The sequence below is a fragment of the Aminipila butyrica genome, from assembly GCF_010669305.1.
Lineage (GTDB): Bacteria > Bacillota > Clostridia > Peptostreptococcales > Anaerovoracaceae > Aminipila > Aminipila butyrica.
On record NZ_CP048649.1, the window covers coordinates 230686 to 288356 of the forward strand.

Sequence of the window (57671 nt, forward strand, 5' to 3'; positions counted from 1 at the left end):
TGTGCTTTCCTTTATACGCCTGTGCCCGCAAGGTGGTCAACCGATATACCCCTTATTTAAAGCCTCTGGGCATTACCTATACACAGTACCTCGTGTTTCTGGTCCTGTGGGAGCAGGACGGTCTCACTGTGGGAGAGTTAGGGCAGAAGCTGTATTTAGACAACGGTACCTTGACGCCCTTACTAAAGAAAATGGAAGCTGCTGGCCATATTACCCGTACTAGAAGCAAGGAAGATGAGCGGGTGGTGCAAGTCTTTCTGACGCCAGAAGGAAGGAATCTCCGAGAGGAGGCTAAAGACATCCCGGCAAAGATGCAGGAATGTTTGTCCGTGTCTCCAGAGCAGGCCAAACAGCTCTATCAACTTTTATATGAGGTGTTAAATATGGCTTAAGGGCTAAAGGCCGCACCATATGATAGAAAGAAAAAAAGGTCTTGCTAGAACTTTTCAGTTTTAGCAAGACCTTTTTTTCGGATTTTGTTCTATACCAATACCGCTCCAGGATTTCGGTCAAAGAAAATGCTCTTACCAGAAGTGGAAAGGGGGATTCCGTAGGCCACCCGTACATCTTTAGAGAAAACCCCAGAGAGAACGGCGGTTTTTCCAGCGGAATAAAATACCCGGTTGTCCATGCGGTTGTCTGCTGCCACGGAGACAGCAGAGCCAACAGCTATCCCCAGGTCTGTAATGTTAAAGGTGCAATTTGCCCCGGCCTGCTTCATGAGCCCGCAGTTTTCAAATCCGCAGTAGCCACAGTTTTCAAGACCCAGGGGATTATCTTTAATGCCAATAAGTACAATGCAGTGACAGACTTCTAGGTTGCCGGCGTCCCGGTCAAAGAACTCGGCATCAATTTCTTTAGCGACCCGCCGCATCTCCGCCGCTAGCTGAGCCTTTTCTTCTCCGTCCAAAATAAGCACCTCTATGTTATCCACACCACAGCCCTTTGGAGCTGTTCTGGCCGCCGCCGCCATGAGATCGGCTACCGCTAAAGCCGCCCTCTTTTCGGCATCTTCACCTGTATATTTCATGATGAAACCCTCCTTTTTATAGTCTCCTATGCCCATTCCCGCAGGATGGTGCAGCTTTTGAAAATCCTTCTGCAACAAGCTGCTGTAGAAGCACTCCCTATTCTTACTGTAGCACATTGTATAGGCTTTTGAAAAGGTTGTATTTCTTTTAAATTTGGTATAAAATGAAAAGACTTATGAAAGCTATAAATATGGTGCATCTTGTTTGTCAGCAGGAGGCAGCCGGAAGAAATATTGCAATAAAAAGCAACAAAGCAAAGAAAGGTTGTGAACATATGAATGAACCCGTTTTAGTAATCATGGCAGCCGGTATGGGCAGCCGCTACGGAGGCTTGAAGCAGATGGATCCGGTGGGATCTGCCGGGGAGCTGATTATCGATTTTTCGCTGTACGATGCTTATCTGGCGGGATTTAAGGAAGTAATCTGCGTCATAAAAAGGGAGATTGAAGAGGATTTTAAGGCACTGATGGCTGGAAGGGCGGATCGCTATTTAAACATCCGCTATGCGTTTCAGGATTTGAAGGATTTACCAGAGGGCCATGAGGTGCCTGAAGGCCGGGAAAAACCTTGGGGCACCTGCCATGCAGTCCTCAGCTGCCGGGAAATGATACAAGGGCCTTTTGCTGTCATCAATGCAGATGATTATTATGGACCAGGAGCTTTTCAGAGCATGTACGAGTTTCTGTCCCAAGCCAAGGATGACCACAAGTACCGGTATTGCATGATCGGTTATCAGATTGAAAATACACTGACCGAAAACGGCACGGTGGCCAGAGGGGTTTGTCAGATTTCTGGAGATGGATTTTTGCAGGAAATCGTGGAACGAACAAAGATTAAGTGGATGGAAGACGGCAGCATTGGTTTCACCGAAGATGAAGGCCAGACCTGGGAGGGGCTAGGCAGGGGTACAGCGGTATCCATGAACTTTTGGGGATTTAGCAGGAGTATGATTGATGAAATGGCAGCCAGGTTTCCCGCTTTTTTAGATCGGGTAAAGGAGGAAAATCCATTAAAGGGCGAATACTTCCTGCCGCTGGCGGTGGATGCTTTAGTAAAGGAAGAGTTGGCTACGGTAAAGGTCCTAAAGTCAGCAGATAAGTGGTATGGTGTTACCTATAAGGAAGATAAGGATATGGTGGTCAGTGCGCTCCAAGCCTGCAAAGATAAAGGGCTGTATCCGGAGAAGATATGGTCTTAGAACGCCAGATTTCAGGAAGGGATAAGGAGACAGGGAGGAGATGGAGGAAAGATGAATCTGGAAAAGCTTAGGCCAGCAGAGCAGCTTTGCCGTGTTATGTCTCGGATTTATGACGCCAAGCTCACTACTGTTTCAGGTGGAAACCTGTCCCTAAGGGATGACGCTGGAAATGTGTGGGTGACTCCTTCTGGGGGAGACAAGGGGCGGTATCAGCCTTCCGAGATGTTGAGAATCGGTTCTGACGGGCAAGTGGAAAACGGCGGAAAACCATCGGTGGAGACGGGTATTCATCGGTCTCTTTTAGCAGACCGGCCAGAATTTAAGGCCGTAGTTCACGCCCATCCCGCCGGGCTGGTGGCAATCAGCCTGCTGAGGCAGCTGCCGGAGCTCAGGCTCCTGCCACAGGTGGCTGCTGCCGTTAAGGAGATTTGTTTGGCGGCATATGGGTGTCCTGGCAGTGAGGAGCTGCGAGAAAATGTGGCCAGAGAATTTTGCAATAAGAGCGATGTAAGGGCGGCGATCTTGGAGAATCATGGGGCTTTTGTCGCCAGTGAAGAAGGCTTGCAGCATGCCTTTGGCATTTTTCAGGATTTGGATTTCAGTATTCGGCTTCAGGCAAAGGCCCATTACTTTTCTGGGCAGGCTCCTCGACGGATTTCTCAGGAGCAGTTAGAGCGGTATCAGCAAGCGGAGCAGCCGGTTTGGCAGGTGTTGGCATCAGAAGAAACAGAGTCTGTTTCTTTGGGAGAAAGAGACGTGCAAGAGCAGATGATCGATTTTTGCAACCGAGCTTATGCTCGTGGATTGTTCACCCAGAATATTGGCGTGATTTCCGTCCGTTTGGAGGAGAACAGCTTTTTGATTACTGCCAGTGGAGCGGACAATGGGGAATTGACGCCGGAGGAGATTGTTAAAGTCCAAGGACAAAAGGTCCAAGGAAGCAGGCGGCCTTCCAAGAGTGCCAGTCTTCATCAGAAGATTTATCAAGAAAATCCTCATATCAATGCAATTATCATGGCTGCTCCCGAGCATGCAATGGTCTTTGCCGTTACTCAGGCAGAGTACGATTTGAAGACCATTCCTGAGTGTTATATTGTCTTGCGTGAAAAGATTCGTAAGTTTCCCTTTGGGGCCACGATTGAGCAACAGGAAGAACTGGCGGCTTATTTTAAAAATCAGTCACCGGTAGCCATGGTGGAAAACGACTGCTGCATTTGTACGGGCGCTAGCCTGTTTAACGCTTTTGATAAGCTGGAGGTGCTGGAGTTCAGTTCCCAAGCTGTGATTACGGCCCGGATGTTGCCAGGAACGTTACAGCCCATTACGGAGGAGCAGGTGGAAGAAATCAAGAATCGTTTTAACATTGTATAGATGGGATTAGCTGGAATGTTGGACGGAAGAGGTCTGGAAGCTGCTAGGCTGAAAACAACCGTGAAGGGAGAAGGCGGATGAAGGTATTAAATTTTGGTTCCTTAAATATAGACTGGGTCTACAACGTCGATCACTTTGTCAGACCGGGAGAAACCATGTCAGCCTTGGAGGTGGCCCGGTACTGTGGGGGGAAAGGCTCTAATCAATCTGTGGCGCTAGCTAAAGCAGGAGCATCGGTTTTCCATGCCGGAGGAATTGGCAGCGACGGCCTCTTCCTAAAGGAAAACTTGGCGGAAAACGGCGTGAATGTGGAGTTTGTCCAAGAGATGGATGTACCTACAGGTAACGCTTTTATTCAAGTGGACAGAAGCGGTCAAAATTGCATCATTCTTTTTGGGGGAGCCAATCAGCAGATTACTCCGTCTTTTGCGCAGGAGGTATTGGGTACCTTTGCGGCCGGGGATATGTTAATTCTGCAAAATGAAATTAGTTCCTTAAAAGAAATTGTAGATATGGCCTATGACCAGGGCATGCAGATTGTTCTCAACCCTAGTCCAATGGATGAGAAAATCCATCAACTGGATTTAAGCAAGATTACTTATTTTCTCATGAATGAAATCGAAGGAGAAGAAATTACCGGCAGTAATCAGCCTGAGGAGATTCTTGATATCATGATTCAAAGATATCCCCAAAGCCGGGTCGTTTTGACTTTAGGGGATAAGGGTGTTCGCTATGCAGAAGGCAACAAGCGAATCTCCTGGGGCAGCTATGAGGTTCCGGTGGTAGATACTACCAGCGCCGGGGACACTTTTACGGGATATTTCATTTCGGCATTGACAGCAAATTTGCAGGTGGAGCAGGCTTTGGAGCGAGCTTCCAAAGCAGCGGCCTTGGCGGTGTCCTCTAAGGGTGCCTCTATTTCTATTCCTTTGCCGGCACAAGTGGACAACTGCCAACTTAGCCTAAAAAAGTAAGAAACTTTGAAGAACAGTTGAAATTTAAGCAGGGATTAGAAGATTTCCCTTGCATTATGAAAAAAATATAGTATAATTAAAAGGCATGAAATTTGTAGGACTACCATACTGGAGTCCCAGGAACAAAAGATTGCTCTCTGTGCAGACTCGAAGTCTGCACCATTTAGTCCATAGGGAGGTGAAAAAGAAATGACAAATTATGAGGTTATGTTCATTATCGACCCAACATTAGAAGATGCAAAGAAGGAAGCGGCAGTAGCTACTGTACAGGAAATCATTGCAGCTGACGGCGAAGTTGGTAAGGTTGATATTTGGGGCATGAAGAAGTTGGCTTACCCAATCCAGAAGAAGAATGAAGGCTACTATGTAGTGGCTGAATTCAAGGCCAGCACGGAACTGCCGAAGGAATTAGACAGAAGACTGAGAATTTCAGATGCGTTTATGAGACATCTGATCGTGAACAAGGATGAGAAATAGGGGGTAGCAGATGAATAGTGTAGTTCTCATTGGTAGACTTACTAGAGACCCTGAGGTTCGATATACACCTAGCACCCAGATGGCTGTAGCTAGTTTTACGCTAGCCATCGATCGGCCCACCGGTCAGGGTAAGGAAAAACAGACGGACTTCCCGCGGATAACCGTATTTGGCAGACAGGCTGAAAATTGTGAGCGATTTCTTACAAAAGGCAGACTTGTAGGAGTTCAGGGAAGAATCCAGACTGGAAGCTACAAAAATAAAGAAGGTGTGACCGTATACACCACAGATGTTGTAGCAAGCAATGTGGAATTTCTGGAATGGGGAGACAGAGGCGGAGAACCGGCCCGAGGCGGCAGTTCAGTACCTACTGGATTCCAGCAGATGGATGAGCCATCTATTCCGGAAGGATTTTCATCGTTGGACGATGACGATATTCCATTCTAAAAAAACCTTAACGAAAGGAGCGTAACCGCTATGATGGATAAAAGACGCGGCGGCATGCGGAGAAAGAAAGTATGCCAGTTCTGTGCAGATAAGACAGAAGCTATCGATTACAAAGATGTAGATAAATTGAAGAAGTATGTTACCGAAAGAGGTAAGATTCTTCCGAAGAGAATTACTGGAACTTGTGCTATACATCAGAGAGAAGTTACCAAGGCAATTAAGAGAGCGAGAATTGTTGCTCTTCTGCCTTACGTAGCAGACTAGTCAATAACCGAAAATGGAAACCGAGTCATGATGGCTCGGTTTTTTTTATTGACTTAATTGGAAGAAAGTAGTAAAATTTACCTGTAGACTGGTTAGCCATAGCTAACTAAACTGCAGAAACGTAGACTGGCGTTTGTAAATTAATTATGTAGCCATCCAAACACCCGGAGGTTAGCTATAGCTAACTAAACTAAACAATAAACTTGATAGGACTAGCTAAAACAAACGCTACGGCTATCTTTATTTAACGGGCAGACAGCAGTAATATCCATCAGCAGCTTGCCGAAAAAAAACAGGAGAAGGAGGTGACATCAAAGAATTGCTATTTCGTAATGCAAGAGAATAGTTTGAAAGAAAGGATCTATCAAATGAAAAATAAAAGAATTTTATCTTGGATTGTTGCGATTGTTCTGGTATTGTCGCTAGCGCCGACGGTGTCCATGGCAGAGGAATCCCTTGGCGATTCCATTGAAGGCACAAGCGTTACGTTGGAGTCCCTTGATACACCAGCTGAAGTCGAAGGGCCTGCAGAGGTGGTTTTCGCCGGAGGGGAAGGCACGCAGGATGAACCTTATCAAATTGAGACGGAAGAACAGTTGGACAGTGTACGTGAGCACTTAGATAATTACTTTGTCTTACAAAATAATCTGGACTTATCCGATTATGAGGGTTGGAAACCCATCGGCATCTTGACTTATTCGCAAGACGTAGATATGAAGACGGGAGATATGGACTTGACGAAGGCTTTTTCTGGCAGCTTTGATGGACAAGACCATACCATTTCAGGTATAAACGTGACTACAGATCAGGATATGCTGGGCGTAGGCGGTCTGTTTGCTTGCTCCACGGGGAAGATCTCAAACCTTAAGGTTGAAAAGGTGACCGTCACTGGTGATAAAACTAGTATGGCTGTGGGTGGTGTTGTAGGTTATGCCATAAAAGGGGAGATTTCAAAAGTAGAAGTCAAAGATGCCACGGTCACTGGGATTAACTGCGTAGGTGGAATCGTCGGAGGCAGTAGTGCTAATCTGAGTTACTGTGTGGCAGAGGATGCAAACATCGTTGTAATCGGCAATAATGATTTCGCTAATGGACGCATCGTTCAGTGCGACGTTGCGGAGTGTGGCGGCTTAGTAGTTGGCGGGGCCTTTAACGGCAGCGTCAACAATTGCACGGCTACAGGTACTGTTACAGCGGAGGGAACTGAGCCCGTTGGACTGGGTGGCATCGGCGGCTGCCTTCAGAGCATGGAGTCCATTACGGGTAACACGGCAAATGTTATCATTAAAACCACCAAAGGCGGCCATGCCATTGGCGGGCTGTGTGGCTATGCTGGCATAGGCAATGAAGGTACCGGAGCGGATCAGGGAACCGTCAACGAGCCCACCAAGATTTTCGATTGTCATGTAACGGTTAATATTGACGCCCCAGGAGCAACCCATGTCGGCGGGCTAGTGGGTACTGGCCTTTATTTCTATGGCATGGAGGATCGTTTTAATGTTGAGAATTGCACGGTAGAAGGCACAATTCTTGCGGGGACGGAGGAGCCCTCTATCTATGGAATGACGGTTCCCGGTGGCGTAGCAGGCCGAGCAACCGGGTGTGATGTAAGCGGTTGCAATTTTGATAGTCTGACAATCAATGGGCAGCAGGCAAATACCGAGGTAGGAACAACCAATACCATGTACGAAAGCGGAGATCAGTACGATGAAGAGCAGGATAGCGGAGCACTTCTCTATGGATTGACCGGGACTTATCAGCCACTGTTTGAAGAAGCCACTTTCAAGGACGAGTACAGCCATTACTGGTATGATTATTGCGCAGCTATTCTCGGTAAAGAAAATGCGGATATAGCAGTAGCCACTCTTAAAAAAAGTATAGGCGGCAGTATTTTTGGACAGGAAGCAGTAGCCGCTTATAATGAACATCCTGAAAATACGCAGTTTGCCTGCGGGTTTATCAATGGTGTAAGTAAAATAACTTTCAATGGAACCCAGATTAGCGGTATAGACAAAGATGGGCAAAATCTTTTCTCGCATCCTTACCGTTATGTTGGTTATAAAGCATCTACCGATCAGGAGGGATTTAACTTTTATATTTTTGAAAGTACCAGTGGCAATGAGGATGAATATAAATACTTTGCATTATGCCCGGATACACCAGCAACCACCCACCATATTGAGTTCCGCTACGGGAGAGATATGAACGAGTTGTTACAGCTCTATGCAGGAGATTATGCATATTGGATGGGATCAGGCATTGCCACAAGTGCATTGACAGATCCAAAGGAAGTCACGCTTGAGCAGGTTATTGGGTTATTCTGCTTGGAAAATATGAACTACACTGAAGCACGGACACCTAGTTCCCTTGCGGGCGTGACTGATTTGGTAGGAACTTGGGACGCAGATTTGAGCGGGTATCCTGAGTTGGCGGGGAAAAGCCTGTATTGTGTATTGAAAGCTGACGGAACAGGGACCACCTATCTAGACGGTGCCGTGACAGATACGTATCGCTTCTACGCTTATGATAATGACGGCAAAGCTGACACCAAGACCGGCATTTATGTGGCCTACAATGAAGAACCTGAGTCCAGCAAATATACGATAACAACAGAAAATGGAAAGACTGTTCTAGCATTTTACTCCGCAGAGGGCAACCACCTAATCTCTTATACTTTGCGTACCTCTAGCAGCTCTGGTGGCAAGGGGCATTCCGGAAGCAAAAATAATTCAAGAAACACAGCTTCTGCACCCACTACTTCCACCCCGGCTGAGACTACCCCTAAAACCAGTGAAGGCGTCACCGATAATTCTCAGAAAAATTTCAGTGACGTCGCTAAAAATGCTTACTATGCCAATGCGGTTCAGTGGGCGTTAGAAAAAGGTATTACAGCAGGAACCAGCGGTACGACCTTTGCGCCAGGAGGAAGCTGCTCTCGTGCACAGACGGTAACCTTCCTGTGGCGTGCTGCGGGCAGCCCTCAGCCGGTAAGCAAGACCAATCCTTTTACGGATGTGAATCCAGAGGATTACTACTACGATGCCGTACTATGGGCTTTAGAGAAAGGAATCACCGAAGGAACGTCTGCTACTACCTTTGGCTCCGATGCTACCGTGACCCGCAGCCAGACCGCTGTTTTCCTGTGGCGCGCTACGGGCAGCCCGGCAGCGGATAAGGCGAATTCTTTTAAGGATGTGGCCGAGGCAGACTATTACTATAATGCGGTTCAGTGGGCTGCGCAGAATGGGATTACCACTGGCGTAAGCGATACGACATTTAGCGCTGGGGATCCTTGCACCCGCGGTCAAATCGTAACCTTCCTCTATCGCAATGCGCAGTAAGGCTTAAAATATTGTTGCTGATTTTATAAAAAATACAAACGAACTTAGTGAACCTCCTATTTGCTAAGATAATTTGAAAAAAGGCTGCCAAATCTGGCAGCCTTTTGTATCTAGAAAACTACGCTTAAAAGCGTGGTTGGGTTTTTATACGGGCATGAGCAGCAGCGCAGCCTGTGATGATATCAACAACTGCCCTATCTGCTATGTGCTCTTAGAAGCACTTTATTTAGCCAATTTTTCATCATAAAACGAATCTTTTGGGGCGGAGGACTAGCCTGAAAAGCAACATGGGAATATTTCTGCATAAAATACAGCTGACTATCAAGAGGTACCCGGTTGTTTTGATGCGGAATATACATGCCATCACTTTTCATAATTCTCGCTTTCACGTTATCCAATAAGATGGCATCCATCGCATGATTAATCTGCCACTTGACTTCCCGGTCCAGCACGGGACAGGCTACCTCGATTCGTCGTTCTGTGTTGCGTGTCATTAAGTCTGCTGAGGGATATGTAAAGCTTTTGATCGTCTCCATGTCCAAAACTATAAACTCTGGAATGCTCTAAAAACCTTCCGACAACACTGATGACCGTAATATTTTCCGTCAAGCCGGGAATACCGGGGAGTATACAACAAATACCTCTGACAAGCAGCTTGATTTGAACACCCGCGCGAGAGGCCTCTACTAATTTATTGATAAAATCTAGATCTGTCAGAGAGTTGATTTTTATGACGATGCGACCTTCGCCGCCTTTTTGTATCTCCTTCTCTATCAATGCCAGCAGCGGTGCTTTCAGTTGAGAGGGGGATACAAACAAACGGTTATAGCTTCCATCAATATTGCCAATGAACAGGTGCTTAAAAAACTCAACCGCATCTTGACCAATGGCTGTATCGGCGGTGAGAAGTGAAAAATCTGTATATAACTCAGCGGTTGTCTCATTGTAATTGCCTGTTCCGATTTGGGTAATATAATTTACTGTATTTTTTTCTTTATAGGTGATAAGACAGACCTTGGAATGGATTTTATACTCAGGGAGTCCGTATAACACGCGGCATCCGGCGTTTTCCAACTTTTCTGACCAGTCAATGTTATTGTGTTCATCAAAGCGTGCCCGGAGCTCCATGACAATCGTTACTTCTTTGCCATTTTCTGCGGCAGTGCATAAATAATCCACCAGCCGGGAATTTCTGGCCAAGCGGTAAATGGTGATTTTAATTGATATAACTTTGGGATCAGCCGCGGCCTCTTTCAACATTTGGAGGAAACTTCCCATGCTTTCAAAGGGATAAAACAATAGTAAGTCCTTTTCTTTTACCTGAGATAAAATGCTCTTAGAATTGTCAATATTTTGGGAGGGGGCCGGAGTAAAAGGCGCATAACTAAGCTGCCGTAGCTGATTGGAAGACAACTTTGCAAAGAGGGAAAACACATGATCTACCTTTATATCTGCAAGGGTGATATATACCTGCTCAGGAGTTATGCTCAGTTTATCACAAAAATAATCGGAAAGCTTAGTGCTTAAGTCGTAATGAGCTTCTAACCGTATAGTGCTTAATTTCTTTCTTTTATGGAGTAAGGTCACCATGCGGGCTTTAAAGTCTTCTTCCAGTTCAAAAATTTCATCTTCGAAGCGAATATCCGCATTTCTTGTAACGCAAATACAGTTTTTTTCTAAAATTTGATCTTTCTTAAACACCTTATCTGAAAAGTGGTAAAGAATTTTTTCTGTTTTGATAAACCGCACGTCGTTCCCTGGCAGGAAAATAAGTTCAGGCAGCATCTGCGGCATGGGTAGAATTCCCGCCAGTTCTTGTCCTTTGCGCTTTAGTAGCACCGCGATAAATAAGGATTTGTTTGGCATAAAGGGAAACGGGTGATGAACGTCCACGATCTGCGGGGAAAGAATTGGATTAATGTTGGTCTTAAAATAATTTTCAAGGTAAACTTGTTCATTTTTAGTCAGTTCGTGATATTCCAGGGAATAAATATCATAATTCTTTAACTCGGAAAGAACCTCTCGGTAGGCGTCAGCCCGCTTTTCATAGAGAGGTTTTACCATTTGATAAACCTTTTCTAGCTGTTCGTTTGCTGTCATACCAGATTTGTTATCTTGGTATGAGTCATCCATTAAAGACAAATCAAAAAGGCTGCCAACACGAATCATAAAAAATTCATCTAAATTACTAGTAAATATAGAGATAAACTTTAGTCGTTCCAACAAAGGAACTGTTTTATCACAAGCTTCATCTAAAACCCGTTCATTAAATCGAAGCCAGGAAAGTTCGCGGTTTTGGGTATAGGATTGCAACGGTTTATATTCTGACATGGTTATCCTCCTCTGAGAACAATTTAGTGAAAAGATAGCCTTCTCGGATGCCATAGGAAGAAACATAGATAATCTTTGTGTCAAATTTTTTGCATATTTCATGGAGAATTAAAATGCCAGGGAAAATGGTATGAATTCTTTCTGGTGTGCTTTCCAACATCTTCTGAATCACAATTCGGGCATTGCCAGAAAACCCTAAGATAATTTCTTGTAATGATTTGAGCTTAATTTTATTGCAGTCGGAAGGTAAATCAAACAGTTGATTGTTCAGCTTGCAAGCAGCTCTCAAGGTGCCTCCTACCCCATACAACAAAGGAGCTGCTTGAATGCCGGATATGGTTTCTAGTTCTTTGTTTATCCGCTTGCATATCTTTTGGACCTCTTTTTGTGAGGGAAGAACACCTTTTACATATTTTTTATGTAAGTTAAGAGAGCCAATTGGGATAGATACCGATTTTTCAATTACACCATCTTGATACACCACAAATTCGGTGCTTCCACCGCCGATATCAATTAAAAGCCCTGTATTTAACTGAGTCTGTAAAGAAACGCCAAAAAAATCATAAATGCCCTCCTGTTCCCCAGAGACAAGATCAATAGCAAGTCCCGTTTTTTGAGAAATTTGAGCAACGGCACTTTCAGAATTTGTGATGTTGCGAAGGGATGCGGTAGCAAACACAAATAATTGGGCGAGGGGAAGATTGTCCGCAAAGATTTTAAAATCCTTTAAAACAGATATCGCTTTATGGATTCCTTTGGTAGATAAGGCACCTTCCTTATCCACATAGGAGGCCAAACTGGCGGCACTCTTTTTATTAAAAAGCAATTTGATTTCTTTGTTCTCCACCTCATAGACCGCCAGCCTGATGGTATTGGAGCCAATATCGATTACACCATACATTTTTAATACACCTACCTATATCTTTATTTAGCCTGTCCTTGTATTGTAATCTATTTGTCGATTTTTGCTATCACAATAGGGTAAAGGATATGTAAAATTTAAACAAATAAACAGCGCACAGATTTTGTAAGTCTGTGCGCTGCTTATTCTGTTTGTTCAGAACATAAGGAGATGCTTTATCGGGCGGGTACATATTTGCACGCCTTCTATTTTTTAGCCAGAAAGGCCTGAACGAGATGAGGGTTAAATTGAGTTCCTGCATGTTTCAGCAGTTCCTTGTGTGCATGATCACGGGAGTGACGATTTCGATATACCCTGTTGCTGGTCATCGCATCATAAGCATCACAAATAGAAGTGATGCTTGCAATAAGCGGGATTTCATCTTGTTTCATGCCATAAGGATAACCGTTTCCATCCCACCATTCATGATGGTACATGGCGGCATCCCTCGCTAATTGTATTAAGTGCTCAGGTATGCCAACAATGATTCCGCGATTTAACTGCACAAAAAGTTTTTGTGCAAATACGGGATGATTCCGCATAATCAATGTTTCTGTTTCGGTCAGCTTGTCCGGCTTCGTCAATATTTCGTGTGGAATCCAGGCCTTGCCAATGTCATGATAAAACGCGGCCGCCCCAAAATATTTACAATTCTTACAAGGGTCCTTTATAACACCATGGGCGAGAAGTTCCTGCGTGAAATGTTCTACTAATATTCCCACTCGCAGCATATGATGCGTTTCCTCTGTCGGAAGTAATTTAAGGATCTCTGCAATAGGCCTGGTGACACCTAAAGTTTTCTCCATATTTCACCTTCATTTTTTTACTGCATTATATCTGATCTTCTTGTACATATTTTGCTATTGATTTAAGTTAGAATCAAATTCACTTTGCAATTTAAAGTGAGATACTAAAGCATTGAGCATTTCTGCCTGTGCAGATAATTCTTCACTAGCAGCTGCACTTTCTTCTGCGGTGGCGGAGTTGGTCTGTATTACACTGGATATCTGATTAACGTTTGTATTTATTTGTTCGATATAATTGGCCTGATATTCGGAAGACTCTGCTATTTCATCGACCAGTGAGGCTACCCCTTCAGCTTTTAGCGCAATTTGATTTAGATACGTTTCCACTTCAGCTACCATGACATCTCCATTTTTTATGGTTTCTATAGCAGATTGAATTAGCCCCGAGGTGTCTTTTGCTGCCGATGCACTTTTATTGGCCAGATTGCGTACTTCATCGGCAACTACCGCAAAGCCCTTGCCGGCAGAACCAGCACGTGCAGCTTCCACGGCGGCGTTAAGTGCTAGAATATTTGTTTGAAAGGCAATATCTTCAATAGTTTTAATTATTTTCTCGATTTTACCTGATGAATTAGCGATTTCATCCATTGCGGAGACTAACTTTTTCATTTGTTCATCGCCTTGACGGATTTCTGAGATGGTTTCTTTCATATCATTTCTGGCCTGCTGGGAATGATTCGCGTTGCCTTGCACCTTTTCTGAGACTTCAGCAACGGATACCGCCAATTCCTCCGCAGAGCCGGCCTGTTCGGTAGCTCCCTGTGCAAGCTCTTGAGCGCCGGAAGACATTTGCTCGGAGCCTACTGCGACCTGCTGTGAAGAGGTACTAATCTGTGAAAGGGTGGTATTTAGCGATGTAATAATTTTTTCCATGGATTGCTTGATTGGAGCAAAATCGTTTTGATAATTTATGTCGATAGAGACAGTCAGGTCCCCATCCGATATGCGCTGCAAAACCCGCTCAATATCGTAGATGTAGCTGCTCAATTTTTTAATCAATATATGAATACTATTTGCTAGAGAGCCAAGTTCATCTTTAGAGCTATAATTGACATCTGCGTTTAACTTTCCATCAGCCAGCAATTTGGCAGCAGCCTCAATTTCTCGTATAGGGCGTGTGATGCTGCGAATGATATATACACATAAAATTGCAGCAATGGCCATGGAAACCAGAAAATATAGAATGACGGCCAGGGTTACTCTTAATTCGGTGGATTTCGCGTGGCTGTAGTAATCATCGCCGACAGTCTTGGTGGTGTTACTAATTGCAATGGCAAGATCACGAACTTCATCAGCCAAAGGTGCATACTGGGAGTTGTAAATTGCCAGCGCTTTATTCGAGTCTCCTTGCTGGATATACTGTAAAAATTCTTGCCGTGCCGCTTTCAACGATCCCTGCTTGGCAAGAATTTCATCGGCTTTTTTAATATTTTCGTCGAGGGTGAGGTTTTGCTTCAAAAAGGTGATGTCGGTATTGAAATCATTGGCCGCTTGCTCTATTTCATTTTGGTACTCTGTGAGGTCGGCGGAATTTTCGGCAGTAGCTAACTTAAGCAGACCCTTTTCAATGACCTGCGTCGATCTGCGTAGGTCCATGGCGGTATAAATTACTTCGTGGGGACCACTGTAAAAGCCCGAAAAGGAATTGCCAACGATTCTCATGCCAAAAAATAGAGCAATAAACAATGCTCCGACATACAGCACCAGCACAAGTCCAAACGTCAATGACAGCTTCTTTCCTATAGATAAGTTCTTCATGTCTTTCCTCCTAAACAGGTTATAGATTGGCAAAGGTAGCTTTAATAAGTAAGTATCGGGGAATAAGATGAATAGAAAAAGATGAGAGGGGAAGGATAGAATAAAAAGTACAGATTTTCACAACGCAGTTTATTCTAAACCCTGTTAATTTATCAGAAAAGGTCCTTATATCAATCAGCTTCTATGCATTTACGACGGAGTTATTGACGGCGAATATCGTTGGTTCGGTATGTGTAATATACATGGTATTCAGCTTTTCAATTGCTTTCTTTTTTTGCTCAAACATGGAATGCGCATAAATATTAAGGGTAATAGACACATTGGAATGTCCTAAAATTTCACTAAGGGTTTTAATATCTACTCCAAGCTCTAGGGCTCTGGTGGCAAAGGTATGGCGAATGGCGTGAAACTTGCGGCTTTTTACACCGGATTGTTTTAAAAGGGTCTGGAATAGGTTTTGATATTTTCTAGGGTCAAGAGGCCGTTCTGTATCTGATAAGATAAAGAAATTATCGTTAAAAGAGTTCCTTTTAAGCTTTTTTACTAATTCAATCCAAAAACCAGGTAATGGAATCTTTCGGTTTGAATGGGCACTTTTCGGGGTGCCAATATAAAGGGTTGTTTTCCCTCCTGTTTGATTAAAGTTTTTTACACGGGATACGGTTCGCGCAACTACCATGGTTCCAGCTTCGAAATCAATATCTGCCCATTTTAGTCCGCAAACCTCACCAAGACGGATTCCGGTATAGAAACACAGAAGAACACCCAACAACTTCATGTCATTTGAGCCAACAATGGCCATTTCGATTAATTTTTGCTCCCTGACAGAAAGCACTAATACATCTGTGCCAGAGAGCCTAGGCATAAAGATTGCATTTAATACGGTGTTATATTCACTAGTATCCTTCAGCAGCTCTCGTAGGGCGGTTTTATAAATAGTTAATATTTTTCTCTTATAAGAGCGGGAAAGTCCTTGATAATTATTGATTCGGCTTGAAAAATCCATAGCAGTCTGAACGGAAAGCTGCTCATTTCCTTCTTCTTGGTAAAAGGGGATGACATATTTGGTGACACATCGGTAATAGCTTTCATAGGTCGATGGCTTCACTCGAATCGTGAGGTTGCCATTGAGCCACGCAGCAAATGCCGTTGCGGCATTCAAACTGGTGTGTGAGGCTGCCAGCGTAGGTCTGTTGATTGATTCTTGAAGTAGTTTTTTCTTTTCTTTCACCTCCTTGTAAGTCCTGGAATAAACATACTGGTATTTCCCTCCAGAACCCAATACACGGCCTTCCCAGCGGCCATCTTTACGTTTATAGATATTTTCTCCGCGTCTTGGCATAAACAGATGCTCCTTTCAAAGAATAAAATGACCGTCTTTTTGACGGCTAATAAATAAACTATAGCAAAACAACTTGCTTATCTCAACCAATCTGATCGCACTAGGGAGCTATTTCACCTTAAAAAGCCATTTTTACCGCTAGAAGAACGATTTATGGCGGATAAAAGGACTATTGACTGTACATAAAAAGTCGAATATAATTAAAATTGATTGAATTATGTGGAAAAAGAGAAGCCGCGGTTTAGAATAAACCGCGGTCTTTTCTATCTTTATGAAATGAACTTTTATAAACGGGATCTATGTCTTGTACAGAGAAGATAACGTCCCCAATCTTTTGAGGCAAGGCTGTTTTTGTAATGTTTGAAATCTGAAACGCTTTATGATATAATTAACAGGTTATAATAGTAGGGAGAATGGGATGTATACATTAATTATATTTTCAGTACTGATTTTTTTACCTCTGCCGCTAATGGCGTCGGCAGCTAGAAAGACCAATGATGGCTATCGTGCCATATTTCAAGGGGTCTTGGGTGTGGCCGGGGCTATGTTGTTGTTGTTTTTGGTAGCATCTCTGGGAGGCCATCCGGTGGGACAGGCCATATCTTCGGATTTACAGTCTTTTTCGGAGGCAGCAGCTAAAAACAGTCAGGTTGTAGAAATGATGGGGATGGAGGGCCTTTCTTTTGGAGAACGGGTCAGTGGCATTACCAGACTATACACCTATGCTATCAATGCCTTGCCAGCTGTAGTCCTGATTTGGGCTACTATTATTGCCTATTTTGAATATATTGTAATCAGCAGAATAAGCGCCAAAGCGTCTTATCCCCTTCCTGTCTTGGGAAAGCTGAAGGATTTCAGCATGCCCAAAAAGGCCATGTGGGGATGGATTCTCATATACCTGCTGACTTTTATAGTCTCTCTGCTGGGGTTTGCAAGCAGCAACGTGCTGCAAATCAATATACAGATCTTATTTCAGTTTGCCTTTCAGATACAGGGCTTAGCTGTAGTCTTTTATTTTTGCGATTCCAGAGGCTGGCCGAGAGGTCTGGCCGTGGTCTTGAGTTTATTTTTCCTGCCTACGTCCATCGGTCAAATGTTGTTGTGTTTGGTGGGTTTTTTCGACTTAGGGTTCAATGTAAGAAAGTTCATAGTAAAAAGACATTAACATAGCGTGTTTTGATTAGTGAAAAGAGGAAATAAAATGGATGAAAAAAGACCTGAAAACCGTAATACAGAAAAGCGGATTGAAAAGATTCTTTCTGCCTATGTGCCTCTGCCCATGTGTATCATCAACACCCAAGGAAAGGTGACTCGGGCCAGTGACCGGATTGATGAAGTGTTTAAGTACAACGGAATCCAAGGCGCAGATATTTTTGCCCTTACTGGCATCAAGCACGGAGATTTTTTTGCTGAAGATGTCAACGAAAAATTCCTGACTCTTTCCAGAAATGAGAAGATTTTTCGTATTCAAGTGTGCTATATCGGAAGAGATGACCAAAAAAAGGCCATTATCTACTTCTACGATATCACCAACTACGAGAATCTGAAAGTACTGTACCACGGAGAGCATGTCTGTATGGCAACTATCAATGTAGACAATTATGACGAGTTGACCTCCAGCACTTCGGAAGAAAAACGCCTTGCCTTGAGTACCGACATCGACAAAGCGGTGCGCCAGTGGGCAGCCAGAGGAAATGCCTCTATTATTCGCTATAAGGAAAACATGTATTTCATGGTCTTTGAAAACTCCTATCTGGACAAGATTGTTGAAAATAAGTTTGCCATTCTGGATGATATTCGGGAAATTGAGACGGAAGCAGATTTCCCTGTAACCCTGAGCATCGGCATTGGGGCCGGCGGAAAGCATCCGGGCCAGACCGACCAGTTCGCAGCGGCGGCGCTAGACTTGGCCTTGGGCCGTGGTGGAGATCAGGCTGTGGTCAAGCGGGGCTCGAAGATTGAATATTTCGGGGGCAAGATGCAGACTGTAGAAAAAGGCAACAAGGGAAAATCTCGGATTATTGCCCACGCCATAAAACAGCTGGTAGATCAGTCCTCCCGAGTGCTCATCATGGGACACCGAAACCCGGATATGGATTCTTTCGGTTCGGCATTAGGTATATATCGGATCGTGGCTAATCGAAACAAAGACGCCTACATTGTTATCAACAACTACTTTGAAACCTTGGCGGAAATTTATAATCAGGCCCAGGAAAGTGAGATTTATAACTTTATCAACAGCGAAAAGGCTATCGCTATGACCGACAAGGACACGCTGCTGATTGTTTTAGATACCCATAGGCCCAGCCTGACAGAATGTCGGGAACTGCTGGATCTGACGGAAAAAATTGTGGTCATTGACCACCACCGCAAAGCGGAGGAATACATCGAAAATGCTACCCTGTACTACATGGAGCCTTACGCCTCTTCTACTTCAGAACTGGTGACGGAAATCCTCCAGTATTCCGGGGACAAAAAGAACATCGCCAAGCTGGAGGTAGAGGGGTTGTTGGCAGGTATCTCCATGGATACCAACCGCTTCGCTGTAAAAACCGGTGTGCGGACCTTTGAGGCCGCCTCCTGGTTACGCCGTTCCGGCGCGGATACCACCGCGGTCAAACGGTTTTTCCAGACGGACGCAGAAGCCTTTAAGATTAAAGCCAATTGCATTGCTCAGGCTGAAATTCAGCCAAACGGTCTGGCCTATTCCGTAAGCCATGGGCACCATCCAGATATTCAGGTCATTAATTCACAGGCGGCAGATGAACTGCTGACCGTGAAAAATGTGCGAGCCAGTTTTGTTGCAGGCAAAGATGAGCAGGGGGTCACCGTCATCAGCGCCAGATCCCTGGGCGAGATGAATATGCAGACCATCATGGAGAAGCTGGGAGGCGGCGGACATTTGACCACCGCAGGGGCCCAGGTAAGTTGTACACCGGAAGAGGCTTTGGAGAAGATAAAAGAAATCATAGAAGCCATGGACAGCAAGCCGATGAAAAACAAGGAGGATAAATAAGATGATTGTTATATTATTAAAAGATGTAAAAGGTTCCGGAAAAGCCGGAGATGTAATAAAGGTAAGTGATGGTTATGCCCGAAATATGTTGATTCCGAAGGGTCTGGCCAAAGAAGGTACCGAAGGAAATGTGCGGAGTTTGGAAAAGCAGAAAGCCATAGCGGCAGAAAAGAAGGCCGAGGAAAAGGCAGCTGCGCAGAAGCTGGCAGATAAGCTGAAAGAATTGACGGTTTCTATCGTGACTAAAGGCGGAGAAGGCGGCAGATTGTTTGGCTCTATCACCTCGAAAGACATTGCGGAGGCCCTGAATAAGCAGCACAAGATTAATATTGATAAAAAGAAATTAGTGTTAGAGAATCCCATCAAAACCACTGGACAGTTTGCTGTAGAGGTAAAGCTGTATCCAGAGGTGACAGGCACGGTGAATGTGCACGTTTCGGTTTAAGATTAGGAGATTTTCATGGTAGAGAGAATACCTCCTCATAACGATGATGCCGAAAAGTCCGTGCTGGGTGCAGCTATGCTGGACAAGGATGCTCTTTTTGACATCATCGAGGCGGTAAAGCCTGAGGATTTTTATAGCGAGATACATAGAGAGATTTTCCATGCGGTCATGGAACTGTGCCGGAAGAGTGCGCCAGTAGATGCGCTCACCGTGGCAGAGGAACTGAAACGACGAAAAGCATTAGAGCTGGTAGGGGGACGAGCTTATGTGCTATCTTTAGCCAGCAGTGTTCCTTCGACAGCCAATGCGGTGCAGTACGCTAAGATTGTGGCAGAAAAGGCGGTGCTTCGCAGCCTGATTAAGACCGCCAGTGATATTGTGGAAGAAAGCTATCAGGAAAAGATGGGCCCAGAGACGGTTCTGGATCATGCGGAAAGAGGGATCTTTGAGATTGCCCAGAAACGGCAGAACAAAGATTATACAGCGTTGCAGGACGTACTGTTGTCTAACATGGAGATGATCGATGAGATTTCTCGGATGGAAGGCAATATCACAGGCGTGCCTACGGGATTTACTGACCTGGATGCCAAGACAGCAGGGTTCCAGCGATCTAACTTGATTATTTTAGCTGCCCGGCCTGCTATGGGAAAGACAGCGTTTGCCTTAAACGTAGCGCTACAAGCTGCTATTAAGGGAAAGGCGACTGTACTGGTATTTAGCTTGGAGATGGGCAAAGAAGAGCTGGGTCAGCGGCTTTTGTCTATGGAGTCTCGGATTGAGATGCAGAAACTAAAGACGGGTCAGCTGGAACGAAAAGACTGGGAGGACATCAACCTGGGGCTGGATGCACTATCCAAGGCCAATATTTTTATCGACGACACGCCAGGTATTTCCATTATGGAAATGAAAAACAAATGTCGGCGGTTAAAGGCGGAGAAGGGTCTGGATATGATTGTTGTGGACTACCTCCAGCTGATGAATTATGAAGGAAGAAACGAAAGCAGGCAACAGGAAATTTCTGCGCTGTCAAGGTACTTGAAGCTTCTTGCGCGGGAAATGGACTGTCCTGTTATTTTGCTTTCTCAGCTTTCTCGAGCGCCGGAGCAGCGGACCGACCATCGTCCGATTCTTTCGGACTTGAGAGAATCCGGCTCTATTGAACAAGATGCCGACATCGTTCTGTTTTTATATCGAGATGATTATTACAATCCAGAAACCGATAAGCCCGGCGTCTGTGAAGTGATTATCGCCAAGCAGCGAAGCGGACCGACGGGAACGGTAGAGCTGACCTGGCTGGGCAAATATACAAGATTTGTGGACAAGAGCAATATTCGCTAAAGGAATCCGCTAAAGAAAAAGGAAATGGGAAAGACGACATGCAGAATATTTTTATAAAAAAGAAGGCGGGGGAGCTCTACCTGCTGGACACCAGCGTGGACAACGTCTTCATCAGTGAATATATGGCCGGAGCACCGGCAGATTTCGTAAAGGTCTATCTGTTTGCACTGATGTATGCAGAGGCCGGCCATTACATGGACAACGAGACTATTGCTAAGCAGCTGGCCATGGCTGACGAGGATATCCTCAAAGCTTGGTCCTATTGGGAAGCGATGGGCGTTATTGAAAAACATTTTGAAAATCCGAAAGATCGGTTTAATTATCAGGTAGAATTCCTTAATTTAAAGGAACTGTTATATGGAAAACAACCCTCAAAAGAAAAAGAGAAAAAAGAACGGCCAGATATGGCAGACCAGTTGGTTAACGTGGATATAAAGGCAATGTATAGCGCTATCGAAAAGATTACAGGACGTCTGCTAGGAGGCCAAGAGCCGGTGGCTATCCTATCTTGGATGGAGGAATACGGTGCTTCGCCAGAGATGATTACCTATGCGTACTCTTACTGTAAAGAGACTAGGAAAAAAGACGCTCATAATTATGTAGGCACGGTAGTCAAAGAATGGGCAGGGAAGAACCTGCGGACCAAAGAGGAAATTGAAGCGCACCTGCAAGAGGTGGACAATCGGCACTACCTATACAAGCGGGTAATGAAAGCCTTAGGGTTTAACCGAAATGCCACAGAGCAGGAGAAGCATTTGATGGATAGTTGGTTTGGAGACATGGATTACAAACTGGATAAGGTACTGGAGGCCTGTGGCAAGACCAGCGGTATCTCCAATCCAAACATCAACTATGTAAATAAAATACTTAAAAACTGGAAAGAGGAGAGCGGCGGCGGAGCATCCGGCGGCAAAACCCTGCAAAAATCAGACGGCAGCAAGGCGGCTATCAACGCCAGCACGGTATTCCGCTACTACGACATGATCCGGGAAAAAGCGGAAGCAGAAGTGACCACCAGACGGCAGCAGGTATATGAGCAGCTGCCAGAAATTCGACAAATTGATGAAGAGGTAAGAGAATTGGGATTGCGCCTTTCCAGAGTTATGGTCTCCGGGGCGGATAACGCCAAGGAGCAGCTGGAACGGTTCCGAGTGAAGATAGACGCTTTAGGTGAAGAAAAGGCCTTTAAGCTGACAGAAAACAATTTCCCTGTAGACTATATGGAAATCCGCTATAAATGCGGACAGTGTAAGGATACGGGAACAAATGATATGGGGGAACGTTGCAGCTGTTTTAATGAGCGGTTGAACGAAGCAGAAATATGGCAAAATTCTTCAAAGAAGATGTAAATAAATCAAAGAAAAAGAAACGCAGCGGAAAAAATAAACCCGGAGCATTGATTGCAGATTTGAACGATTTGGGCGGCGAGCACCAGGAGGGTTTTTTGAAGGGATTTCCTAAAACTCCAGCGGAGATTGCGGAAGAGGAAGAAGCCGCCAGGATTCAAGCGGAAGCAGAGGTTCGGGCTGCCCAAGAAAGCGCGAAGCGTCAGGAAGAGGAAAATCGCCGGGCCTTGTGGGAAGCAGAGCATCAAAAAGAGCAGAAGCAACGGAAGCCGGAATTTGCTCCCCAGCAGTCCTCGGAGATGCATCAGCCCTCGGAGCTTCCCAGTGGGGAGGTAAAGACGACTCAAGAGAAGCTGGAAACGAAAGGCTGGACTTTTCTGAACGGATTGCTGGAAGGGGCAGCCGGGGTTGAACGGAGCATTGGCCGATTTTTCTTGGCTTTTGTAGGGGCTTTTCAGCAGCTGGGGCGCTGCCTTCGTCAAGAAGTGGCGGATTCTTTTCATGCAGCAACAGACAGTGCAAAAGCGATAAAAGGTATGATTGGCAGAAGGATTCAAGCCTACTATAGAAACAATCCAGATAAACGGCAGCAGAGGCAGCGGAAAAACCGGCGGCATATGCGTCGATTCATTCAGTTGAGAAATACGTTGATGGCCAAGGAAAAGGCCGCATCTATGCGAATGGCAGGCTTCATCAATCGCATGGACAGAAAGAATGAGAAGCTGGCAGACAAGACTAACGTAGTCATGGCCAAGGGAAATCGAAAGTTTAACTTCCTGCGGGAATGGGCGGAGATTAACAAGCGGAAGCTACTATTGCATTTTGCTGTGCTCATCGTCATCGCACTGTGCGGAGTAGAAGTCTTTAGTTATTTTACCGCCTATGAATACGCCTATAACGGTCGGACACTGGGTACTGTCAAGAAACAGGAAGATGTGCTGAAAATCGTGGATATTGTCAGCGAGCAGCTGTCAAAGGAACACAATGCGGAAATTTATATCGACAAGGATTTGGACATTACTTTTAATCGGGTGACCTCCTTCCATCAAGATATTGATGACACAGAAGAAGTTCTGAAACGGCTGACCTACATGAAGAATATGAATGCTAAAGCTTATGCTATCTATGTAAATGATCTGCGGGTAGCCATTGTAGACAGCCGTAAAACGGCTAAGACTCTGTTAAATACCATTAAATCTACATACATGGTGAACAGCGGAGGCGTAGAGTATGAAACCGTAGGCTTTAAAGAGAAGATACAGCTCAAGCAGATTGATACGAAGCTGGGTCGGATTCAAAATGCTGATGTGGTTATGCAGAAGCTGATGACGGGAGCTGTCTCTAAACAGGTCCATACCGTAGTGCCAGGCGATACCCTGACGGGGATTGCCGCCGCCTACGGGATGGCCACCTCTGAATTGAAGGAGGCTAACCCAAACATCAATCCGGAAAAGCTGAACATTGGGCAAGAGATTATTCTGACCAAGCCAGCACCAATGGTCACTATCAAGACCGTAGAGGTAGCCACTTATCCGGAGGCTATCGCCTTTGAGACAGAATACAAGGATACCGATACTATGTATAAGGGGGAAAACAGTACCGAAGTTTCTGGTGTGGTTGGCACCCGCTCGGTGACCGCTCGAATCACCAGAGAAAATGGGGTTCAGACAGCAGCTACCATCCTTTCCTCGGAAGTTCTCTCTAATCCGACTACGGAAGTTGTTCTGCGGGGTACCAAGGTACGGCCATCTACGGTGGGAACGGGTAACTTGCGCTATCCGGTTTCCAGCTATCGGCTGAGTTCCAAATTTGGGCCACGGTGGGGGCGGATGCACTATGGCATCGACCTAGCTTGTCCAGTGGGGACGAAGGTCAGTGCGGCTGACGGAGGTACGGTCACGTACTCTGGTTACAGCGGGTCTTATGGCTATGTAGTGAAGATTAACCACGGCAACGGAATGCTCACCTTGTATGCACATTGCAGCAAGCTGCTGGTTAAAAAGGGTGATAAAGTGTATCAGGGCCAGCAGATTGCCTTATCAGGCAACACCGGCAGAAGCACTGGGCCGCACTGCCACTTCCAGGTGGAGATTAATGGCACACCGAAAAATCCACTGAACTATCTGTAGGAGGAAAGCTGAAATGAAGCAGACAAGCGTTATCGTCATCGGTATCGCAGGAGGCACAGGCAGCGGAAAGAGTACCCTGATTCAAAAGATTCAGGAGGAATTCTGCGACAATGTCACGGTGATTTCCCACGATTCCTATTACAAGGCCAGAAGTGACCGCTCTTTTGAGCAACGTGCCCAGCTAAACTACGATCATCCTGACGCTTTTGACACAGACCTGATGATTCAGCACATCAAGCAGCTGAAAAGCTGGGAAGACGCTTGGTGTCCGGTATACGATTTTACCATTTATGACCGGACGGCGGAACAGGTGCGGCTGAAGCCGACAAAGGTTATCGTGTCAGAGGGGATCCTTATCTTTGAAAACCGGGAGCTGCTGGATTTGTTGGATATCAAGGTTTTTGTGGATACAGACGCAGATGTGCGGATTATTCGCCGTATTCTCCGAGATGTAAAAGAGCGCGGACGGACGTTGGATTCCGTGGTAAATCAATATTTAACTACCGTAAAGCCCATGCACGAGCAGTTTGTAGAGCCCAGCAAGAAATACGCGGATATTATTATTCCTGAGGGCGGGTTTAACATGGTAGCCTTGCAGATGCTGAATCAGCGTATACATGCTTTGCTAGACGAAGAATAGAACAGACGAAAACTGCCCAAAGGGCCTAAACGGGTTGACAAAAAGGGCATAATAGAATAAATTAACAGTAAGAGCATTTACAGAAAACCTCAAACAGAGGGAAAAGCAAATGCAGACAAGCCCTGGTTTCTTTTTAAGAAAGACGGGGAGAAACGCAAGGAGGATAAGAACTTGGACAACAATGCACTATTTAAAATTGGATATGGTCTTTATGTTTTAACTGCTCGAGAGGGTGAGAAGGATAACGGTTGTATTGTCAATACAGTTATGCAGGTGACCAGCTCTCCGCTGGTTCTGGCCGTAGGTGTCAACAAGCAGAACTACACCCACGATATGATTATGCGGACAAAAGAGTTCAACGTATCGGTACTGGATGTAAATTCTAAGTTTTCTGTTTTTCAGAATTTTGGGTTTCAGTCCGGCAGAAATGCGGACAAGTTTGCAGACTTTAAATCAGTAGAGAGAACAGAAAATGGTATTTTATATATTAAAGAAAACACAAATGCCTATCTTTCAGGGAAGGTTTTAGAAGCTATCGATTTTGGTACTCACACGCTGTTTAAGGCAGAAGTAGCAGATGCGGAATGTTTCTCCAATGCGGAGACTCTGACGTACAGCTATTACCAGCAGCACGTTAAACCGGCAGCTAAACCGGTGGAAAAGTCGGGCTGGAGATGTAAGATTTGCGGATATGTATATGAAGGTGATCCGCTTCCAGAAGACTTCATCTGTCCGATTTGCAAGCACGGTGCGGTTGATTTTGAAAAGATATAACGGTAAAATTTCAAAAGAAAAGGAGAGAAAGACGATGGAATTAAAAGGATCAAAAACAGAGAAAAACTTGATGGCAGCTTTTTCAGGAGAATCAGAGGCCCGAAATAAGTATTCTTACTTCGCATCAAAGGCAAAGAAGGAAGGGTATGAGCAGATCGCCGCGATTTTCACTCAGACAGCCGACAATGAGAAAGAGCACGCAAAGCTTTGGTTTAAGGCTTTAGGCGCATTAAATGATACAAAGCAGAACCTGCTGTCCGCAGCAGAAGGGGAAAATTACGAGTGGACAGAAATGTACCAAGCTTTTGCCAAGGATGCAGATGAGGAAGGCTTTACCGCCCTGGCTGCACAGTTCAGAGCCGTAGCAGAAGTGGAGAAGCATCATGAAGAGCGGTATAGAGCACTATTGAGCAACGTAGAAAACAACGCAGTCTTTGAAAAGGCTGAAGAAAAGGTTTGGGAATGCCGGAACTGCGGGCATCTGCATGTAGGCAAGGAAGCTCCTGGTGTCTGTCCGGTTTGTAACCATCCACAGAGCTACTTTGAAGTGCGGAAGATTAACTACTAATTTTTAATACAAATGGCACTGGAGGATTACTCGTCTGGTGCCATTTTTCTGTTTCCGATAGCTAAGTGCTCGGTTCCAGACCAATTGTGCTATTTTAATTTTGAGGGGGATAATGGGGTGCTGAAAAAATATATAAATTTGAAAACAATTAGATTTATAATTTTTGTAACTTTTTTAATTATGCTGATAGGCGTACTAGGGTACAATGCTTGGATTTCCAATCAATTAATTGGTAATCATCATATTACGGCAGAAGAAATGCATGACCTTGAGTTCTGGAGGCACACCGCTAAACTTTTCCAGAACGCAGCACTTATATTTTTGGCCTTATATTATTTAGGTCTCAGGAAAGGGAAAGAAGGGTGGCTGACATCGATGCTGGATGGTACGAAGCAAGAAGGAATGATTAAATAAGAATTTTGCTGCCAGGGCCAAAGCCACTGGTGGAAGGAGCCAACCATGGAACTAAAACAATTGGAATACCTAGTTACTGCCGCAGAAGCGGGCAGCTTCAGCAGTGCTTCGGAGATTTTATACACGACCCCTTCCAATGTGAGTAAGGTCGTAAAAAAGCTGGAAAAAAGATTACAAATGACCCTCTTTACTAGGCGGGGGACAGGTGTGTGTCTAACTGCGGAGGGCGAGAAAGTCTATCGACACGCCTTAGAGATTATCAAGCGCATGGATCATATTGAAAGTGTCAACCGAGAGAAACGGTCACAATTTTTGTCGGTGTCCATGAATCCCAGCAACTATCTGTCTACCAGCTTTGCAGAGTTTTGTCAGCGGCAGGACCATAATATTATTTCCTTTCGGCTGCTGGAGGGCAGTGTGAACCAGGTTATCGGGGACGTGGAAAAAGACTTGTCAGAAATCGGGTTTATTTATGTGGCCGAAAAGCAAAAAATTGTCTTTGAGCATATCCTGAGGAGAAAGAAGCTGGAGTTTGTTCAGTTGCGGGAGGCAGAACTGTCCCTCGAGGTAGGAAAACAAAATCCCTTAGCGAAGGAAGAAATCATTACAGCCCAGCAGATTCAGGGGCTGCAATTTGTCAAACAGTATGAGGACTCTTATTCTAAGTTTCATCATCTGCAAAACACCATTCAGAATTTAGGTATTGTGAAGAATTTAGAACACGCGGTGACTACCAATAGTGATTATGCGTTGATTCGGCTGTTGGAAAACACGGACCGGGCTTATTTGACTTATCGGCTGAACGAGTCCTTGGAAGAAGCCTTTTCCATCAAGAGCATTCCAGTGACCTGTGCAGACGGCAAGATTTATCTGGGCTATGTAAAAAGAGAAAAAGAAGGCTTATCCTCTTTGGCAAAAGATTTTTTAGAACAGGTTTTTGTTGAAATGTGACGAAATGGAACGGAAAGGTGTGCCAAAGTGGATATGACACCTTATAGCAACTATGATAGAATAAACCATATAATTGAACAATAGAATAAAAAGCAAAGATGCAAGTTCCGCGAAGGAATAATAGAGAAATTGGTGAGAATCCAATACGAACCCGTCACTGTAATAGGGAGCTTTTTACAAGGGCCACTGGGAAACTGGGAAGGCGTAAAAGGTGATGAACTTAAGTCAGGAGAACTGCTTGTATGTAGTTGTGCAATTTTTTACGGCTGTTGAAAAGTGCTCAGAAGAGAGAAACATCCATTATATTATATTGGAATTTTTTGGCGACCGTATGATGCGGTCGCCTTTTTTCGTGGGCTGGCAGCAAGAAAAAGTTCGGTTAAAGCCCCATAGGGACTACGGCATGAGGTCTTTAAGACGGGAGAAAGATGAGGATGGATCATGAAACGAATAAGACTGAAAGATGAACTAAAAAATAAAAACACTAAAATCCAAGGTCTGTTGACTGTAGGCAGAGAAGACGTGTTGCTGCCAGTTACAGTAATCTGCGGAAAGGAAGAAGGTAAAACCGTTTTGGTGACCGGAGGTATTCACAATGCGGAATATGTAGGTATCCAAGCGGCCATTACCCTAGCAGAGGCCCTGGTGCCCGCGGAGATAACGGGCAGGATCGTCATTCTGCCGCTGGTGAATACCACAGGCTTTGAGCACCGAACCATGAGTTTGGTCTACGAGGATGGAAAAAACCTCAACCGAGAATTTCCAGGGAACCCTGATGGGACCTTGGCGCAGCAAATCTGTTACTTTATAGAAAAAGAAGTCTTTTCTGAGATTGATTATTACATAGACCTGCATTGTGGTGATGGGTTCGAAGCCCTAGCACCTTATGTGTATTGCCAGGGGAAGGCCAGTGAAGAAGTGTGCCGCATGTCGGAACAGATGGCCCGCCAGGTGCAAGTGCCTTATATCGTTCAGTCCCAGAGTGGCACGGGAGGCGCTTATAATTACGCTGGTGCCTTGGGCATCCCAGGTATCTTGCTGGAGCGGGGAAACATGGCTTGCTGGTCTCCGGAAGAGGTCGAAGCAGATGTGCAGGATGTGAAGCGGATTCTTCGGCTGCTGGAGGTTTTGCCAGAGGCGCAGGAAGCTTCGGAAACAGTGAAAAAGAATACTTCTCCAAAAGTGCTTATTACAGAGGCTATCTATCAGGGAGCAGAAAAGGCTGGTTGCTGGTATCCTCGGTTTAAGCCAGGACAAACAGCAGAAAAAGGTGAAATCCTGGGAGAAATTCGAGACTATTTTGGACAGGTACTGGAAGTCCATCGGGCAAGTGAGACCTGCGTTATTTTGTATCAGATTGGCAGCTTAACCGTTCAGAAGCAAGAGACGGTCATTGCCTACGGGAAAATCTGCGAGGAGCAGCTGGAACTGTTGACTAAGGCCCAGGAGGAAGATAGGTGAGCGGGAAACAGCTGAGGAACCGACTGGTAGAAATGCTCATCGTTCTAGCAGGCATCAGCTTTATCTCCTTCGGTCTTACTTATCTGGCTCCCGGAGATCCGGTGCGAAGCATGTTTGCAGCTACTGGCAGTATGCCTAGCTTGGAGGTCCTGGAAAAAACAAGAGAAGCGATGGGGTTGAATCAGCCGTTTTTAGTCCAATATTGGAATTGGCTAAGAGGCTGTCTCAGCGGAGATTTCGGCACATCTTATTCCATGAACAGGCCGGTGGCTGAGCTTCTGCTGAACCGGTTAGGGCCGACATTGCAGCTGGCTTTTGTTTCTCTGGCTATGATGGTGGCTGTAGCGGTACCTTTCGGCATGCTGGCGGCAGTGAAGCAGAATAAAATTACAGACTATCTAATCCGAAGCTGTACTTTTTTTGGCATCTCCATACCAAACTTCTGGGTTGGGCTGGTGCTGCTATATGTAGTAGCGGTAAAACTGAGATTGCTGTCGGTGGTATCTGCCGGGGGCGGTGCTGAGCGATTAATTCTGCCAGCAGTGACGTTGGCTTTCGCTATGGCGGCTAAGTATACCAGACAGGTGAGAGCCGCGGTGCTGGAAGAATTGAATCAGGATTACGTCATCGGCGCTCGAGCCAGAGGGCTGAAGGAGCATACGGTCTTATGGAAGCATGTGTTTCCCAATGCCCTGCTGCCGCTGGTTACTTTGTTGGGGCTGTCTCTGGGTTCCTTACTGGGCGGAACGGCAGTGGTGGAAGTGATTTTTTCTTATCAGGGACTGGGAAACTTAGCGGTTTCTGCTATCAAGGCTTATGACTACCCCTTGATTCAGGCCTACGTTTTATGGACGGCCTTGATATACATGGTGATTAACATATTAGTAGATATTTCTTATTCGTATTTGGACCCCAGGATTCGCAAGAGGAGCAGCATATGAGGAGAGCAGCGGTATTTATAAAAGAGCATAAGCAATTTTCCTTTCTGGCCTTCTTGGCATTGCTGCTCATCCTCATGGCGATACTTGCCCAGTACATAGCGCCTTTTAGTCCTTATGAATCCAATCTGACCAATGCTTTTAAGCCGCCCAACGAGGTAAATTGGCTGGGAACGGACAAGCTGGGTCGAGATATGTTGTCCCGTATCATCTACGGGCTAAGGGTCTCTTTGACGGCCTCTCTGGTGCTGGTGGTGGTCGTATTTGTTATCGGAACCATATTAGGTACGGTGGCGGGTTTTTACGGAGGAATTTTGGATGGAATCATTATGCGGATTTCCGATATGATGATTTCTTTTCCGGGTATGGTTTTGGCTATTGCGGTGGCAGGAATAGCCGGGGCCAGCGTCACCAACGCTATGGTCGCCTTAGCAGCAGTCAGCTGGACCAAGTATGCCAGGCTGGCTCGAAGTTTAGCTTTAAAGATTCGCCACAAGGACTATATTTATGCAGCTCAGCTGATGGGCACCAGAAATCTGGATATTTTGCGGCAGCACCTGATTCCAAATGCATTGCCAACGCTGATTGTCACCGGGGCGGCAGATATGGGAACGATGATTTTAGAACTGGCGGGACTATCCTTTCTGGGGTTTGGAGCACAGCCTCCTTTGGCAGAATGGGGTCTTATGCTCAACGAAGGACGGGCGTACATGTTTGATTGTCCGTGGCTGATGATTTTTCCCGGCATAGCGATTTGTGCTGTAGTGGTCGTGTTTAATTTATTGGGAGACTGTCTGCGGGATATCTTAGACCCAAGGCAGCTATAACGTTTTAATAAAATAGGAGGATTTAGATGAATTTTAGAAAGAAAATTGCGGCTTGTCTATTGGTAGTACTGGTAGCAGGGGCGCTGTTGAGCGGATGTGGAGCGGGAAGCTCTACAGGAGATGAAAAGGTCCTGAATTTTGGCTGTACCAACTTTTCCGATTCCTTAGACCCATCCACCATGACCAACGCGGCGTGGTGTGTATCCAGATACAGCATTGGTGAAGGTCTATACCGCTTTGACGAAGAAATGAATGCGCAACCGTACTTAGCAGAGAAGTATACCGTAGATGATAGTAATCGAGTTTGGACTTTTAAAATAAAAGATGGAATTAAGTTCTCGAATGGTAAGGATGTAACCGCTACTGCTGTGGCAGACTCTATTCAATACATGTATGATCAGGAAAAGAGCGGAAAGGGAAACTCTACGCCATCTGTATACATGCAGATTGAGTCTATGACGGCAGATGATGATTCCAATGAAGTAAAAATTGTTACCGCTAAACCTTATGCCGATTTGTGTGCCGTGTTGGCTCACCCATACTTTTCTATCTTGGATGTAAAAGCCGGCACGGATTTGTCCAATGAACCAATTGGTACGGGTCCTTACGCCATTGAGAAGTATGATGCTGGCGTATCCATTGCCATGACAGCTAACCCTTACTATTGGAATGGAACCGTTCCTTACGATAAGGTAAATGTAATCTTTATCGATGACAGCTCCACCAAGGCCATGGCTCTCCAGAGCGGTGACGTGGATGTAGTAGAGAATATTGTTACTTCCAGTGACTTGGATAAGCTAAGAAAATCTAAGGATTTTAATGTTTCGGAAACCATTGGTATGCGAATTGGTTTTTCCTATATGAATCAGAAGGGTGTTTTAGCAGATGACAGCCTGCGGAAAGCTGTGCTTCTAGCCTTGGATGATGAGACCATGTGCGATGTAACCGTAGGCGGCATGTACACCGCTGGTGCTTCCGTGCTGCCTTCTACATTAGATTACGGATACGATCAGTTGACCGACGCAACCCCTTATGATGTAGATGCAGCCAAGAAACTGTTGGATGATGCGGGAATTGTGGACACAGATGGGGACGGCTATAGAGAGCTCAATGGAAAGAACATTAATTTGAACTACCTCACCTATGACAGCAGAAATCTGACAGACTTTGCAGAGGCGGTAGCTACTCAGTTAGATGTTGTAGGCATAAAGGCTACTGTAAAGACGACCGATGCAGATACGGAGTGGAATCTGTTGGTAGCAGGAGAATACGACTTGCTGGCCACCAACTGGATGACCGTTCCCGTAGGAGATCCATATTCTTACCTAGACAACTGGTACAGCAAATCTACGGCAAACTACTGTGGATATGAAAATGCAGAGTATGACCGTCTGTACGAGCAGTTGGAAAAGGAGATGGATTTAAGTGGTCGGATTGAGCTGATTAAGCAGTTGCAGCAGATTCTTATCGATGATTCCGCGGCTTTAGTCCACGGATATTATCACAGCAATATGTGCAGCTCCACGGCTGTTACGGGAGCAAATATTAATACGGCTGATTATTACTGGATTACCACCGCTATGAAACCGGCCAAGTAAAGCATTGGAGGCAGTATGCTTAGCATAGAAAATCTTTCCATACAATATCAAAAAAGTGCGCCTGTGGTGGAGAAGTTTAACTTGGACATCGAACCTGGAGAAATCGTCAGCCTAGTGGGAGAAAGCGGCAGCGGAAAGACCTCCGTCATACGAGCAGTTATGGGACTGCTGCCTACTGGCGGAAGGGTGATTCAAGGCGATATCCGATTTGGCGGGGAATCTGTTCTTGGGTATTCCAAAGAACAGTGGCGGCAGTTTCGAGGCAGTCAAATCTCCATGATTTTTCAGGATTCTGGCACGATGATTAATCCGGTGCGGAAAATAGGCAGCCAGTTTATGGAATATATCTGTCAGCATGAGAAACTGTCTAAAAAGGAAGCTTGGGAACGTGGGCAGCTTATGCTGGAAAAGATGGGTCTGTCGGGATGTGAAAACATTATGGACAGCTACGCTTTTGAGTTGAGCGGCGGCATGAGGCAGCGGGTGGGCATTGCTATGGCTATGACCTTCCAGCCGCAGTTGTTGCTGGCTGACGAGCCCACCAGTGCGTTAGATGCCACCACGCAAGCCCAGATTGTGAGTCACATGATGGGCTTGCGGGAGGAATTTCATACGGGAATTCTCTTAGTTACGCACAATTTAGGCGTGGCTGCCTATATGTCTGACCGAATTATCGTGATGAAAGGCGGAAGGATTGTGGACATGGGCGACAGGGACTACATCTTAAAGCATCCCAGCAATGAATACACAAAAAAGCTGTTGGGTTCTGTGCCGATTTTGGAGGGGCAGTGATATGTTTAAAGAAGAAAACCTTATTTTAAGCGCGAAACAGGTCACTAAAAAGTTTGCCGCTTCCAAGGATCGAAGTCTGGTGGCTTGTGATAAAGTATCTCTAAATTTTTATAAGGGAAAAACCTTGGGACTGGTAGGGGAAAGCGGTTGCGGCAAGAGCACTTTTATGCGGATGATGGTGCAGCTTGAAAAGCCCACTGCTGGAAACATTTTTTTTCATGGCAAAGAGGTGACGGAGCTGCGGGGAGAAGCCTTGAGGCAGCACCGACGCCGGATTCAGATGGTCTTTCAGGACCCAGCTTCCGCTTTCAACCCGAAGATGAAAATCAAGGATATCATCTGTGAGCCTTTGATTAATTATGGACTGATTAAAAGGCGGGAAAGGGACCAGGTAGCCAGAAAATATTTGCAAATGGTGGAACTGGATCCAGAACTGGCAGACCGTTATCCCCATAACCTGAGCGGCGGCCAGCAGCAGCGCATCGGTATTGCCCGGGCCCTGACGCTAGAACCAGAGGTTATTATCTGCGACGAATCTACTTCTGCACTGGATGTATCGGTGCAGAAGAGCATTGTCGATTTACTCCATAAGCTCCAGCAGGAGAAACATATATCCATCGGCTTTATTTGTCATGATATTGCTTTAGTTTCCCAGGTATCCGACCACATTGCTGTCATGTATTTAGGCAATGTGGTGGAAGTGCTGGAAGGCAAACAGATGGCAGAGCAGATTTGCCATCCCTACAGCAAGACCTTGATGGATTCTATTTTTCACCTGGGTATGGATTATGGAAAGAAGATGGCTGGATTAGAGGGGGAAATGCCCAGTGCGTTAGAATTACCTCCAGGCTGTCCTTTTCAAAGCCGATGCAGCGTGTGTGTGGAAAAATGTCAGACAGAAAAGCCGGACTTAAAGAAATTAGGTGAAGGGCATTATGTGGCTTGCCATGCCGTAAGAGGGGCTTAAATGAAAACAAATTCATTAACAGAAGGGAACATTTCTAAAAGTATTTTATTTTTCTTAATACCCATTCTGGTATCCAGCCTGATACAACAATTGTACAGTGTGGTCGATTTAGTCTTGATTGGCAAGTTCATCGGGGCAGAGGCTACGGCAGCAGTAGGGGCCAGTTCGCTGATTATCACTTGTCTTATTGGCTTTTTTAATGGTATAGCAGTGGGGACTAATGTAGTTACTGCGCATATTTTCGGCAGCTCAGACAGGAGCTCTCTGAAAGAGATTATGCAGACCGTCTGGACGGCAGGAGCCATCGGCGGTCTTTTGCTCATGGTGGTGGGACTGACTCTGTCTCCTCACTTTTTAAAGTGGATGAACACACCACATAGCATATTGGATACGGGCGTAATCTACCTGCGTATTTATCTGCTCAGCCTCCCTGCCATCGTTCTTTATAATTTGTGCTCAGGAATATTGCGGGCCATGGGAGATTCTAAAAGTCCCATGTTTTTTCAGGTAATAGGCGGTCTGCTGAATGTGGTTGGATGTATTCTGATGGTGGCGGTGTGGCGAAAAGGGGTAGCAGGAGCGGCTACGGCTACTTTTATTTCTCAGACGGTGGCAGCGCTGCTAATCTTGGGGCATCTTCACAGTAAGAAACAATCGGTTCGATTGGAATTTAAGGTAAAAGGATTTAACCCGATTTTACTGAAAAGGATTTTAGCCATTGGGATTCCGTCTGGGGTTCAAGCCATGATTATCACCTTTTCAATTATTATTCTTCAATCTCAGATTAATAAATTCGGCGTTCATGTTATGGCCGCCTTTGCCGCTTATTATAAGATCGAAATGCTGATTTATTTGCCTATTTTAGCGCTGGGTCAGGCTCTCGTGTCTTTTGTGGGACAGAACCATGGAGCCGAACAGTATGAGCGGATTAAGAAGGGGACCAGCCTGTCCATCCGCTGGGGTATCCTTATGACGGCATGTATCAGCGCCTTGTTGCTGCTCCAGGGGCCGTTAGTCATGCGGTTGTTTACGGATCATCAGCAGGTAATCTTCTACGGCTGTCAGATCATGAAGGTTACTTTTCCTTTTTACTTCTTGTATGTAATCATTGAGTGCAGCAGCAGTGAAATACGGGGCAGAGGGGAAGCAACTATTCCCATGGTTATTACATTATTCAGCTTTTGCGTAGTCAGACTGACAGCTTTAGTCGTCTTAATTAGCCAATGGCACGATATCAGAGGGATTGCAGCGGTATATCCTTTTTCTTGGGCGGTAGCAGCGGGATTAATGACTTTTGCCAGGCTTCAGATGGAAAAGAAAGAGCATAAGCTATAAAAACAATAAGAAGAAAAGAAGGCTACCTTTAGACGGCTGTATGACAGCCTAAAAGGTAGCCTTCTTTTGTATTAGCCGCCAGTAAAAGTGCAGACTTGATAATTGTTTTTCATACTGCTATCTCTTTTCTTTTATTATTTTTCACTTGTAATTAATTCTTCAAGAAGGTCATCGATTTCTCTTTGGACAACTTCGCCGTACTGGGCACCGAGGTCCAGACTGTCATACATATATTCTTTGACTTGGCTCCAGGTGGTCTCCATGTCGTCAATGCCTCCGTTTCGCTCCCAACGGTCGTAGTGCTCGATGGTGGCCTTGTCGAAGCGCAGGGGTTGAAACTCATCAATATAGGCCTGCTTCTTAATTGCGGAAATGGTACAGGTAAAAGCTGTAAAAGCCTCATCACTAATTGCGCCAACAGCGTTTAAACGGGCCATGACTTCTGCTTTGGAGACTAAACTGCCGTCGTCCGGCACATCTGCTTGTATTTTTTTTACCATTTCTTCTTTGGACAGTCCGTCATAACCTAGTACGATTCTATTTCGCTCTTTTGCCGCTTCTCCATACAAGTTAATGGATTTTGGACTTTTTACGGTTTGACGCAAATTTTCCCAATGCTGTTTTCCGATGTCCTGATACTTTATCATGTTTACTAATATTTTTCCGCGATGGTTTGGAAAAGCTGACTCATACCGTTCTTCAAGCAACTTTTCAATCTCTACATCGGTCATGTCGCTGTAGTCCGTCTTTTCGTGGAGTTCTTGCAGCTCTTTTAGTTTCTGTCGCATAGGGTCGCTGCCGGTTAGGGTCAGGGTGTCTGTTCGCACGCTGCCGGTACTGGCTGTAGGAGTGATTGTTCCCTCCTTGTCAGCCAGCAGATTGCGAAAGCTGTAGGCTAGGCCAGTGTTGGCGGCAGTCGTTTTTTTCGAACCGCCCCCCTGATAGGCGGCGCTGTTGCGGATATCTCCCAACGGATGTCGGTAATTCCCTGATAGTTTTACATTCATATACATCTCCCTTTCTCTCTCACTATTTTACACTCTTTTACAAAAATCACCAATACTTCTATATTATATCACACAAGCTACGTCGCCGTGTGATTCAATGAATGTTTCTCTGCGGCAACGCCGTATATATAATAAAGGCATTCATTATATCACTCCTCTTGGAGAACGCAGCCTATAAAAACGCTATTTTTAAAGCCAAAATTCGATAGAAATAGCGTAATCAAATGTAAATAGAGAAAACATTTTTTAGATTTCATGGAATCTAAAAAAAATCATAGGTATTCAAAACTTTTCATATTGACGATAATAATAAATTGTGTTAATTTCTATAAAACATATAGAATTACTAGGAATAAAGAGGGCGAAGATGCAAAACGTAACAAATGACAATTTTGAAGAGGAGATCTTGAATTCTGATATACCAGTGTTGTTGGAATTTTATTCAGATGGCTGTATGCCCTGCAAGAGGTTGTCACCTACATTGGCAGAGTTAGAGGAAGAATACCACGAATTAAAAATTAAAAAAATGAATGTAGCTTTTGGAGCAGAAACCGCGGGTAAATACAGTGTGATGAGTGTTCCGACCATTATTTTTTTTAAAGAAGGCCAGGAAGTGCACCGAATAAGCGGGCTTGTAAAAAAGGCAGAGCTTGAAGAAGTCATAAAGGAGGTCACAAGATGATACGCTTGCCAAAACATCTGTACGGTGAAATGCTGGAGGCGGCTAAAGTAGGCAATCCGGAAGAAATATGCGGACTGATAGGCGGAATCAAAGAGGGGGACATAAGGGAAGTAAAAGAAATCTATCTTCTTGAAAATATAGATCATTCGAAGGAGCATTTTTCCATGAGCCCAAAAGATCAGCTGGAAGCGGTCAAAGACATGCGGCGAAAAGGACTGGTCCCTCTTGGAAATTTCCATTCCCATCCAGAGAGCCCTTCCAGGCCTTCTGAAGAAGATAAACGTCTTGCCTATGACAAAGAGGCAAGTTATCTAATTCTATCCATTATGAACATAGAAGAGCCTGTATTAAAAGCCTTCAGGATTTCAGAACAGGTAAGTAGGGAAGAAAAAATTGAATATATATAGGAGGAAATAAGATGGCTGTAGATTATGGGACGTTAAAAAGAGGCGGATTTATGCGCCAGAAGCAAAAAAATTGCTTTTCTCTGAGATTAAAGGTTGTGGGCGGACATCTGGAGGCAAAGCAACTTTTAAAGATTGCAGAGATTTCGGAGAAATATGGTGACGGGCATGTACATTTGACATCCAGACAGGGGGTTGAAATCCCCTTTATAAAGCTTGCGGATATTGACGAGGTAAAGACTGCTCTGGCGGAGGGGGACTGTGAACCGGGAACCTGCGGCCCTAGAGTACGGACGGTCACCGCCTGTCAGGGAATGGAGATTTGTCCCAGCGGATGTGTGGACACCTATGCGCTGGCTCAAGAATTAAGTGAGCGGTTCTTTGGCATGGAGCTGCCCCATAAATTTAAGTTTGGCGTCACAGGATGCCAGAACAACTGCCTCAAAGCCGAAGAAAATGATATTGGCATCAAAGGCGGTATACGGGTCACGTGGATAGAGGACAAATGTATCCACTGTGGGGTCTGTGAAAGCATATGCAGAACGAAAGCAATAAGTTTTAAGGATAATAAGCTTCTTCTTGATGAAAGCAAATGCAATTACTGTGGTCGATGTACAAAAGCCTGTCCTGTTGATTCATGGGTAAACGACGAAGGCTATATCTTGTCCTTTGGCGGCCTTTTCGGCAACCGAATCCATAGAGGGGAAGAGCTGCTGCCCCTTATACAGGACAAGGAAACGTTATTCCGGGTTATTGATGCAGCGGTTCATTTCTTTAAGGAGAACGGTTCTTCTGGAGAACGGTTCCGCTTTACCATAGAACGAGTTGGGGAAGAAATTTTCAGAGAAAAAATGAAGGAGGCTTATCATGGCTGATATTAAAATTGACGATTATGTAGATATAACCGATGTGGTATGTCCTATAACTTTTGTTAAAGCAAAGGTAGCCATTGAGGAACTGGAGCCAGGACAGATTCTTTCGGTTCATATGAATGAAGGGGAGCCGATTCAGAATGTTCCCCGCTCTATGAAAGAAGAAGGGCATAAAGTTCTTAAATTAAATAAAAATGATGATGGAACCTATGATTTGATTGTTGAGAAAGGCGAGGAATAGAAGATGAAAGTAACCGTAAGCGGAGAAGTAAAGGAATATAAGGATGAAATTACCCTAGCGGAACTTATTACAGAAGAAAACGTACAGACTCCTGAATATGTTACCGTTTCTGTGAATGATGAGCTTCTGGGAGCTGGAGCCTTTGAAGAAACCGTATTAAAGGACGGTGACACTTTGGAGTTTTTGTACTTCATGGGAGGAGGATGTTGTCATGGCCTTTTCCAATGAGCAAATTCAACGGTATTCCAGGCATATTATCTTAAAAGAGGTCGGCGTTAAGGGGCAAAAGAAGCTTCTGGACAGTAAAGTACTGATTATTGGTGCAGGAGGCCTGGGGGCGCCCGCCGCTATGTACCTTGCCGCAGCAGGAGTGGGAACCATCGGCATTGCCGATGCGGATGAGGTAGATTTGTCAAACCTGCAGCGCCAGATTATACATGGGACCGAGGATGTGGGAAAAGCCAAGGTTCTTTCAGCGAAAGAGACCATGGAGAGCATTAACCCAGACGTCCGGGTGCATACATATCGGACCTTTGTCAGCGCAGACAATATCATGGACCTCATAAAAGAGTATGACTTTGTCATAGATGGCACCGATAATTTCCCGGCAAAGTTTTTAATTAATGATGCCTGTGTCATGGCGGAAAAACCCTTTTCACATGCAGGTATCATCCGATTTCAGGGTCAGCTGATGACCTACGTTCCCGGACAAGGGCCTTGCTACCGATGTATTTTCAAAAATCCGCCGCCGAAGGATGCCGTACCTACTTGTAAGCAGGCAGGCGTAATTGGAGCCATGGGCGGTGTGATTGGAAGTCTGCAGGCAATGGAAGCGGTTAAATATATTCTTGGTGCGGGAAACCTGCTGACGGGCTATTTGCTGACTTATGACGCCCTTACAATGGAATTCAGAAAGATAAAACTGCCAAAAGCCATGAAGGACTGTCCGGTCTGTGGCGAAAATCCCACCATTCGAGAACTGATTGATTATGAACAGACAGAATGTGCGGGAATTTTGTAAGGAGTGATAAAAATTGAAATATGATACATCTTTATTACACGGTAATTTTAGTGGAGACCGGAATACTGGGGCTACCCTGATTCCTATTTATCAGACAAGTGCCTTTGGACAGGACAGCGCAGAACAGATTGAAAAGATCTTTCACAATCAGGCGGCAGGGTTTGCGTATACCAGAATAAATAATCCGACGGTAGCTTCTTTTGAAAACCGCATAACTTATCTTGAAGGCGGTATAGCCTCTGTTGCTACTTCCTCAGGGATGGCGGCCATTGCCGCCGCCTTTCTCAATATCCTTTCAAGCGGAGATGAAGTCATCTCTAAAAGCTCAGTTTTCGGCGGCACCCTTGATTTATTTAAGGATTTGGAAAACCTAGGAATAAAAGTCCGTTACGTGGAGGATATTACAAAAGAGGTGCTGGAGGGACTGGTCAACAATCGTACAAAGGCTGTTTTTGCAGAAACAATAGGAAATCCAAAACTTGACGTAACGGATATAAAAGAGGCTGCCGAGATCATACACAGTTATAATCTGCCCTTTATCCTGGACAATACCACAGCCACTACCTATCTGGTACGGGGTATTGACTTAGGTGCAGATATTATCATCAACTCTGCATCAAAGTATATTAATGGCAGCAGCAATTCAATAAGCGGAATTATTACAGACAGCGGTAATTATGCATGGAGTCTGGAGAAGTATCCGATCATGAAAGATTACATCAGGCTGGGACGGCTGGCTTTTACAGCTAAACTTAGAAGTGATACTTTTCGCAATCTGGGCTGTTGTTTGAGCCCCATGAATGCATACTACAATGCCCTGGGGCTGGAAACCTTGAGCCTGCGAATGGAAAGGCACTGCACCAATGCCTTAAAGTTGGCCGAAAGCTTGGATGGCAAAGAAGGCATCCGGGAAATCGCCTATCCGCTTCTTCAGTCAAATCCGTATTATGCTATTGCAAAAAAGCAGTTTAAGGATAAAGGCGGCGGGATCTTTACGCTACGCCTGTATACAAAAGAGAGAGCCTTTGCTTTTATAAATCAGTTAAAATATGCAATTAATATCACCAACATAGGCGATACGAAGACCCTTGTCATCCATCCGGCATCTACGATATATGCCCATAGCAATGAAGAAGAGCAGGAAAAAGCAGGGGTTTATGAAGACCTCATACGGGTGAGTGTGGGGATTGAAGATATTGAAGATTTGATGGAAGACTTCCATCAGGCATTGACCTACGTAAACGAAAATTTTAAATAGAGAGCTGAAAAAGGTCTTGCAGCAATTCTACAGAGAGGAGGGAGAATTTGTATAAGGCATTGCTTGTTTTTGATAATTATAACCTTCTTGAAGAAATAAAGAGATTACGAATATGGGGAGAATCTTCTGAATTTGAGATTGAGGATATTGTAAATGACGGTACCTCCGCTTACCGAAAAATGAGAGAGAAAAATTATGACCTGGTGATAACAGAAATCCGCATTACGGGCCTGGATGGGCTCCAGCTTTTACGGAATGCAAAGAAAGAGGGAACCTGTTCTCATATGGTCCTTTGCAGTGAATTTGAAGATTTTAATTATGCCAGACAGGGGATTATTCTGGGAGCGTATGACTATTTTGCTAAACCCTTTGATGAAACCCTTTTCTTTTCTATGTTTAATCGCATTAAGAATGAAACCTTTGAAAGCGAAGCGGTAGGAGTCTACTATGGCGAAGAAATAATTACTTTCTTTGAAAATAGAGATAAAGGTATTTATGATTATGTCTCGACCATGTTAGAAGAAATATATGCGAACAATAAAGACATACTAAAAGCAGATAAAAAGGCAAGAAATATATGCCGGACAGTTATCGATGAGGTTTTCAACCGCCATGAATGGCTGGATTTATACATTGTGCAGGAAGATTTTTATACTTTTGACGGGATTAATGAAAGCAATCATGGAACCTATAAAAAGCGTTATAAAACAATCCTATATAATCTCTTTGACGAATTTTGTGAATTGCTTTTACATTGCAACAAGGCTAAGATTTCGGAAGTCATTTCGTATATATTGAACAACCCGGAAAATAATTTAAAACAAAAAAGTATTGCGGAAGAACTTAATATAAATAGCTCTTACCTGAGCACGGTTTTTTTTGCACAAACAGGAGTCCGCTTTGTAGATTATCTGACAACCGTTAAGCTAAAACGGGCCGGATGGCTGTTGAAGGAGACAAATTTAAAGGTGTTTGATATAGCAGAAAGATTAGACTACAAAGATATCGGATACTTTTCAAGATTATTCAAGAGCAAATACAGCTTACCGCCATCGGAATACAGAAATTCTGGTGGATATGATTATCAAATATAAAAAGTTGGTAAATTAAAAAAATAAAAATAAAGGAGGAAATCTTTTATGGCAAGGATTTATAAAAAAATAACAGAGTTGATAGGCAGCACCCCGATGATGGAGGTTGAGAATTATGAGAAAGCGAACGATTTAAAAGCTTCTCTGCTGGTGAAATTAGAATATTTTAATCCGGCAGGATCGGTTAAAGATCGGATTGCAGTAGCGATGATTGACGATGCCGAGAGAAAAGGAATATTAGAAAAAGGTGCAGTTATCATCGAGCCCACCTCAGGCAATACAGGAATCGGTCTTGCAGCCGTAGCCGCAGCAAGAGGATACCGAATCATTATTACCATGCCGGAGACCATGAGTGTAGAACGACGAAATCTATTAAAAGCGTATGGTGCCGAATTGGTTTTAACCGATGGAGCCAAAGGCATGAAAGGCGCTATTGCCAAAGCAGAAGAGCTGGCGGCTGAGATAGAGAACAGTTTTATCCCGAGTCAGTTCACTAATCCGGCAAACCCGGCTTACCATAAAGAAACCACTGGCCCAGAAATATGGCGGGATACAGATGGAAAGGTAGATATTTTTGTGGCAGGAGTCGGTACAGGGGGAACCATCACCGGTGTAGGCGAGTATTTAAAGGAGCAAAACCCCAATATAAAAATTGTGGCCGTAGAGCCGGCCGGATCTCCGGTGCTGTCAGAAGGGACGGCAGGGCCCCACAAGATACAGGGAATCGGAGCGGGATTTGTTCCGGACACCTTAAATACAGCTGTTTACGATGAGATTATAACGGTTGAGAATGAAGATGCCTTTGAAGCAGGCAGAGCCATTGCCCTTAAAGAAGGCTTTTTAGTAGGGATTTCATCGGGAGCAGCAGTATGGGCCGCTACAGCGCTTGCTAAAAGACCAGAGAACGAAGGAAAGATCATTGTTGCTCTGCTGCCGGACACAGGGGACCGATACCTGTCCACACCGTTATTTATGGGGTAGATTTTCTAAAATATAGGATATCAACTTTCATTTTGTCTTTTTGATATAGCTGGATAAATGACCTATGAAAAAATTTAAAATTTTTTCGCATTTACACAAAAGCTTGAAATGTATTATAGTAAATAAAATATCCGTAATTCATATAGGAAAACAGTATAATGATTAAGCGGTCTTTAAATCTCGATGCTGTTTTATATGAAATGGTTATAAAGATAAAATAAATAATAGAAAGAAGGATGAAAATGAAAAAATTTATAGCAGTATTCATGATATCCGTGTTAGCAGTTTTAACATTAGTCGGATGCGGAACAGATGATGACAGCACTTCGGGCAAAACGGAAAACAATTCGGAGAGTGGCGCAGTTTTACGGATTGCAGCGCAGCCGTATCCGCTTTACACACCGGTGTATGTAGCTCAGGAGTTGGGTTATTTGCAAGAAGAGTTTGAAGCCGTAGGGGCAACCTATGAGTGGCAGGAATTTAAATCAGGTCCCTTGGTAAATGAAGCCGTTGCCGCAGGAGAAGCCGATCTTGGCTTTATGGCAGATTTGCCGGCTATTATTGCAAAGTCCACAGGTCAGCCTATCGAAATTGTTTCAAATATAGCTTATGGTGAAAAAGGGCTTGCTGTTCTTGTAAAAGCGGACTCGACTGTAAAGAGTATAGCTGACCTAAAGGGAAAGAAAATCGCCTACGCAACGGGGTCTTATGCTCAGCATTTACTTGCTTTGTTGCTGTCAAATGAAGACTTGACATTAGATGATGTGCAGACGATAAATCTTGGAGCCAGCGACCAACCTGCTGCTTTAGCAAACGGAGAAGTGGATGCCATCGTTATCTGGGAGCAATACATTTCAAAGCTGACCAGTGACGGTACCGCAAAGGTTCTGGCAGACGGTACCGGCGTGAAGCGGGGAAATATGATTACCTATGTGGTTTCAGACTATGCAAAGGCCAATCCAGATGTAATAAAGGCCTATATTAGAGCCTTAAACAGAGCAGATGAACTTCTTGCCTCCGATCCGGATAAAGCAGCAGAAGCAGTTGCTGCCGACTTCGGTGTGGATACAAAGCTTATGAGAAAAATAATCTCTAACTTTACTTATTCCACAGAGCTGACAGCAGAAGATATTGCAGAAATAACAAAAGTTAAAGATTTCTCATTAGATGCAGGTATTATTAGTAAGGATGTCGATATAAACAGCTTCATTAACACGGAGTATGTAAAGGCAGCGGAATAAAAATACTTCAGGCCTGTATCGCAGATAGTTGATAAGGGTGATTACTATGAACAATGACGTGAAAAACAAAAGGAATATAGGCAGTGTGATTCTCTACATCGCATTGCCTCTCATCCTTATTGCTGTGTGGCAGGGCTATAACTTGGCGGGAAAGCTTACGCCTTATACGATGCCTGAACCAATGGCAATCATCAACACCGCCATCGATTACATACAAAACGGAAAGCTTTTTGAAAATGTAACAGTTAGTTTTATAAGGGTCATAGAAGGATTTTTACTAGCCCTTGTTTCCGCGTTTATAATCGGTATTAATGTTTCTATCTTTCCTAAATTTAATTTGTTTACAGATTTACTCATTCAGATTCTGCGGCCTATCCCGCCTATTGCCTGGATACCTCTGGCAATCTTATGGTTTGGCATAGGCCAGGAATCAAAAATATTTATTATTTTTCTCGGTGCTTTTTTCCCCATATTTGTGAATACCGTGGATGGAGTAAGAAATATAGACAGCAAGTATTTTGAACTTTCTCAGGTTTATGAAGTGTCCAGGCAAAAACTAATTCGAAAAATAATTATTCCCGGAGCACTGCCCTCCATCATGACCGGCATAAGGCTGGGGTTGGGAAATGCCTGGGTATGTGTGGTGGCCGCAGAAATGATTGGCGCAACCAGTGGTGTAGGTTATATGCTTTCAGACGGAAGAAGCCTGTCCAGGCCAGACATTGTGATTCTTGGGATGCTTATTGTTGGCATCGTAGGAAAAATAATGGATGACCTGCTTAAGCTTATCCGAGAAAAACTTATAACCTGGAACTGAGGAGGAAGGCTTTATATGGGAAATATCGTGGAAATCCGAAACCTGACAAAGGTCTTTGAGGATAACGGCAAATCAGTTGTCGCATTGGATAACATTAATCTGGACATTGAAGAGGGAAACTTGATTTCTATCATCGGAGGAAGCGGCTGTGGTAAAAGCACCATGCTCCGAATCATCGGAGGGCTGGAGACTCAGTATGAGGGGGAAGTTTTGGTAGACGGCAAGAGTGTTTATAAGCCTTCCAGAGAAAAGGGGTTTATTTTTCAAGACCACCGGCTGCTGCCTTGGCTTACGGTGAAGGAAAATATTCGTTTCAGCCTGCCGGAGACACAGAAAAATAATAATGCGCTAATTAAAGAGAATCTGGAACTGGTTGGACTTTCGGAGTTTGAAAACGCTTATCCAAAGCAGTTATCCGGCGGCATGGCTCAGAGGGTGGCGATTGCCAGAGCCCTCGCCAACAAACCTAAAATACTGCTGCTCGACGAGCCCTTTGGGGCGCTGGATGCCATAACAAAAATAAATTTGCAGGAGCAGCTGTTAAATATATGGCAAAAAGAAAAGATTACCATGGTAATTGTCACTCATGATATTGATGAGGCCATTTATTTGGGCAATAAAGTGGTGGTAATGACCACCCGGCCAGGAAGAATTGAAAAAATAATGGATGTAGACCTTGGCACCCCGAGAAGACGAACCGGTCCGCTTTTCAATGTAGCAAGAGATGCAATCTACAGAGAATTCTTTAAGGATACCGAAATACCTATAGAATATAGTATCTAGCGAGAGCCTGTCAGCTTTGCAATGATTATAGATTTGGAGGAACTTTGTATGTCTATAGAAAAAATATTATCTCCTCAGGAGGAGAGACTTCAGGATGAAATAAAAAATAATGTCAAAACGTTTAGAAACAGAAGCAGAGCGGCAGACATATTAAATACAGTCAGAAATGCAAAGCCTCAGATTGACGTTGAAAGAGGTCTTTTTTTTACACAGTCTTTTAAGGAAACAGAGGGCCAGGCTTTAAATTTAAGATGGGCTAAGGCTCTTTATCATTATGCCGCCAACGCTACCGTTTATATTGATGACAACCAGCTTTTAGTTGGGAGAAGCGGAAAAGAAGGCCGATATGGCATCTTATATCCTGAGCTGGACGGCAATATCTACAGTGAAGTCATCGAGCGGATGCCCACAAGAGAAAATTCCCCTTTTGCTGTTTCTGAGGAGGATGCGCGAATCATTACCGAAGAGATTGCCCCTTACTGGGTTGGTAAAACTTTTCATGAAAACTTTGAGAAATCTCTTACAAAAGAGACTGAAAAACTGACCTATAATCCAGATAAGGAACTGACCTCTAGATACATCGTAAATGAAACGGCTTCGTTCCGTTCCTCCCTGCAATGGGTCCATGATTACGAAATCGTGCTGGAAAAAGGGTTTAAGGGGATTAAAGAAGAAGCAGAGGAACGATTGAAAGCCCTAGATGAATATAGCCCCTTGGATTATACAGAGAAAAAGCCGTTTCTGGAGGCCACCATCATTACTTGTGATGCCATTATTCTCTGGGCAAACAGACACGGAGAACTGGCAGCACAACTTGCTGAACAGGAAGAAAATTCGGTAAGGAAAAAAGAGTTGGAAACCTTAGCGGAGATTTGCCATTATGTACCGGAAAACCCGCCGAGAACTTTTTATGAGGCCATGCAGGCACAATGGTTTACACAGATGTTTTCAAGGGTGGAGCAGAAAACCGGAACCATTATCTCTAATGGCAGAATGGATCAGTATCTATACCCCTTTTATAAACAAGATATAGAAGCGGGAAGAATTACAGAAGATCAGGTTCAGGAGCTCTTTGAATGTATGTGGGTGGCCATGGCTCAGTTCATAGATCTCTATTTATCAGAAACTGGCGGAGCCTTTAATGAAGGCTATGCACATTGGGAGGCGGTTACAATCGGAGGCCAGACCAAAGAAGGGTACGATGCCACAAATGAACTGTCCTATATTCTCTTGAAATCAAAACGGGAATTTCCGCTGAATTATCCGGATCTGGCAGCCAGAATACATATGGGCAGTCCGAAAAGATATTTGTATGAGGTGGCAGAAACGATTAAGGCAGGAGAAGGTTTTCCAAAATTGCTGAATGATGAGGATGTTGTCCCGCTTTTACTGTCAAAGGGAGCTACTTTTGAAGAGGCGTATGATTACAGCGTGTCCGGCTGTGCGGAATGCCGCATGCCTAACCGGGATACTTATACAAGTCCAAATGCCTATATAAACTTTGCCGCTGCCCTGGAAATGGTTATTTACAATGGGAAGATGGCAAAGTATGGGGATGAGGTGTTGGGGCTGGAGACTGGAAAGTTTGAAGAGTATAAAAGCTTTGAGGAACTTTTACAGGCATTTTTGAAACAGCAGCGACACTTCATCAAGCATGCCTTTATTCAACAGAGAGAAATCATCCGTTTAAGAGCACAGCATTTTGCTTCGCCTCTTGGGTCGGCGCTGCATCAGCTTTGCCGAAACACGTATACGGATATTCACCAGCCTAAAATTGAAGGAGGCATCGATCTGGGCTATTTTGAATATATGGGATATGCCACGGTCATCGATTCATTAGCTGCCATTAAGCGGGTCGTGTTTGAAGAGAAAAGGCTGACCCTCGCCCAGCTTAAAGAAGCCCTTGAACACAACTTTGAAGGGTATGAGACCATTCGGCAGCTTTTATTGAATGCACCAGCCTATGGCAATGATGATCCTTATACGGACTGGATTGGTAAGCTGCTTGACAGAGAAGCACAGGAATTCACCCAAAAGTATGGGGATGAACTGGGCGTTCATATGGACTTGAGGCTAGTGCCTTTTACTTCTCACGTACCTTTTGGCAAAGTGGTCAGTGCCACACCAAACGGAAGATTTGCATATACTCCGCTGTCGGACGGCTCCAGTGCTTCTCAGGGAGCTGATATAAACGGACCTACGGCCATCTTATTGTCCAACTATGTTACCAAGAACTTTAATATGAATGGGCATGCGGGAAGGCTGCTAAATATTAAACTTAGTCCGTCCTGTGTCAAGGGTGAGGAAGGAACAGAAAAGCTGATTCAATTTATTGAGGCATGGAGGGATTTGAAGCTCTGGCATATTCAGTTTAATGTACTGAATACGGATACGTTGAAAGAAGCGCAGAAGAGTCCAGAAAACTATAGAAATCTGCTGGTTCGTATTGCTGGATACAGTGCATACTTCACGGAGCTTACAAAGGATTTACAAGATGATATTATTTCCAGAACACAGCATGAGGCGGTATGATGAAACCAGATAATACGTATGTTTTCAATATACAGCATTATTCACTCCACGACGGTCCGGGTATACGGACCGTCGTATTTTTAAAGGGATGTCCTTTAAGGTGCAGATGGTGCTGCAATCCAGAATCGCAGAAGTACAACCGGGAAATCTCCTATGTAGACAGTAAATGTATTGGATTAAAGGACTGTGGGTTGTGCAAGAATATATGCGAAGAAGGGGCTATTTCTTTCAAGGAAAAAGCTGTAATCGACAGAGTAAAATGTAAGGATTGCCTGAAATGTGCAGCGGTCTGTCCTTCCAAGGCCATCAGGACGGAAGGAGAGGCCTATTCTGTTCTCCAAATTATAGACCTAATTGAAAGACATGCTGCTTTTTACAGTCATGGGGATGGAGGCCTTACGGTAAGCGGAGGGGAGCCGCTGACTCAGCCGGATTTTTTGATTCCTTTACTGAAGGAAGCCAAGAGAAGGCGAATCAATACGGCGATGGAAACCTGTGGCTACGGCGAGTATGAGACGCTTTTTGAAGCCGCAAAATATTTAGATACGGTATTGTTTGATATCAAATCCATGAATACGGAGAAGCATAAGGAGTATACGGGATATGGAAATGAAAAAATTCTGGAGAACTTTCAGCGGCTATGCAACGATTATCCAACCTTGAATAAGATTGTCCGAACTCCTGTAATCCCTGGATTTAATGACAGCGAGGAAGATATGGAGGCGATTCTCCGCTTTATTGAAAATAAACCCAGCGTGAGCTATGAGCCGCTGAAATACCACAGCTTCGGCAGGGGAAAATACAAAGCCCTAGGGCGAGTGTATCCAATGGGGGACAGCAAGCTAGAGGATTCTTTATTTGAAGAGTTGAAGAATCTTAGGAAGCCAGCTTTGCTTTGATGCTTTCTGAACAAATAAAAAACCCACTATATCCATAGGCTTACCTGAAAAATAGTGGATTATTTCCTTTAGAGGTTTAGCAGTCCTGCTCCTTGGGCGTTGCGGTCAACCTTTGCCTGGGGAATAGCCGTGCGCATAAGATATTCTTTCACTTGAGTAGGAGTCAGCTTTGGATTCGCGGCGTGAAGGCAAGCGGCAGCTCCGGCCACGGAGGGGGCGGACATAGAAGTGCCGGATTGTCGGATATACCGCTTGTTCGTCATGGCATCTAAGGACAAGATATTCATGCCGGGAGCCAGCAGGTCAGGCTTTATTGCCCCGGTGGCGGTGGGCCCACGGCTGGAGAAGTCTGGGACCTCTCCGTCCGAGTTGATGGAGCCCACGGTGATGACACAAGGGCTGGTACCCGGGGAGGTGATACTGCCAGCCTTTGGTCCGCTGTTTCCAGCCGCCACCACAATGGTAATGCCCATATTGAATAGGGCATTAACGCCTAAGATTAAGGGGTCGGTCATGTCGCTCATGCCGTCTCCGTCCATGTCGAAGCTGGCGGCGTCGATGCCTAAGGACAGGTTGAGAACTCGGATGTTGTAAGTCTGATGATTGTCTGCCACCCACTGCATAGCGGCCAGGATATCGGAGGTGTTGCCGTTGCCCTCGTAGTCCAGGGCTTTTAGGGCAGCGATTCCGGCCTTGGGGGCGGTGCCCATACAGACCATGGAGCAACAGGTATCGGGAAACATTTCACGGACGGTTTCCACGATGGGTGTACCGCCGAAAAGATAGCCGTTTCCTGCAGCTAGACCGGCCACGTGGGTGCCATGGCCGTCGTCGTCGTAGGGGACCATACTGTTGTTGATGAAGTCCTTAAAAGCTACAATCCGGTTAGACGGTTTGATGACGTCATAATGCGGAGCTATGCCGGTATCGATGATGGCAATGGTGACGCCCTCTCCGCACAGGGATCCGGAAAACACACTTTTTCGAAGCTTCTTGTTTTTGGCATTTTTTTTTCCTGCCAGAGGAAGAGGACCGGTAAGTATAGGTGCGGTCTCAATTGGTAGCTTGGAAACTTCTGCATCCATAGAAATAAGTGAGATATTGGCATTGCATTTAATTTTACTGATTTTTTTGACCGGCATGTCAGCGCACAGGGCGTTGATAAAAGGTAATTCATATTTTATTTTTCCGGCGTTATCTAGCACGCATTGCCGGATGGAGTGGAGATCGTCTTTAGAATATATGATCACAGGCATAGAGCCTTTATTTTTTTTCTTCATTTTAAGCCCTCCTTCATTCAGGTGTATTTTGGTATTTATACATCATATGCAGGAAGAAGGCCCGGTGCTATCGCCTCAGCAGCAGGAAGTTTTTTTGGGGCAGGGGTTCATTAGCAAAACCTTCTAGCCATAATACGTTTGCCGAAAAGGCCATTATTTGTTATAATGAGTTCTATGATTAGGAAGCCGTTGCCTTTTTGCCCAAAGGTTTGAAAAAATTTTGCAGGCAAGGCCGGTGCCGTAGGGGGAATTTATTGAAACACATGCAGGCGTGGCTCGTACGTTATAATGGATTTATGATTTAGACGGCTTCGCCGCAAGGTAAAATCCATTGAAACACACGGAGGCGTAGCTCGTGTGTTATAATAGATTTATTAAGTAGAAACAGCAGAGGATTGGGAGGTCGCATAATATGGACTCAAAAAAAGTACTAATAATCGAAGATGAAAAAGCCATTTCAGACATTATCAAGTTCAACTTGAAAAAAGAAGGTTTTGAAGTAGACTGGGCTTATGACGGACAGGAAGGGTTGACAAAAGCCTTGAACACGCAGCCGGATTTGATTCTGCTGGATGTGATGCTGCCTTCTATGGATGGCTTTCAGGTCTGCAAGCGAGTACGGGAGGGGAGCGCTATTCCCATCATTATGCTGACAGCAAAAGAAGAAGAGGTAGACAAGGTGCTGGGCCTAGAGTTGGGTGCAGATGACTATATAACAAAACCTTTTGGTATGAGGGAGCTGGTGGCCCGGATAAAGGCCAATATTCGCAGGACAGAGCTGGTTTCTGGTGCGTCTACCGAACCCTCCAATGTTCACGATTTCGGGGATTTGGAAATCGATATGAACCGGTACGAGGTACGGAAACACGAGCAGGTGCTGGAGCTGACCCTCAGAGAGTTTGAACTGCTCAAATACTTAGCGGAGAGAGAAAATAAGGTTTTTTCCAGAGAACAGCTGCTGGAAGAGGTTTGGGGCTACGAATATTACGGGGATATCCGTACAGTGGATGTCACCGTCAGACGGCTGAGAGAAAAGCTGGAGGACGATTCCAGCTCGCCTAAATACATCATGACCAAGAGAGGCATCGGGTATTACTTTAGGAGGCCGTAAGGGATGAATATAAGGAAATTTAGCCATAGCATGAGATGGAAACTGGTCTTGATTTACTGCTTGCTGGTATTTATCGCCACTACCATCATCGGCGTGCTCATCATGAGTCGGCTGGAAGCTTACTACATGGATTCCACCAAGAAAAATTTGACCGATACCTTGCAGAGAGGCACCCTGATTTCTTCCTTAAAAACCTATGAACAGTTGAGCGAGCACGAGGAGGAAATTCAATCCAACGTAGAGACTTGGAGCAAAACCATTCAGGAAGAAATTTTCGTTATTGATGATAATTTTATGATTATTGCTTCCAACAACGCTAACCAAGGTAAGAGTGCCGTCGGGTTACTGGAAACACCTATTATCATGAACGCTTTAGCGAAAGGGGAGATTTCCGAGTCCTACGGAAGCATTGTTCGCAAAAATACCAGCATACCGGTTATGAACATGGCCTTTCCCATTGGAGAAGGTCAGCAGATTACTGGTGTAATCTACATTCGGGCAGACATGACCAGTGTCTATGACACCATCAACCAGTCAAAGCAAATATTTGTTCAGGCTATGATTGTGGGGCTAGTTATTACCGTTATTCTGGGTACCCTCATTGCCAGGAGCATTACAACGCCTATTAACGATGTGACGGAAAAGGCAGAGAAGATGGCACAAGGGGACTTTTCTCAGGAAGTTAGCGTCAAAGCCAACGACGAGATTGGCCGATTGGCGGACATGTTCAACCTGTTGCGTACTCAGCTGGATACCACCCTTTTTGAAATGTCTAGTGAGAAAAATAAGATGGAGACCATTTTGCGCCACATGGCTGACGGCCTCATTGCGGTTAACCTAGAAGGTCAGATTATCCACGCTAATTCGGCGGCATTACAAATGCTGCGAGTTACTCAAGAGGAAGCAGAGCAGGAAGGGTACAATACGGTGATTCGCCAGTTTTATGGCGAGCTGTCTTTGGAAAACCTGATGGTACGGTGTCAAGAAGGGGAACTGTCTGATGTGTTTGAAACGGGAGGAAATACTTATGCCACCCGTTACGACTGGTTTAAGGATGAAGATGGCAACGATGTGGGTATTATTATTCTGATTCAGGATATTACACAGCGGCAGAAGCTGGAAAATATGCAGATGGACTTTGTCGCCAATGTCTCCCACGAGTTGAAGACTCCGTTGACTACAATCAAAAGCTACACCGAGACTCTTTTAGATGGTTGTGTAGAGGACCCAGAGACCATGGGTGAATTCTTAGAGATTATCGACAATGAGGCGGATCGCATGAATCGGCTGGTCAAAGATCTGCTGCAACTATCCAGACTAGATAATTGCCAGGAAATCCTCAACAGGAAGGAAGGCAATTTGATCAGCCTGTTGAAATCAGCGGTAAAGAAGGTGGAGTTGACGGCGGCCAATAAGGACCAGCATTTAAACTGTCTGTTCAATGAAGAGGAACGGATTCCGGTGGACATGGATAAGGACCGGGTGGAGCAGGTTATTTTGAACGTCATCAGTAACGCCATTAAATATACAGGCGAGGGCGGGCGTATCGACATTGATGCCCTGAAACAAGATCGAAACGCCATTATAACCGTTACCGATAATGGTATCGGCATCCCAGAAGCGGAAAAAAGCAGAGTGTTTGAGCGGTTCTTCCGAGTGGATAAGGCTCGGTCCAGAGCCATGGGCGGCACAGGATTGGGACTGGCTATCTCTAAACAAATTGTGGAGAGTCACCAGGGGACTATCGAGCTGGAAAGCCGTGAACATAAGGGCACTAAGGTAATTATCACCTTACCACTGTCCTTAAAGCGGGGGATTCGTAATATAGAGTAATAGAAACAGCATACATTTGTGTGCTGTTTTTCTTTTTTCCGGCATATACATGATATAGGAGGAGGGAGTCTATATGGAAAACCATGTTTTAAATATTGATAATAGAGAACGACTTACCGTAACGGAAGTGGCGGATGTAGACAGCTTTAATGAAGAAACCATCCTAATCACGTTAAAAAACGGCGGATTGGTTGTAAAAGGCCAGAAGCTGCACATTCAAAAGCTGGATTTAGCGGAAGGAAAAGTGGTTATTACAGGGGAGATTAACTCCGCTGTATATACGGAGAAAAAAAATAAAAGTGAAAAGAGTTTTATGCGGAGGATATTTGAATAATGGTAGTATCCTCCGGGTCAGCTATTTTGCCTCATTTTCAACTGAATATGCAGCTGACGGACCTGGTTCGGGCCCAGCTGTTTGAATGCGGAGTCATGCTGGGCTGCGGCATGGTGGTGGCCCTGCTCTATGGGCTTTTTAATAGGAACTTAAAGGTTTTTATAAAAAAACAGGTGGTCGCAGCGATCTATGAAGTACTTTTTTGGGTCTTTGCTGGCATACTGACCTGCCAGTTTTTATATTATTGTGCCTATGGAGCTATCAGCATTCACGTAATATGTGCATTTGCATGTGGAGTTTTCTTGTGGAATCTATTGTTTTATGCTACAATATCCATGGGTGACGGCAAATGTTCAAACGAAAGAAAAAAAGAAGCAGGGAGTTCAGGAACTCCGAGAAAATAATTGACCTGGAGCAGGCCCGTACTGAAAGGCGCCAAAAAAGAAAACAGGCGGTTAACAGGAAACAGGACAAGGGCCAGCAGGCTGCTTCAAAAGAATTATCTGAGAGAAAAGTGAATAAGAGAAATCGAAAGAGACTAATTTATGTCGGTATTGTCCTGGGGATTCTGCTGCTCATAGGTGCGTCTATTTTTCATGTTTACTCTTTGCAACGAGAATATAAGAGCATTGTGGCCCAGAACAAGGCATTACAGGGAAAAAAACAGGATCTCACGGAAGAACTCAGCAACGTGAATAATCCGGAATATATTGAGCAGCAGGCTCGGCAGCAGCTGAGGATGGTCAAACCCGGGGAAGTGCTTTACGTGCTGCCCCCACAGGGAGAGACGGGATCCACCATCGTTCCTCAGACGAATAATGATTTGCTGCCGGCGGGCGAAGCTGCGGATTAGAAAGGGATAGACATGGAACGGATAGCGGAAGTGATTGTGGTAGAGGGCCGGGACGACCAAGCTGCCATCAAGCGGGCTATAGATACACCTACCATTGCCACTCACGGATACGGCATCGCCAAATCAACCTGGGAGCTGATTCAGCGAGCGTACGACAGCAGCGGAATCATCATCTTTACTGACCCAGATTTTGCCGGTGAAGAAATCCGCAGGCGGCTGCGGGAACGGTTCCCCAAGGCGAAACACGCTTATTTGGATCGAAAAGATGCCACCGCAGATGGCGATATCGGCATTGAAAATGCTAAACCAGCCGCCATATTGGAGGCTCTGGAAAAAGCTCATTGCACCAAAGAGACTGCGACTAAAGAATTCGCCATGGAGGATTTGATGCGGTATGGATTGGCAGGGGGCCCAGGGGCAGCGGACAAGCGGTCTGGCTTGGGTAAGGCCCTGGGGATTGGCTATGGAAACTCAGCTGCCTTTCTCAACAAGCTGAACCAGTATGCCATCACCAGAGCGCAATTTGAAGAGGAAGCAGGAAAACTGGAATGAAATTATATGCACCATCCACCATCAGACAGATCAAGGACAAATACGGCTTTAGGCTGTCCAAAAGTCTGGGCCAAAACTTTCTGACCGATAAAAACATCATTGATAAGATTATGGAAGAATCCTTCATTGGGAAGGAAGACTTGGTCATTGAAATCGGGCCGGGTATCGGGGTTCTCACCGCAGAGGAGGCTGCTTTGGCCGGAAAAGTCATTGCAGTGGAAATTGATAAGAATCTGATTCCCATTCTGAAGGACACGCTGGCAGACTACGACAATGTGAAGGTCGTCAATCAGGACATTCTTAAGACGGATTTAAATCAGCTTATTGAAGAAAACAACACTATTGAGGGGAAACCGGTACGCTCCGTGCGAATTATCGGAAATCTGCCTTATTACATTACTACGCCCATCGTTATGAAGATTCTGGAGGAGGGGGCGAAAGTGGACAGCATCACCATCATGATGCAAAAGGAAGTAGCAGACCGTATGAAGGCGGCTGCTGGCAAAAAGGCTTATGGGGCCCTATCGGTGGCAGTCCAGTATTACTGCACGGTAAACCATGTAGCTAATGTGCCAAAAGAGGTGTTTGTACCTCAACCTAAGGTGGATTCCACGGTCATTCGGCTAGATATCCGCCAGGAAAAACCAGTGGACTTAAAAGATGAAAAGATTTTTTTTCAGTGCATCAAGGCGGGCTTCGGACAGCGACGAAAGACCATGTCCAACTCCCTTACCGGCGTGTGCGGCCTGTCAAAAGAACAGGTAGGACAAGTCCTGGAAGCCATTGGTATCGATGGAGGCCGTCGAGCGGAAACCATGAGTATAGAAGAGTTTGCCCAGCTGGCAAACCAGGTGTACTGCACCATCAGGCAGTAGGCGTATGAGGGGATACGGCAGTAAGCTGCCATATAAAGCATTTTCACAGGGGAATTGGGAAAAAGGAAGAGCAAGTATATGAAAAAGTTAAAACAATTTTATTGGAAATATCTGCACAATGCTGTAGTCATCAGTATCGTTTTGGCATTTGCATTGAATCTATTTATTGAATCGTTGGCAAGACATTCTCTGGCAAGTGGGTTTGGGTTCTTTTTACAATCACCGCAAGTCTTTTTATATAATGTACTCATTATATTTGCCACCATGTCGCTGGCTTTGGTCATTAAGCGTCGGGTGTTTTTGTACGTCGTATTTTCGTTGTTGTGGATGACTCTGGGCATTACCAATGGTGTGATTTTGGCCAACCGTATGACGCCTTTTACCACCAAGGACTTTACTGTGCTGGAAGACGGCCTTTCTATCGTGACCAACTACCTGAGTACCGGTGAGATTATTTTGGCCTGCGTGGGTGTGGCAGTGGGTATTGTGCTTATTCTTCTGCTGTTTAAGTTTGCGCCGAAGAAGAAAATGAAAATTAATTATAAGAGAAATGTAGCATTACTTATGGCCATCGGTTTGGGTTTGTTTGGTGCTACAGATTTGGCTATAAAGACGAAGGTTGTGGACACCTTTTTCGGTAACTTGGCGTATGCTTACCGGGATTATGGGGTGCCTTACTGCTTTATTAATACATGGCTTAACACAGGCATCGGCCAGCCGGCGGGCTATTCTCAAAACGCAGTGCTCTCTATTTTTGATAAAGGCGAATTAGGGGACGAGCCTTATGCTGCTCCGGTTACAAAGGATGACGGCAAGAAGCACGCAAATGTAATTTTCTTGCAGATGGAATCCTTTATTGATCCTACCTTAGTAAAAAACATTACTTATTCTAAGGATCCTATTCCCAATTTTAGAGCCTTGGAGAAAAACTATTCCTCAGGGTACCTGACGGTACCGGTAGTGGGAGCGGGAACGGCCAACACCGAATTTGAGATGCTTACCGGCATGAGCGTTAAGTTCTTCGGACCAGGAGAATATCCGTACAAGTCTATTTTGACAGAAGAAACCAGTGAGAGTATTCCTTATGACTTAAAGTCCCTTGGCTATGCGACTCATGCAATTCACAATCACCGGGCTGTGTTCTATGGCAGAAACGAGGTCTTCGCCAATCTGGGATTTGATAGCTTTACCAGTGTGGAATATATGAATCACGTGGTACGAACACC

General features: G+C 44.8%; 58 protein-coding genes and 1 riboswitch (2 of these 59 only partly in view). Of the genes, 49 read left to right on the forward strand and 9 right to left on the reverse strand.

Annotation, left to right across the window (positions count from 1 at the left end; translation table 11 throughout):
- Positions 1-392 carry the 3' portion of a MarR family winged helix-turn-helix transcriptional regulator gene (locus Ami103574_RS01065; protein ID WP_163064903.1) on the forward strand. It extends 46 nt beyond the left edge of the window, so the window shows 392 of its 438 coding nt (coding positions 47-438); its start codon lies off the left edge, out of view; the stop codon is at positions 390-392.
- 89 nt (positions 393-481) lie between these two features.
- Here Ami103574_RS01065 and Ami103574_RS01070 read toward each other — a convergent pair whose 3' ends face one another.
- Positions 482-1030 (reverse strand): ferredoxin domain-containing protein, encoded by a 549-nt coding sequence (locus tag Ami103574_RS01070; protein WP_163064904.1) that lies wholly within the window; start codon positions 1028-1030, stop codon positions 482-484.
- A gap of 275 nt (positions 1031-1305) precedes the next feature.
- Between Ami103574_RS01070 and Ami103574_RS01075 the strand changes: the two genes are divergently transcribed.
- The 7 genes from Ami103574_RS01075 to Ami103574_RS01105 all read left to right on the forward strand — a co-directional run bounded on the left by Ami103574_RS01075 (position 1306) and on the right by Ami103574_RS01105 (position 9101).
- Positions 1306-2229 (forward strand): sugar phosphate nucleotidyltransferase, encoded by a 924-nt coding sequence (locus Ami103574_RS01075; RefSeq protein ID WP_163064905.1) that lies wholly within the window; start codon positions 1306-1308, stop codon positions 2227-2229.
- A gap of 51 nt (positions 2230-2280) precedes the next feature.
- Positions 2281-3600 (forward strand): class II aldolase/adducin family protein, encoded by a 1320-nt coding sequence (locus Ami103574_RS01080; protein WP_163064906.1) that lies wholly within the window; start codon positions 2281-2283, stop codon positions 3598-3600.
- A 77-nt stretch (positions 3601-3677) separates the two neighbouring features.
- A complete protein-coding gene (locus Ami103574_RS01085) occupies positions 3678-4574 on the forward strand; it encodes a ribokinase (protein WP_163064907.1) in 897 nt (298 codons plus the stop codon).
- 189 nt (positions 4575-4763) lie between these two features.
- On the forward strand, positions 4764-5051 hold the full coding sequence (gene rpsF / locus Ami103574_RS01090) for a 30S ribosomal protein S6 (protein ID WP_163064908.1): 288 nt from the start codon (positions 4764-4766) through the stop codon (positions 5049-5051).
- 10 nt (positions 5052-5061) lie between these two features.
- Complete coding sequence (locus Ami103574_RS01095; RefSeq protein ID WP_163064909.1) at positions 5062-5496, forward strand: single-stranded DNA-binding protein; 435 nt, start codon at positions 5062-5064, stop codon at positions 5494-5496.
- A gap of 30 nt (positions 5497-5526) precedes the next feature.
- Complete coding sequence (rpsR, locus tag Ami103574_RS01100) at positions 5527-5760, forward strand: 30S ribosomal protein S18 (protein ID WP_128744417.1); 234 nt, start codon at positions 5527-5529, stop codon at positions 5758-5760.
- A 368-nt stretch (positions 5761-6128) separates the two neighbouring features.
- The gene (locus tag Ami103574_RS01105) at positions 6129-9101 is read left to right on the forward strand and encodes an S-layer homology domain-containing protein (RefSeq protein ID WP_163064910.1); all 2973 of its coding nucleotides are present in this window, start codon (positions 6129-6131) and stop codon (positions 9099-9101) included.
- Between the two features lie 194 nt (positions 9102-9295).
- On the opposite strand, the gene Ami103574_RS15760 is transcribed toward Ami103574_RS01105, so the two are convergent.
- From Ami103574_RS15760 to Ami103574_RS01130, 6 genes are all read right to left on the reverse strand, one after another.
- Positions 9296-9595: a hypothetical protein gene (locus Ami103574_RS15760; RefSeq protein ID WP_246213175.1), complete on the reverse strand. Its 300-nt coding sequence runs from the start codon at positions 9593-9595 to the stop codon at positions 9296-9298.
- Positions 9522-11432, reverse strand: coding sequence for a polyphosphate kinase 1 (ppk1, locus tag Ami103574_RS01110; protein WP_246213176.1), 1911 nt, complete (start codon positions 11430-11432; stop codon positions 9522-9524). Before ppk1 ends, Ami103574_RS15760 begins: the two co-directional genes overlap by 74 nt.
- Complete coding sequence (locus tag Ami103574_RS01115) at positions 11419-12333, reverse strand: Ppx/GppA phosphatase family protein (protein ID WP_163064911.1); 915 nt, start codon at positions 12331-12333, stop codon at positions 11419-11421. Before Ami103574_RS01115 ends, ppk1 begins: the two co-directional genes overlap by 14 nt.
- Before the next feature lie 206 nt (positions 12334-12539).
- Complete coding sequence (locus Ami103574_RS01120; RefSeq protein WP_163064912.1) at positions 12540-13139, reverse strand: HD-GYP domain-containing protein; 600 nt, start codon at positions 13137-13139, stop codon at positions 12540-12542.
- Positions 13140-13193: 54 nt separating this feature from the next.
- Positions 13194-14897, reverse strand: coding sequence for a methyl-accepting chemotaxis protein (locus tag Ami103574_RS01125; protein ID WP_163064913.1), 1704 nt, complete (start codon positions 14895-14897; stop codon positions 13194-13196).
- 181 nt (positions 14898-15078) lie between these two features.
- Positions 15079-16128, reverse strand: a complete 1050-nt coding sequence (locus tag Ami103574_RS01130; RefSeq protein WP_330587145.1) for a tyrosine-type recombinase/integrase — start codon at positions 16126-16128, stop codon at positions 15079-15081.
- Between the two features lie 529 nt (positions 16129-16657).
- Between Ami103574_RS01130 and Ami103574_RS01135 the strand changes: the two genes are divergently transcribed.
- The 19 genes from Ami103574_RS01135 to Ami103574_RS01225 all read left to right on the forward strand — a co-directional run bounded on the left by Ami103574_RS01135 (position 16658) and on the right by Ami103574_RS01225 (position 35778).
- Entirely contained in the window at positions 16658-17404 is a 747-nt protein-coding gene (locus tag Ami103574_RS01135) for a DUF2232 domain-containing protein (RefSeq protein ID WP_163064915.1), read from the forward strand.
- Between the two features lie 36 nt (positions 17405-17440).
- Positions 17441-19255, forward strand: a complete 1815-nt coding sequence (locus Ami103574_RS01140) for a DHH family phosphoesterase (protein WP_163064916.1) — start codon at positions 17441-17443, stop codon at positions 19253-19255.
- A 1-nt stretch (position 19256) separates the two neighbouring features.
- The gene (gene rplI / locus Ami103574_RS01145) at positions 19257-19700 is read left to right on the forward strand and encodes a 50S ribosomal protein L9 (protein WP_163064917.1); all 444 of its coding nucleotides are present in this window, start codon (positions 19257-19259) and stop codon (positions 19698-19700) included.
- A 15-nt stretch (positions 19701-19715) separates the two neighbouring features.
- Entirely contained in the window at positions 19716-21038 is a 1323-nt protein-coding gene (gene dnaB / locus Ami103574_RS01150) for a replicative DNA helicase (RefSeq protein WP_163064918.1), read from the forward strand.
- Positions 21039-21076: 38 nt separating this feature from the next.
- Positions 21077-22387, forward strand: a complete 1311-nt coding sequence (locus Ami103574_RS01155) for a DnaD domain protein (RefSeq protein WP_163064919.1) — start codon at positions 21077-21079, stop codon at positions 22385-22387.
- Positions 22360-24513: a peptidoglycan DD-metalloendopeptidase family protein gene (locus Ami103574_RS15920; protein WP_163064920.1), complete on the forward strand. Its 2154-nt coding sequence runs from the start codon at positions 22360-22362 to the stop codon at positions 24511-24513. Before Ami103574_RS01155 ends, Ami103574_RS15920 begins: the two co-directional genes overlap by 28 nt.
- A 13-nt stretch (positions 24514-24526) precedes the next feature.
- Complete coding sequence (udk, locus tag Ami103574_RS01165) at positions 24527-25153, forward strand: uridine kinase (protein ID WP_163064921.1); 627 nt, start codon at positions 24527-24529, stop codon at positions 25151-25153.
- Between the two features lie 171 nt (positions 25154-25324).
- On the forward strand, positions 25325-25927 hold the full coding sequence (locus Ami103574_RS01170; RefSeq protein ID WP_163064922.1) for a flavin reductase: 603 nt from the start codon (positions 25325-25327) through the stop codon (positions 25925-25927).
- A gap of 34 nt (positions 25928-25961) precedes the next feature.
- The gene (rbr, locus tag Ami103574_RS01175; protein WP_163064923.1) at positions 25962-26495 is read left to right on the forward strand and encodes a rubrerythrin; all 534 of its coding nucleotides are present in this window, start codon (positions 25962-25964) and stop codon (positions 26493-26495) included.
- Positions 26496-26612: 117 nt separating this feature from the next.
- The gene (locus Ami103574_RS01180) at positions 26613-26909 is read left to right on the forward strand and encodes a hypothetical protein (RefSeq protein WP_163064924.1); all 297 of its coding nucleotides are present in this window, start codon (positions 26613-26615) and stop codon (positions 26907-26909) included.
- A 45-nt stretch (positions 26910-26954) separates the two neighbouring features.
- Positions 26955-27860: a LysR family transcriptional regulator gene (locus tag Ami103574_RS01185; RefSeq protein WP_163064925.1), complete on the forward strand. Its 906-nt coding sequence runs from the start codon at positions 26955-26957 to the stop codon at positions 27858-27860.
- An 85-nt stretch (positions 27861-27945) separates the two neighbouring features.
- Positions 27946-28116: riboswitch (cobalamin riboswitch) on the forward strand.
- Positions 28072-28305, forward strand: a complete 234-nt coding sequence (locus Ami103574_RS01190) for a hypothetical protein (protein ID WP_456298134.1) — start codon at positions 28072-28074, stop codon at positions 28303-28305. (Overlaps the previous riboswitch by 45 nt.)
- Positions 28302-29321 (forward strand): M14 family metallopeptidase, encoded by a 1020-nt coding sequence (locus tag Ami103574_RS01195; protein WP_163064927.1) that lies wholly within the window; start codon positions 28302-28304, stop codon positions 29319-29321. The genes Ami103574_RS01190 and Ami103574_RS01195 overlap by 4 nt, the downstream gene beginning before the upstream one ends.
- The gene (gene nikB / locus Ami103574_RS01200; protein WP_246213177.1) at positions 29318-30262 is read left to right on the forward strand and encodes a nickel ABC transporter permease; all 945 of its coding nucleotides are present in this window, start codon (positions 29318-29320) and stop codon (positions 30260-30262) included. The genes Ami103574_RS01195 and nikB overlap by 4 nt, the downstream gene beginning before the upstream one ends.
- Positions 30259-31086 (forward strand): nickel transporter permease, encoded by an 828-nt coding sequence (nikC, locus tag Ami103574_RS01205; RefSeq protein ID WP_163064928.1) that lies wholly within the window; start codon positions 30259-30261, stop codon positions 31084-31086. Before nikB ends, nikC begins: the two co-directional genes overlap by 4 nt.
- A gap of 26 nt (positions 31087-31112) precedes the next feature.
- Positions 31113-32684, forward strand: a complete 1572-nt coding sequence (locus Ami103574_RS01210; protein WP_163064929.1) for an ABC transporter substrate-binding protein — start codon at positions 31113-31115, stop codon at positions 32682-32684.
- A gap of 15 nt (positions 32685-32699) precedes the next feature.
- A complete protein-coding gene (locus Ami103574_RS01215) occupies positions 32700-33476 on the forward strand; it encodes an ABC transporter ATP-binding protein (RefSeq protein ID WP_163064930.1) in 777 nt (258 codons plus the stop codon).
- A 1-nt stretch (position 33477) separates the two neighbouring features.
- Positions 33478-34443: an ABC transporter ATP-binding protein gene (locus Ami103574_RS01220; protein WP_163064931.1), complete on the forward strand. Its 966-nt coding sequence runs from the start codon at positions 33478-33480 to the stop codon at positions 34441-34443.
- Entirely contained in the window at positions 34444-35778 is a 1335-nt protein-coding gene (locus Ami103574_RS01225) for an MATE family efflux transporter (protein WP_163064932.1), read from the forward strand.
- A 134-nt stretch (positions 35779-35912) separates the two neighbouring features.
- Here Ami103574_RS01225 and Ami103574_RS01230 read toward each other — a convergent pair whose 3' ends face one another.
- Positions 35913-36785, reverse strand: a complete 873-nt coding sequence (locus Ami103574_RS01230; protein WP_163064933.1) for a hypothetical protein — start codon at positions 36783-36785, stop codon at positions 35913-35915.
- 367 nt (positions 36786-37152) lie between these two features.
- On the opposite strand from Ami103574_RS01230, the gene trxA reads away from it, so the two are divergent.
- The 14 genes from trxA (at position 37153) to Ami103574_RS01300 (ending at position 49607) form a co-directional block, all read left to right on the forward strand.
- Positions 37153-37467: a thioredoxin gene (trxA, locus tag Ami103574_RS01235; protein WP_163064934.1), complete on the forward strand. Its 315-nt coding sequence runs from the start codon at positions 37153-37155 to the stop codon at positions 37465-37467.
- Positions 37464-37874, forward strand: coding sequence for a M67 family metallopeptidase (locus Ami103574_RS01240; protein ID WP_163064935.1), 411 nt, complete (start codon positions 37464-37466; stop codon positions 37872-37874). The genes trxA and Ami103574_RS01240 overlap by 4 nt, the downstream gene beginning before the upstream one ends.
- An 11-nt stretch (positions 37875-37885) precedes the next feature.
- The gene (locus Ami103574_RS01245) at positions 37886-38746 is read left to right on the forward strand and encodes a 4Fe-4S binding protein (protein WP_163064936.1); all 861 of its coding nucleotides are present in this window, start codon (positions 37886-37888) and stop codon (positions 38744-38746) included.
- Complete coding sequence (locus Ami103574_RS01250; RefSeq protein ID WP_163064937.1) at positions 38739-38984, forward strand: sulfurtransferase TusA family protein; 246 nt, start codon at positions 38739-38741, stop codon at positions 38982-38984. Before Ami103574_RS01245 ends, Ami103574_RS01250 begins: the two co-directional genes overlap by 8 nt.
- Positions 38985-38987: 3 nt before the next feature.
- A complete protein-coding gene (thiS, locus tag Ami103574_RS01255; RefSeq protein ID WP_163064938.1) occupies positions 38988-39212 on the forward strand; it encodes a sulfur carrier protein ThiS in 225 nt (74 codons plus the stop codon).
- Complete coding sequence (locus Ami103574_RS01260) at positions 39196-40005, forward strand: HesA/MoeB/ThiF family protein (RefSeq protein WP_163064939.1); 810 nt, start codon at positions 39196-39198, stop codon at positions 40003-40005. Before thiS ends, Ami103574_RS01260 begins: the two co-directional genes overlap by 17 nt.
- Before the next feature lie 13 nt (positions 40006-40018).
- Positions 40019-41263 (forward strand): O-acetylhomoserine aminocarboxypropyltransferase/cysteine synthase family protein, encoded by a 1245-nt coding sequence (locus tag Ami103574_RS01265; RefSeq protein WP_163064940.1) that lies wholly within the window; start codon positions 40019-40021, stop codon positions 41261-41263.
- A 47-nt stretch (positions 41264-41310) separates the two neighbouring features.
- A complete protein-coding gene (locus Ami103574_RS01270; protein ID WP_163064941.1) occupies positions 41311-42357 on the forward strand; it encodes a response regulator transcription factor in 1047 nt (348 codons plus the stop codon).
- 45 nt (positions 42358-42402) lie between these two features.
- The gene (gene cysK / locus Ami103574_RS01275) at positions 42403-43335 is read left to right on the forward strand and encodes a cysteine synthase A (protein ID WP_163064942.1); all 933 of its coding nucleotides are present in this window, start codon (positions 42403-42405) and stop codon (positions 43333-43335) included.
- 242 nt (positions 43336-43577) lie between these two features.
- Positions 43578-44576 (forward strand): aliphatic sulfonate ABC transporter substrate-binding protein, encoded by a 999-nt coding sequence (locus tag Ami103574_RS01280; protein ID WP_246213178.1) that lies wholly within the window; start codon positions 43578-43580, stop codon positions 44574-44576.
- 46 nt (positions 44577-44622) lie between these two features.
- Positions 44623-45393, forward strand: coding sequence for an ABC transporter permease (locus Ami103574_RS01285; RefSeq protein WP_163064944.1), 771 nt, complete (start codon positions 44623-44625; stop codon positions 45391-45393).
- A gap of 15 nt (positions 45394-45408) precedes the next feature.
- A complete protein-coding gene (locus Ami103574_RS01290; RefSeq protein WP_163064945.1) occupies positions 45409-46176 on the forward strand; it encodes an ABC transporter ATP-binding protein in 768 nt (255 codons plus the stop codon).
- A 48-nt stretch (positions 46177-46224) separates the two neighbouring features.
- Complete coding sequence (hpsG, locus tag Ami103574_RS01295; protein ID WP_163064946.1) at positions 46225-48708, forward strand: (2S)-3-sulfopropanediol dehydratase; 2484 nt, start codon at positions 46225-46227, stop codon at positions 48706-48708.
- Positions 48705-49607, forward strand: coding sequence for a glycyl-radical enzyme activating protein (locus Ami103574_RS01300; protein WP_163064947.1), 903 nt, complete (start codon positions 48705-48707; stop codon positions 49605-49607). The genes hpsG and Ami103574_RS01300 overlap by 4 nt, the downstream gene beginning before the upstream one ends.
- Before the next feature lie 68 nt (positions 49608-49675).
- On the opposite strand, the gene Ami103574_RS01305 is transcribed toward Ami103574_RS01300, so the two are convergent.
- Positions 49676-50887 (reverse strand): S8 family peptidase, encoded by a 1212-nt coding sequence (locus Ami103574_RS01305; protein ID WP_163064948.1) that lies wholly within the window; start codon positions 50885-50887, stop codon positions 49676-49678.
- 412 nt (positions 50888-51299) lie between these two features.
- Here Ami103574_RS01305 and Ami103574_RS01310 point away from each other — a divergent pair, with 412 nt between their 5' ends.
- The 8 genes from Ami103574_RS01310 to Ami103574_RS01345 all read left to right on the forward strand — a co-directional run.
- Positions 51300-51998: a response regulator gene (locus Ami103574_RS01310; protein WP_163064949.1), complete on the forward strand. Its 699-nt coding sequence runs from the start codon at positions 51300-51302 to the stop codon at positions 51996-51998.
- Between the two features lie 3 nt (positions 51999-52001).
- Positions 52002-53831 carry a sensor histidine kinase gene (locus tag Ami103574_RS01315; protein WP_163064950.1) on the forward strand — a complete coding sequence of 610 codons (1830 nt, stop codon included), beginning with the start codon at positions 52002-52004 and terminating at the stop codon, positions 53829-53831.
- 73 nt (positions 53832-53904) lie between these two features.
- Complete coding sequence (gene yabP / locus Ami103574_RS01320; RefSeq protein ID WP_163064951.1) at positions 53905-54165, forward strand: sporulation protein YabP; 261 nt, start codon at positions 53905-53907, stop codon at positions 54163-54165.
- Positions 54165-54569 carry a spore cortex biosynthesis protein YabQ gene (gene yabQ / locus Ami103574_RS01325; RefSeq protein WP_163064952.1) on the forward strand — a complete coding sequence of 135 codons (405 nt, stop codon included), beginning with the start codon at positions 54165-54167 and terminating at the stop codon, positions 54567-54569. Before yabP ends, yabQ begins: the two co-directional genes overlap by 1 nt.
- Before the next feature lie 110 nt (positions 54570-54679).
- Complete coding sequence (locus Ami103574_RS01330; protein ID WP_163064953.1) at positions 54680-55018, forward strand: FtsB family cell division protein; 339 nt, start codon at positions 54680-54682, stop codon at positions 55016-55018.
- Positions 55019-55030: 12 nt separating this feature from the next.
- Positions 55031-55570, forward strand: a complete 540-nt coding sequence (gene rnmV, locus Ami103574_RS01335) for a ribonuclease M5 (protein WP_163064954.1) — start codon at positions 55031-55033, stop codon at positions 55568-55570.
- The gene (gene rsmA, locus Ami103574_RS01340) at positions 55567-56445 is read left to right on the forward strand and encodes a 16S rRNA (adenine(1518)-N(6)/adenine(1519)-N(6))-dimethyltransferase RsmA (protein WP_163064955.1); all 879 of its coding nucleotides are present in this window, start codon (positions 55567-55569) and stop codon (positions 56443-56445) included. Before rnmV ends, rsmA begins: the two co-directional genes overlap by 4 nt.
- Positions 56446-56523: 78 nt before the next feature.
- Positions 56524-57671, forward strand: partial view of an LTA synthase family protein gene (locus Ami103574_RS01345; RefSeq protein WP_163064956.1) — the 5' portion only. 835 nt of this gene lie beyond the right edge of the window; the window shows 1148 of its 1983 coding nt (coding positions 1-1148); it begins with the start codon at positions 56524-56526; its stop codon lies beyond the right edge, outside the window.

Excerpts from the sequence above, each read along its gene's own strand:
- Ami103574_RS01135 (WP_163064915.1), top strand. The coding sequence starts at position 16,658 with ATGTATACATTAATTATATTTTCAGTACTGATTTTTTTACCTCTGCCG.
- Ami103574_RS01085 (WP_163064907.1), top strand. The coding sequence starts at position 3,678 with ATGAAGGTATTAAATTTTGGTTCCTTAAATATAGACTGGGTCTACAAC.
- Ami103574_RS01185 (WP_163064925.1), top strand. The coding sequence starts at position 26,955 with ATGGAACTAAAACAATTGGAATACCTAGTTACTGCCGCAGAAGCGGGC.
- trxA (WP_163064934.1), top strand. The coding sequence starts at position 37,153 with ATGCAAAACGTAACAAATGACAATTTTGAAGAGGAGATCTTGAATTCT.
- Ami103574_RS01305 (WP_163064948.1), bottom strand. The coding sequence starts at position 50,887 with ATGAAGAAAAAAAATAAAGGCTCTATGCCTGTGATCATATATTCTAAA.
- Ami103574_RS01300 (WP_163064947.1), top strand. The coding sequence starts at position 48,705 with ATGATGAAACCAGATAATACGTATGTTTTCAATATACAGCATTATTCA.
- Ami103574_RS01225 (WP_163064932.1), top strand. The coding sequence starts at position 34,444 with ATGAAAACAAATTCATTAACAGAAGGGAACATTTCTAAAAGTATTTTA.
- cysK (WP_163064942.1), top strand. The coding sequence starts at position 42,403 with ATGGCAAGGATTTATAAAAAAATAACAGAGTTGATAGGCAGCACCCCG.
- rpsR (WP_128744417.1), top strand. The coding sequence starts at position 5,527 with ATGATGGATAAAAGACGCGGCGGCATGCGGAGAAAGAAAGTATGCCAG.
- Ami103574_RS01245 (WP_163064936.1), top strand. The coding sequence starts at position 37,886 with ATGGCTGTAGATTATGGGACGTTAAAAAGAGGCGGATTTATGCGCCAG.
- yabP (WP_163064951.1), top strand. The coding sequence starts at position 53,905 with ATGGAAAACCATGTTTTAAATATTGATAATAGAGAACGACTTACCGTA.
- hpsG (WP_163064946.1), top strand. The coding sequence starts at position 46,225 with ATGTCTATAGAAAAAATATTATCTCCTCAGGAGGAGAGACTTCAGGAT.
- Ami103574_RS01260 (WP_163064939.1), top strand. The coding sequence starts at position 39,196 with ATGGCCTTTTCCAATGAGCAAATTCAACGGTATTCCAGGCATATTATC.
- Ami103574_RS01195 (WP_163064927.1), top strand. The coding sequence starts at position 28,302 with ATGAAACGAATAAGACTGAAAGATGAACTAAAAAATAAAAACACTAAA.
- Ami103574_RS01210 (WP_163064929.1), top strand. The coding sequence starts at position 31,113 with ATGAATTTTAGAAAGAAAATTGCGGCTTGTCTATTGGTAGTACTGGTA.
- Ami103574_RS01125 (WP_163064913.1), bottom strand. The coding sequence starts at position 14,897 with ATGAAGAACTTATCTATAGGAAAGAAGCTGTCATTGACGTTTGGACTT.
- yabQ (WP_163064952.1), top strand. The coding sequence starts at position 54,165 with ATGGTAGTATCCTCCGGGTCAGCTATTTTGCCTCATTTTCAACTGAAT.
- ppk1 (WP_246213176.1), bottom strand. The coding sequence starts at position 11,432 with ATGTCAGAATATAAACCGTTGCAATCCTATACCCAAAACCGCGAACTT.
- udk (WP_163064921.1), top strand. The coding sequence starts at position 24,527 with ATGAAGCAGACAAGCGTTATCGTCATCGGTATCGCAGGAGGCACAGGC.
- Ami103574_RS01070 (WP_163064904.1), bottom strand. The coding sequence starts at position 1,030 with ATGAAATATACAGGTGAAGATGCCGAAAAGAGGGCGGCTTTAGCGGTA.
- Ami103574_RS01155 (WP_163064919.1), top strand. The coding sequence starts at position 21,077 with ATGCAGAATATTTTTATAAAAAAGAAGGCGGGGGAGCTCTACCTGCTG.
- Ami103574_RS01310 (WP_163064949.1), top strand. The coding sequence starts at position 51,300 with ATGGACTCAAAAAAAGTACTAATAATCGAAGATGAAAAAGCCATTTCA.
- Ami103574_RS01285 (WP_163064944.1), top strand. The coding sequence starts at position 44,623 with ATGAACAATGACGTGAAAAACAAAAGGAATATAGGCAGTGTGATTCTC.
- Ami103574_RS01250 (WP_163064937.1), top strand. The coding sequence starts at position 38,739 with ATGGCTGATATTAAAATTGACGATTATGTAGATATAACCGATGTGGTA.
- Ami103574_RS01230 (WP_163064933.1), bottom strand. The coding sequence starts at position 36,785 with ATGAATGTAAAACTATCAGGGAATTACCGACATCCGTTGGGAGATATC.
- Ami103574_RS01240 (WP_163064935.1), top strand. The coding sequence starts at position 37,464 with ATGATACGCTTGCCAAAACATCTGTACGGTGAAATGCTGGAGGCGGCT.
- rnmV (WP_163064954.1), top strand. The coding sequence starts at position 55,031 with ATGGAACGGATAGCGGAAGTGATTGTGGTAGAGGGCCGGGACGACCAA.
- Ami103574_RS01075 (WP_163064905.1), top strand. The coding sequence starts at position 1,306 with ATGAATGAACCCGTTTTAGTAATCATGGCAGCCGGTATGGGCAGCCGC.
- Ami103574_RS01140 (WP_163064916.1), top strand. The coding sequence starts at position 17,441 with ATGGATGAAAAAAGACCTGAAAACCGTAATACAGAAAAGCGGATTGAA.
- nikC (WP_163064928.1), top strand. The coding sequence starts at position 30,259 with ATGAGGAGAGCAGCGGTATTTATAAAAGAGCATAAGCAATTTTCCTTT.
- Ami103574_RS15920 (WP_163064920.1), top strand. The coding sequence starts at position 22,360 with ATGGCAAAATTCTTCAAAGAAGATGTAAATAAATCAAAGAAAAAGAAA.
- Ami103574_RS15760 (WP_246213175.1), bottom strand. The coding sequence starts at position 9,595 with ATGACACGCAACACAGAACGACGAATCGAGGTAGCCTGTCCCGTGCTG.
- Ami103574_RS01120 (WP_163064912.1), bottom strand. The coding sequence starts at position 13,139 with ATGGAGAAAACTTTAGGTGTCACCAGGCCTATTGCAGAGATCCTTAAA.
- Ami103574_RS01115 (WP_163064911.1), bottom strand. The coding sequence starts at position 12,333 with ATGTATGGTGTAATCGATATTGGCTCCAATACCATCAGGCTGGCGGTC.
- Ami103574_RS01080 (WP_163064906.1), top strand. The coding sequence starts at position 2,281 with ATGAATCTGGAAAAGCTTAGGCCAGCAGAGCAGCTTTGCCGTGTTATG.
- Ami103574_RS01095 (WP_163064909.1), top strand. The coding sequence starts at position 5,062 with ATGAATAGTGTAGTTCTCATTGGTAGACTTACTAGAGACCCTGAGGTT.
- rbr (WP_163064923.1), top strand. The coding sequence starts at position 25,962 with ATGGAATTAAAAGGATCAAAAACAGAGAAAAACTTGATGGCAGCTTTT.
- dnaB (WP_163064918.1), top strand. The coding sequence starts at position 19,716 with ATGGTAGAGAGAATACCTCCTCATAACGATGATGCCGAAAAGTCCGTG.
- Ami103574_RS01315 (WP_163064950.1), top strand. The coding sequence starts at position 52,002 with ATGAATATAAGGAAATTTAGCCATAGCATGAGATGGAAACTGGTCTTG.
- Ami103574_RS01105 (WP_163064910.1), top strand. The coding sequence starts at position 6,129 with ATGAAAAATAAAAGAATTTTATCTTGGATTGTTGCGATTGTTCTGGTA.
- Ami103574_RS01215 (WP_163064930.1), top strand. The coding sequence starts at position 32,700 with ATGCTTAGCATAGAAAATCTTTCCATACAATATCAAAAAAGTGCGCCT.
- Ami103574_RS01220 (WP_163064931.1), top strand. The coding sequence starts at position 33,478 with ATGTTTAAAGAAGAAAACCTTATTTTAAGCGCGAAACAGGTCACTAAA.
- Ami103574_RS01280 (WP_246213178.1), top strand. The coding sequence starts at position 43,578 with ATGAAAAAATTTATAGCAGTATTCATGATATCCGTGTTAGCAGTTTTA.
- Ami103574_RS01290 (WP_163064945.1), top strand. The coding sequence starts at position 45,409 with ATGGGAAATATCGTGGAAATCCGAAACCTGACAAAGGTCTTTGAGGAT.
- rplI (WP_163064917.1), top strand. The coding sequence starts at position 19,257 with ATGATTGTTATATTATTAAAAGATGTAAAAGGTTCCGGAAAAGCCGGA.
- rsmA (WP_163064955.1), top strand. The coding sequence starts at position 55,567 with ATGAAATTATATGCACCATCCACCATCAGACAGATCAAGGACAAATAC.
- rpsF (WP_163064908.1), top strand. The coding sequence starts at position 4,764 with ATGACAAATTATGAGGTTATGTTCATTATCGACCCAACATTAGAAGAT.
- thiS (WP_163064938.1), top strand. The coding sequence starts at position 38,988 with ATGAAAGTAACCGTAAGCGGAGAAGTAAAGGAATATAAGGATGAAATT.